Origin of the sequence: Camelimonas abortus (assembly GCF_042432745.1) — a bacterium.
GTDB lineage: Bacteria > Pseudomonadota > Alphaproteobacteria > Rhizobiales > Beijerinckiaceae > Camelimonas > Camelimonas abortus.
Genome location: NZ_JBHLWR010000006.1, coordinates 2395412 through 2451779, shown reverse-complemented (window position 1 = coordinate 2451779; position 56368 = coordinate 2395412). Strand labels below are relative to the sequence as shown.

At 66.7% G+C, this 56368-nt stretch carries 52 protein-coding genes and 1 pseudogene (2 of these 53 cut by a window edge); 25 read left to right on the top strand and 28 right to left on the bottom strand.

The features are described 5' to 3' along the window. Nucleotides 1-374, bottom strand: the start of a protein-coding gene (gene pimC, locus ACFFJB_RS12890) for a pimeloyl-CoA dehydrogenase large subunit (RefSeq protein WP_376831807.1). The gene continues 826 nt to the left of window position 1, outside the view; 374 of the gene's 1200 nt are visible here — the first part of the coding sequence; its start codon is at nt 372-374; its stop codon lies beyond the left edge, outside the window. A 454-nt stretch (nt 375-828) separates the two neighbouring features. On the opposite strand from pimC, the gene ACFFJB_RS12885 reads away from it, so the two are divergent. Further along, entirely contained in the window at nt 829-1518 is a 690-nt protein-coding gene (locus ACFFJB_RS12885) for a GntR family transcriptional regulator (RefSeq protein WP_376831805.1), read from the top strand. A 43-nt stretch (nt 1519-1561) separates the two neighbouring features. On the opposite strand, the gene ACFFJB_RS12880 is transcribed toward ACFFJB_RS12885, so the two are convergent. Both ACFFJB_RS12880 and ACFFJB_RS12875 read right to left on the bottom strand, forming a co-directional pair. Continuing rightward, complete coding sequence (locus tag ACFFJB_RS12880) at nt 1562-2614, bottom strand: cyclase family protein (RefSeq protein ID WP_376831803.1); 1053 nt, start codon at nt 2612-2614, stop codon at nt 1562-1564. Between the two features lie 183 nt (nt 2615-2797). Then, complete coding sequence (locus ACFFJB_RS12875) at nt 2798-3973, bottom strand: ABC transporter substrate-binding protein (protein ID WP_376832699.1); 1176 nt, start codon at nt 3971-3973, stop codon at nt 2798-2800. Nucleotides 3974-4474: 501 nt separating this feature from the next. Between ACFFJB_RS12875 and ACFFJB_RS12870 the strand changes: the two genes are divergently transcribed. From ACFFJB_RS12870 to hslU, 4 genes are all read left to right on the top strand, one after another. Then, a complete protein-coding gene (locus ACFFJB_RS12870) occupies nt 4475-5473 on the top strand; it encodes an NAD(P)H-dependent flavin oxidoreductase (protein ID WP_376831802.1) in 999 nt (332 codons plus the stop codon). Between the two features lie 204 nt (nt 5474-5677). After that, nucleotides 5678-6427 carry an enoyl-CoA hydratase gene (locus ACFFJB_RS12865; RefSeq protein WP_376831800.1) on the top strand — a complete coding sequence of 250 codons (750 nt, stop codon included), beginning with the start codon at nt 5678-5680 and terminating at the stop codon, nt 6425-6427. Nucleotides 6428-6510: 83 nt separating this feature from the next. Continuing rightward, nucleotides 6511-7080, top strand: a complete 570-nt coding sequence (hslV, locus tag ACFFJB_RS12860; protein WP_376831798.1) for an ATP-dependent protease subunit HslV — start codon at nt 6511-6513, stop codon at nt 7078-7080. 33 nt (nt 7081-7113) lie between these two features. Next, nucleotides 7114-8421: an ATP-dependent protease ATPase subunit HslU gene (gene hslU, locus ACFFJB_RS12855; RefSeq protein ID WP_376831796.1), complete on the top strand. Its 1308-nt coding sequence runs from the start codon at nt 7114-7116 to the stop codon at nt 8419-8421. Between the two features lie 66 nt (nt 8422-8487). Here the strand turns inward: hslU and ACFFJB_RS12850 are convergent, their stop codons facing one another. Beyond that, nucleotides 8488-9726 carry an MFS transporter gene (locus ACFFJB_RS12850; protein ID WP_376831794.1) on the bottom strand — a complete coding sequence of 413 codons (1239 nt, stop codon included), beginning with the start codon at nt 9724-9726 and terminating at the stop codon, nt 8488-8490. A gap of 186 nt (nt 9727-9912) precedes the next feature. On the opposite strand from ACFFJB_RS12850, the gene murJ reads away from it, so the two are divergent. After that, nucleotides 9913-11487 carry a murein biosynthesis integral membrane protein MurJ gene (murJ, locus tag ACFFJB_RS12845; protein WP_376831792.1) on the top strand — a complete coding sequence of 525 codons (1575 nt, stop codon included), beginning with the start codon at nt 9913-9915 and terminating at the stop codon, nt 11485-11487. Here the strand turns inward: murJ and ACFFJB_RS12840 are convergent. Both ACFFJB_RS12840 and ACFFJB_RS12835 read right to left on the bottom strand, forming a co-directional pair. Further along, complete coding sequence (locus tag ACFFJB_RS12840) at nt 11460-12035, bottom strand: Smr/MutS family protein (RefSeq protein ID WP_376831790.1); 576 nt, start codon at nt 12033-12035, stop codon at nt 11460-11462. The genes murJ and ACFFJB_RS12840 overlap by 28 nt on opposite strands. A 97-nt stretch (nt 12036-12132) precedes the next feature. Continuing rightward, nucleotides 12133-12864, bottom strand: coding sequence for a Tim44/TimA family putative adaptor protein (locus tag ACFFJB_RS12835; protein WP_376831788.1), 732 nt, complete (start codon nt 12862-12864; stop codon nt 12133-12135). Between the two features lie 465 nt (nt 12865-13329). Between ACFFJB_RS12835 and secB the strand changes: the two genes are divergently transcribed. Next, nucleotides 13330-13818: a protein-export chaperone SecB gene (gene secB, locus ACFFJB_RS12830; protein ID WP_376831786.1), complete on the top strand. Its 489-nt coding sequence runs from the start codon at nt 13330-13332 to the stop codon at nt 13816-13818. A gap of 94 nt (nt 13819-13912) precedes the next feature. Here secB and dnaQ read toward each other — a convergent pair whose 3' ends face one another. From dnaQ to ACFFJB_RS12805, 5 genes are read right to left on the bottom strand one after another with little or no spacing between them, the layout of a single operon-like run. After that, on the bottom strand, nt 13913-14638 hold the full coding sequence (dnaQ, locus tag ACFFJB_RS12825) for a DNA polymerase III subunit epsilon (protein WP_376832698.1): 726 nt from the start codon (nt 14636-14638) through the stop codon (nt 13913-13915). A 37-nt stretch (nt 14639-14675) separates the two neighbouring features. After that, the gene (gene coaE, locus ACFFJB_RS12820) at nt 14676-15308 is read right to left on the bottom strand and encodes a dephospho-CoA kinase (RefSeq protein WP_376831784.1); all 633 of its coding nucleotides are present in this window, start codon (nt 15306-15308) and stop codon (nt 14676-14678) included. Then, complete coding sequence (locus ACFFJB_RS12815; protein ID WP_376831782.1) at nt 15305-16156, bottom strand: shikimate dehydrogenase; 852 nt, start codon at nt 16154-16156, stop codon at nt 15305-15307. The genes coaE and ACFFJB_RS12815 overlap by 4 nt, the downstream gene beginning before the upstream one ends. A gap of 27 nt (nt 16157-16183) precedes the next feature. Then, nucleotides 16184-16804, bottom strand: coding sequence for a Maf family protein (locus ACFFJB_RS12810; RefSeq protein WP_376831780.1), 621 nt, complete (start codon nt 16802-16804; stop codon nt 16184-16186). A gap of 26 nt (nt 16805-16830) precedes the next feature. Beyond that, nucleotides 16831-17676 carry a pyruvate, water dikinase regulatory protein gene (locus ACFFJB_RS12805; RefSeq protein ID WP_376831779.1) on the bottom strand — a complete coding sequence of 282 codons (846 nt, stop codon included), beginning with the start codon at nt 17674-17676 and terminating at the stop codon, nt 16831-16833. Between ACFFJB_RS12805 and ACFFJB_RS12800 the strand changes: the two genes are divergently transcribed. The 9 genes from ACFFJB_RS12800 to ACFFJB_RS12760 all read left to right on the top strand — a co-directional run bounded on the left by ACFFJB_RS12800 (nt 17653) and on the right by ACFFJB_RS12760 (nt 26857). After that, nucleotides 17653-18084: a hypothetical protein gene (locus tag ACFFJB_RS12800; protein ID WP_376831777.1), complete on the top strand. Its 432-nt coding sequence runs from the start codon at nt 17653-17655 to the stop codon at nt 18082-18084. The two genes, ACFFJB_RS12805 and ACFFJB_RS12800, sit on opposite strands and share 24 nt — an antisense overlap. Next, nucleotides 18074-19126 (top strand): uroporphyrinogen decarboxylase, encoded by a 1053-nt coding sequence (hemE, locus tag ACFFJB_RS12795; RefSeq protein WP_376831775.1) that lies wholly within the window; start codon nt 18074-18076, stop codon nt 19124-19126. The genes ACFFJB_RS12800 and hemE overlap by 11 nt, the downstream gene beginning before the upstream one ends. Before the next feature lie 11 nt (nt 19127-19137). Further along, nucleotides 19138-19566: a protoporphyrinogen oxidase HemJ gene (hemJ, locus tag ACFFJB_RS12790; protein ID WP_376831773.1), complete on the top strand. Its 429-nt coding sequence runs from the start codon at nt 19138-19140 to the stop codon at nt 19564-19566. Nucleotides 19567-19795: 229 nt separating this feature from the next. Continuing rightward, nucleotides 19796-21061: a transcription termination factor Rho gene (gene rho / locus ACFFJB_RS12785; RefSeq protein ID WP_376831771.1), complete on the top strand. Its 1266-nt coding sequence runs from the start codon at nt 19796-19798 to the stop codon at nt 21059-21061. 95 nt (nt 21062-21156) lie between these two features. Beyond that, on the top strand, nt 21157-22518 hold the full coding sequence (gene mnmE / locus ACFFJB_RS12780; protein ID WP_376831769.1) for a tRNA uridine-5-carboxymethylaminomethyl(34) synthesis GTPase MnmE: 1362 nt from the start codon (nt 21157-21159) through the stop codon (nt 22516-22518). A gap of 33 nt (nt 22519-22551) precedes the next feature. Beyond that, nucleotides 22552-24420, top strand: coding sequence for a tRNA uridine-5-carboxymethylaminomethyl(34) synthesis enzyme MnmG (mnmG, locus tag ACFFJB_RS12775; protein WP_376831767.1), 1869 nt, complete (start codon nt 22552-22554; stop codon nt 24418-24420). Then, entirely contained in the window at nt 24417-25067 is a 651-nt protein-coding gene (gene rsmG, locus ACFFJB_RS12770; RefSeq protein WP_376831765.1) for a 16S rRNA (guanine(527)-N(7))-methyltransferase RsmG, read from the top strand. The genes mnmG and rsmG overlap by 4 nt, the downstream gene beginning before the upstream one ends. A gap of 31 nt (nt 25068-25098) precedes the next feature. Next, nucleotides 25099-25941 (top strand): ParA family protein, encoded by an 843-nt coding sequence (locus ACFFJB_RS12765; protein WP_376831763.1) that lies wholly within the window; start codon nt 25099-25101, stop codon nt 25939-25941. A gap of 28 nt (nt 25942-25969) precedes the next feature. After that, a complete protein-coding gene (locus ACFFJB_RS12760; protein ID WP_376831760.1) occupies nt 25970-26857 on the top strand; it encodes a ParB/RepB/Spo0J family partition protein in 888 nt (295 codons plus the stop codon). Nucleotides 26858-27030: 173 nt separating this feature from the next. Here ACFFJB_RS12760 and holA read toward each other — a convergent pair whose 3' ends face one another. The 3 genes from holA to leuS all read right to left on the bottom strand — a co-directional run bounded on the left by holA (nt 27031) and on the right by leuS (nt 31412). Next, nucleotides 27031-28062, bottom strand: a complete 1032-nt coding sequence (gene holA / locus ACFFJB_RS12755; protein ID WP_376831758.1) for a DNA polymerase III subunit delta — start codon at nt 28060-28062, stop codon at nt 27031-27033. 175 nt (nt 28063-28237) lie between these two features. After that, nucleotides 28238-28795 (bottom strand): LPS assembly lipoprotein LptE, encoded by a 558-nt coding sequence (lptE, locus tag ACFFJB_RS12750; RefSeq protein WP_376831756.1) that lies wholly within the window; start codon nt 28793-28795, stop codon nt 28238-28240. After that, the gene (leuS, locus tag ACFFJB_RS12745) at nt 28782-31412 is read right to left on the bottom strand and encodes a leucine--tRNA ligase (protein ID WP_376831754.1); all 2631 of its coding nucleotides are present in this window, start codon (nt 31410-31412) and stop codon (nt 28782-28784) included. Before leuS ends, lptE begins: the two co-directional genes overlap by 14 nt. A gap of 252 nt (nt 31413-31664) precedes the next feature. Between leuS and ACFFJB_RS12740 the strand changes: the two genes are divergently transcribed. Further along, complete coding sequence (locus tag ACFFJB_RS12740) at nt 31665-32360, top strand: YggS family pyridoxal phosphate-dependent enzyme (protein WP_376831753.1); 696 nt, start codon at nt 31665-31667, stop codon at nt 32358-32360. A 57-nt stretch (nt 32361-32417) separates the two neighbouring features. Here ACFFJB_RS12740 and ACFFJB_RS12735 read toward each other — a convergent pair whose 3' ends face one another. Then, nucleotides 32418-32987 (bottom strand): L,D-transpeptidase family protein, encoded by a 570-nt coding sequence (locus ACFFJB_RS12735; protein ID WP_376831751.1) that lies wholly within the window; start codon nt 32985-32987, stop codon nt 32418-32420. Nucleotides 32988-33096: 109 nt separating this feature from the next. Between ACFFJB_RS12735 and ACFFJB_RS12730 the strand changes: the two genes are divergently transcribed. Then, nucleotides 33097-33783, top strand: a complete 687-nt coding sequence (locus tag ACFFJB_RS12730) for a response regulator transcription factor (RefSeq protein WP_376831749.1) — start codon at nt 33097-33099, stop codon at nt 33781-33783. A gap of 62 nt (nt 33784-33845) precedes the next feature. Then, on the top strand, nt 33846-34313 hold the full coding sequence (locus ACFFJB_RS12725; protein WP_376831747.1) for a Crp/Fnr family transcriptional regulator: 468 nt from the start codon (nt 33846-33848) through the stop codon (nt 34311-34313). A gap of 13 nt (nt 34314-34326) precedes the next feature. Here the strand turns inward: ACFFJB_RS12725 and xth are convergent, their stop codons facing one another. The 6 genes from xth to tesB form a co-directional block, all read right to left on the bottom strand. Continuing rightward, nucleotides 34327-35133, bottom strand: coding sequence for an exodeoxyribonuclease III (gene xth, locus ACFFJB_RS12720; RefSeq protein WP_376831745.1), 807 nt, complete (start codon nt 35131-35133; stop codon nt 34327-34329). Between the two features lie 155 nt (nt 35134-35288). Then, the gene (locus tag ACFFJB_RS12715) at nt 35289-35939 is read right to left on the bottom strand and encodes an outer membrane lipoprotein carrier protein LolA (RefSeq protein WP_376831743.1); all 651 of its coding nucleotides are present in this window, start codon (nt 35937-35939) and stop codon (nt 35289-35291) included. A 404-nt stretch (nt 35940-36343) separates the two neighbouring features. Continuing rightward, a complete protein-coding gene (locus ACFFJB_RS12710; RefSeq protein ID WP_376831741.1) occupies nt 36344-39694 on the bottom strand; it encodes a DNA translocase FtsK in 3351 nt (1116 codons plus the stop codon). Between the two features lie 168 nt (nt 39695-39862). Then, a complete protein-coding gene (locus tag ACFFJB_RS12705) occupies nt 39863-41356 on the bottom strand; it encodes an ammonium transporter (protein ID WP_376831739.1) in 1494 nt (497 codons plus the stop codon). 35 nt (nt 41357-41391) lie between these two features. After that, entirely contained in the window at nt 41392-41730 is a 339-nt protein-coding gene (locus tag ACFFJB_RS12700) for a P-II family nitrogen regulator (RefSeq protein WP_376831737.1), read from the bottom strand. Nucleotides 41731-42101: 371 nt separating this feature from the next. After that, nucleotides 42102-42986, bottom strand: coding sequence for an acyl-CoA thioesterase II (tesB, locus tag ACFFJB_RS12695; protein WP_376831735.1), 885 nt, complete (start codon nt 42984-42986; stop codon nt 42102-42104). A 188-nt stretch (nt 42987-43174) separates the two neighbouring features. Between tesB and ACFFJB_RS12690 the strand changes: the two genes are divergently transcribed. Further along, a complete protein-coding gene (locus tag ACFFJB_RS12690; protein ID WP_376831733.1) occupies nt 43175-44401 on the top strand; it encodes an FAD-dependent monooxygenase in 1227 nt (408 codons plus the stop codon). A gap of 195 nt (nt 44402-44596) precedes the next feature. Next, nucleotides 44597-45589: a GDP-L-fucose synthase family protein gene (locus ACFFJB_RS12685; protein WP_376832696.1), complete on the top strand. Its 993-nt coding sequence runs from the start codon at nt 44597-44599 to the stop codon at nt 45587-45589. 21 nt (nt 45590-45610) lie between these two features. Here ACFFJB_RS12685 and rfbD read toward each other — a convergent pair whose 3' ends face one another. From rfbD to ccmA, 5 genes are all read right to left on the bottom strand, one after another. After that, nucleotides 45611-46507, bottom strand: a complete 897-nt coding sequence (rfbD, locus tag ACFFJB_RS12680; protein ID WP_376831731.1) for a dTDP-4-dehydrorhamnose reductase — start codon at nt 46505-46507, stop codon at nt 45611-45613. A gap of 10 nt (nt 46508-46517) precedes the next feature. Then, nucleotides 46518-47075, bottom strand: a complete 558-nt coding sequence (rfbC, locus tag ACFFJB_RS12675; protein WP_376831729.1) for a dTDP-4-dehydrorhamnose 3,5-epimerase — start codon at nt 47073-47075, stop codon at nt 46518-46520. A 39-nt stretch (nt 47076-47114) separates the two neighbouring features. Beyond that, nucleotides 47115-48176, bottom strand: coding sequence for a dTDP-glucose 4,6-dehydratase (gene rfbB, locus ACFFJB_RS12670; protein ID WP_376831727.1), 1062 nt, complete (start codon nt 48174-48176; stop codon nt 47115-47117). Between the two features lie 94 nt (nt 48177-48270). After that, nucleotides 48271-48939, bottom strand: coding sequence for a heme exporter protein CcmB (gene ccmB, locus ACFFJB_RS12665; RefSeq protein ID WP_376831726.1), 669 nt, complete (start codon nt 48937-48939; stop codon nt 48271-48273). Then, nucleotides 48936-49628: a heme ABC exporter ATP-binding protein CcmA gene (gene ccmA, locus ACFFJB_RS12660; RefSeq protein WP_376831724.1), complete on the bottom strand. Its 693-nt coding sequence runs from the start codon at nt 49626-49628 to the stop codon at nt 48936-48938. Before ccmA ends, ccmB begins: the two co-directional genes overlap by 4 nt. Before the next feature lie 319 nt (nt 49629-49947). On the opposite strand from ccmA, the gene acnA reads away from it, so the two are divergent. Then, nucleotides 49948-52632: an aconitate hydratase AcnA gene (gene acnA / locus ACFFJB_RS12655; protein WP_376831722.1), complete on the top strand. Its 2685-nt coding sequence runs from the start codon at nt 49948-49950 to the stop codon at nt 52630-52632. An 83-nt stretch (nt 52633-52715) separates the two neighbouring features. Here acnA and ACFFJB_RS12650 read toward each other — a convergent pair. Continuing rightward, a pseudogene (locus ACFFJB_RS12650) lies at nt 52716-53426 on the bottom strand (ABC transporter ATP-binding protein); the annotation flags it as partial. A 159-nt stretch (nt 53427-53585) separates the two neighbouring features. Beyond that, entirely contained in the window at nt 53586-54395 is an 810-nt protein-coding gene (locus ACFFJB_RS12645) for an ABC transporter permease (protein WP_376831718.1), read from the bottom strand. Between the two features lie 377 nt (nt 54396-54772). Between ACFFJB_RS12645 and ACFFJB_RS12640 the strand changes: the two genes are divergently transcribed. The 3 genes from ACFFJB_RS12640 to ACFFJB_RS12630 all read left to right on the top strand — a co-directional run. Next, a complete protein-coding gene (locus ACFFJB_RS12640; RefSeq protein WP_376831716.1) occupies nt 54773-55054 on the top strand; it encodes an acyl carrier protein in 282 nt (93 codons plus the stop codon). A 73-nt stretch (nt 55055-55127) separates the two neighbouring features. Further along, on the top strand, nt 55128-55592 hold the full coding sequence (locus tag ACFFJB_RS12635; RefSeq protein WP_376831714.1) for a 3-hydroxyacyl-ACP dehydratase FabZ family protein: 465 nt from the start codon (nt 55128-55130) through the stop codon (nt 55590-55592). Continuing rightward, nucleotides 55589-56368, top strand: the 5' portion of a protein-coding gene (locus tag ACFFJB_RS12630) for a beta-ketoacyl-ACP synthase (protein ID WP_376831712.1). The gene runs 375 nt beyond the window's last position; the window shows 780 of its 1155 coding nt (coding positions 1-780); its start codon is at nt 55589-55591; its stop codon lies off the right edge, out of view. The genes ACFFJB_RS12635 and ACFFJB_RS12630 overlap by 4 nt, the downstream gene beginning before the upstream one ends.

Genomic DNA, 56368 nt, shown 5'->3' with positions numbered 1-56368 from the left:
CACCACCAGTCGTCGAGGTTGGCCATGCGCGGCAGGAAGCGCTTTTTCTGCTCCTCCGAGCCGAAGTGAATGATGACCGGACCGCACATGGCGGCGTTGAACGCCAGCGGCTCGGGCGCCGGGGCGGCCATCAGTTCTTCGCGGAAAATATACTGGCGCACCGGATCCCAGCCGGTGCCGCCCCACTCCACCGGCCAGTGCGGAACAGCCCAGCCCTTCCTGTTCAGGATGCGCTGCCACTCGACCTGCTCTTCCTTGGTGATGTGATGGCCGGCGCGCAGCTTTTCGCGAATCCGCTCAGGCAGGGCGGTGCGAAAGAACTCGCGCACCTCCTCCCGGAACGCCTGCTCTTCAGGTGTAAAGCTCAGATCCATCCTGTTTCCTTCCGTGTGCCATCTCGCCGCATGCGCCGCCCGGCGCGGGCCGCCGGGTCGTCCTCCGGCGCGCCTGACAGAACGCTGGCCGGACGCGCGGACTGGATCATGGACGCCGCGCAGTCAGAAACCGCCGCCGGAGCGACGATCGGCCGCGCGCTGCCGGCGCCGTCGTCGCAAGTGTTAAGCGGCGACCGTAATGATGCCAAGTAGCAATCAGGCCTGGGCGCAGACCATTGCGCCGCGGCCCGTAATCCGTACAGACGGCGCCTGATGTCCGGGCGGATGCCGCGAGCGCAGGCCCGCCTGCCCGTGGCCGGGGCATGTCCGCCATTGTACAACGCGGGACGGGGGTTGTGCTCCGACCGTCTCCGGTGCATGTAGCACCCGCGCCTGCTTCGCATTCCATATATGAAATCACATCCTGCCGCAGAGGCGGGAGAAACGTGTCGTGATGTCCGCAATCCAAAAGCAGTCTGATGCGCCTCTTTCCCGGGAAAGCCTGAGCAATCAGGCCTATTTCCGTCTGAGACGCGACATTATGAGCGGCAGGTTCCTGCCCGGGGAAAAGCTGAAGCTGCGCGACATGGCGGCGGAGCTGGGCGTGAGCCCCACGCCGGTGCGTGAGGCGCTGGCGCGCCTCGTCGCGGACATGGCGGTGGCCCAGCTGGATCACCGCTCCGTGCGTATTCCGCATATCGACCCGGAGCGTTTCTCCGAAATCTGCGTGCTGCGCATTGACGTGGAAGGACGGGCGGCGGCGCGGGCGGCGGAGATCGCCACTGATGAGCAGATCGCTGAGCTTGAAGCCATCCACGAGCGCATGATCGCGCTGAAGAAGGCGAAAGAACTCAAGGAATCGTTCGCCGAGAACCAGCGTTTCCACGCGGCGTTCTGCGCCATCGCCGACATGCCGCTGCACTACCGGATCGCCGAGACCCTGTGGCTGCAGATCGGCCCGCTGATGAACGCCCTGCTGACGCACCGGCCGACCATCCTGCCCCAGCGCCACCCCCACCGCACCCTGCTGGAGGGGCTGCGCCGGCGCGACCCCGCGCTGGCGCGCGAGGGCGCCGAAACCGACATCCGCATCAACGCCGAGCCGATGCTCGCCTATCTGCGCAGTCTCGACGCCTCGGCCTGAAATCGCGTCGCGATCCGCCGTCATCATCCGGACCCGCCGGGCCTCAGACCGTGCCGACCGGCGTCGCAGGCGAACCGACCGCCCCGGTCAGCCGCAGCGGCGGCGCCGTGAGGAAAAAGCGGTAGCGGCCGTTGGCGCGCAGCCAGTTGGCCAGCGGCGTGAGGTGCCACAATTCTCCCAGCGGCACGCCCAGACGGAACAGGCAGTGCTGGTGCAGCGGCAGCTGGGCGCAGCAGTCGCCGCCTGCAGGCCGGGCCGGATAGGCCTCCACGGAGTAATTGTCGGCGATCAGCGCCGCCATGCCGCTGTCGGTGATCCACTGCAGCAGGCGCTCGTCGCGACCGTCCAGCACGGCGCAGGCGTTCTCGACGGCGAAATGGGTGGGCTTCCCCCCCAGCTCAAGCAGGAACTCGCCGAAACCGGTGTGCAGGCAAACCATGTCGCCGGTTTCGATCTCCACGCCGTCCTTCTCCATGATCCGCATCAGCTGGTCATAGCCGACGATCTCCCGGGCCCGGCCGACATGGGCGTGAAGATCGATCATCACGGCGCGGCCCTGCATGCCCTTGACGGCGAAATTCTCGATGCCGAGCCGGCGCGCGCCGGACGTGCTGGGACCATGGCCCTCCGGCGCGCCGCAATCCTCGACGCGCTCGGGGCCGACCACGTCCTCGCCGGCGCGAAAACCATTGTAGTAGAGCGGCTCGGGCACGCCGTCGCCGTCGGCGTCGAACATGGAGCCGACGTGGGCGAAGCTGTCCCACTGGGTCGAATACTGCAGGTGGAGCAGCGCCAGATCGTCGCTGAGCACGTCGGTCGCGCCGGCATGGTCACGCCCCAGCTGGTAGTTCATGTTGACGGCGTCGCCGCGGCGGGTCGGCCGCAGCACCGGCGGCAGGCGACGGGGATTGAGGACGGCGCCGCCCGGATATTCCAGCGGAAGGCTGAGGCAGAAGGTCAGCCCTTCCCGGATCTCCGCCGCCCCCTGGCGAACCTTCTCGGGCGTGATGAGATTGAGACGGCCCAGCTGGTCGTCAGGACCGAAATCACCCCAGGTCGAACCCTCGGGGCGCCGTTTCCAGCGTGCGTTCTGCATTCCTGGCGTTTCCTGTCGTGTTTCACGAGAAACATTCCGGACCCGCGCGGGCCCGGTCGCTCGCCCTTGCAGGGATCCTGCGGCACGATTCCGCGACGTGACAATGCCCCCGGCGCAGCGCTGCCCGCGGCTGCATGCATGGCGACGCCGCCCGTTCGCGGGCGCCGTCGCGCGCGGGCGCGCTCAGCTTTTCTGCTTCACCAGCGGACAGCGCGACTCGGACAGGGGCTGGAACGCTTCATCAGCGGGAATGGTCTGCAGTATCCGGTAGTAGTCCCACGGCCCCTTGCTCTCCGACGGCGATTTCACCTCGGCCAGATACATGTCGTGGACCATGCGGCCGTCCTCGCGGATGCGGCCGTTGCGGGCGAAAAAGTCGTTCACCGGCGTCTCCCGCATCTTCTTCATCACCGTGTCCGTGTCGTCCGTGCCGGTGGCCTCGATGGCTTTCAGGTAATGCATCGTCGCGGAGTAGGCGCCGGCCTGTGACATGCTGGGCATGCGGCCCGTGCGCTCAAAAAACCGCTTCGCCCATTTGCGGGATTCCTCGTCGCGGTCCCAGTAGAACGCCGTGGTGAGCACCAGGCCGTGCGCCTTGTCGAGGCCGAGGCTGTGAATGTCCGAGAGGAAGATCAGCATGCCCGCCAGTTTCTGGCCGCCCTGGACAATGCCGAACTCCTGCGCCTGCTTGATGGAGTTGACGGTGTCGTTGCCGGCGTTGGCGAGGCCGATGATTTTGGCCTTGGACGCCTGGGCCTGCAGCAGGAAGGACGAGAAATCGAGGGTATTGAGCGGCGCCCGCACCGAGCCCAGAACCTTGCCGCCGCCTTCCTGCACCACCTTCGTGACGTCGCGCTCCAGGTCTGTGCCGAAGGTGTAATCCGCTGTCACGAAAAACCAGGTGTCATACCCCTGTCTGACCGCGGCCCGGCCGGTGCCATGGGCCAGGGCGTAGGTGTCGTAAGTCCAGTGCACCGAGACCGGGCTGCACGCCTCATTGGTCAGACGCGCGGAGGCCGGACTGGTGAACGCCACGATTTTGTTGCGCGCCCTGGCGATCTCGAGGGCGGCCAGGGAAGGAGCCGTAGCGGCGACGTCCATCAGTGCGTCGACATTCTGGGCGTCGAACCACTCGCGCGCCCTGGCGGCGGTGATGTCCGGCTTGTTGAGCGTATCGGCGTAAACCAGCTCAATGTTCTTGCCGAGCACCTTTCCGCCAAAGTCCTCAATGGCCATCTGGGTGGCCACGACCGTGTTCCGCCCGGTGATGTCGGCGTAAGGGCCGGACATGTCGAGCAGCAGGCCGATCCTGACCACGTCGTCAGAAATGGCCGGCGTTTTGTCGCTGGCCGCCGCCATCTGGCCAGACGACAGCACGACGCCGCCGAGCGCCGCCACCGATGCGCCAAACGCAAGAATCCTCTTGCCCACGCGGCGAAGTCTGCGCCTCAACTGGAGCGGAAAGTCCGCCATCATGTCTCCTCCCGTATTTTCTTGTGATTCGAAATGAAGCAGATAAAAACACAGCGCTGTACTGATATATTATTCAACATTGGTTCAACGCAGCGCGTCTGGCAGTCGCCCAGGCGGCTCATGTCGCCGTCTCCGGGTGGCGCGACGTGGCGCAAAATCACAAGTTGATGGCGCAATTCCGCCTTGCCGGCGCGGCTGCGACGCGGCCTTCTTCCGACACAAGGAAAAACCGGCCTGCGATTGACGCATTCGCCCGTTGCAACGGGAAGGCTTGATCCGGAGCCGGCTTCTCCTCTGGGATTGACAGCCATCACATGCGCCGCCGTCCGGCCACGCCAGCGACGCGGTCAGCCGCGCCGGTCACGGAGCGCGCCGAGGAGGAAATTCATGAGCCTGCCCAAGATCCTGTCAGAACGCCTCAGTCTCCCCGCCATCGCCTCGCCGCTGTTCATCATCTCCGGACCGGAGCTGGTGATCGCCCAGTGCAAGGCCGGCATCATCGGCAGTTTTCCGGCGCTCAACGCGCGGCCCAAGGAGTTGCTGGACGAATGGCTGCACCAGATCCGCGAAGAGCTCGCCGCCCACGACCGCGACCATCCTGACCAGCCGTCCGCCCCCTTCGCCGTCAACCAGATCGTGCACCGCTCCAACAACCGTCTGGAGCATGACCTCGAACTGTGCGTGAAGCACAAGGTGCCGGTGATCATCACCTCGCTCGGCGCCCGCGAGGACGTGAACAGGGCGATCCACAGCTATGGCGGCGTGGTGCTGCACGACGTGATCAACAACAGCTTCGCCCGCAAGGCGGTCGAGAAGGGCGCCGACGGACTGATCGCCGTTGCGGCCGGCGCCGGCGGCCATGCCGGCACGCTGTCGCCGATGGCGCTGCTGCAGGACATTCGCGAATGGTTTGACGGGCCGCTCGCCCTCTCCGGCGCCATCGCCACCGGCCGGTCAATCCTCGCCGCCCAGGCGATGGGCGCGGACCTCGCCTATATTGGCTCCGCCTTCATCGCCACGAAGGAGGCCAACGCCAACGACGACTACAAGCGCGCCATCGTCGAAGGCGATTCATCGGAGATCGTGTACAGCAACCTGTTCACCGGCGTGCACGGCAACTACCTGCGCTCGTCCATCATCCGCGCCGGTCTTGATCCGGACAATCTGCCGACCTCCGATCCTTCCAAGATGAATTTCAGCGACGACGGCAAGCAGATCAAGCCGTGGCGCGACATCTGGGGCTCCGGCCAGGGCATCGGCCCGGTGAAGGAGGTGATTCCGGCCGGAGAAATGATCGCCCGCTTCCGGCGGGAGTACGCCGAGGCGCTGGCCGACCTCAACGCCCGCGCCGCGCGCTTCTGCCAGCTGCCGCTGGCGGCGGAATAAGATCTTCGCCGCAGGGGGGCGGCCCGGAGGCCGCCTCCATGGCGGGCGGAAAACGTCCCGGCGCCGGGTCTGCCTGAAGGCAGACGCCGGCGGCGCATGTTTCTCCGTCCGCGCCAGATCGCCCGGGCCCGCGCCCGGACGCCGCAGGGACCGCCGGCCCTGATAACGGCGGCCTGAATACGGAAACGCAAAGGGAGAAACGCCATGACGGACCAGATCGTCACCAGCGTGGATGACGGCGTGCTGACCATCCGGATGAACCGTCCGGAGAAGAAAAACGCCCTCAACCGCGCGATGTATCTGACCATGACCGAGGCGCTGCAGGAGGCGGACCGCAACCCTGACGTCCGGGTCGCCATCATCACCGGCGTGGCGGACAGCTTCACCGCCGGCAACGACCTGAATGACTTCCTCGCGGCCAAACCCGGCGAGGAAAGCGGCGGCAGCATCTTCATCCGGGCGCTGCCGCAGTTCAGCAAGCCGCTCATCGCCGCCGTAAACGGCCTTGCTGTGGGCATCGGCGTCACCATGCTGCTGCATTGCGACCTCGTCTATGCGTCGACGCAAGCGCGTCTGCAGACCCCGTTCGTGTCCCTGGGCGTGGTGCCAGAGGCGGCCTCCAGCCTGCTGCTGCCGCGCCTCGTCGGCCACCAGCGCGCCAGCGAGCTGCTGCTGTTCGGAGATTTCTTCTCCGCCGGGCGGGCGGAGCAGCTCGGCATCGTCAATGAAGTCGTGGAGCCGGAGAAACTGGAGGAAAGGGCGCGTGAGGCGGCCCGGCGCATCTGCGCCCAGCCGGCGGCGGCGGTGATCGCCACCAAGGCGCTGCTGCGCAGCCGCAGGACGCTGACGCCCTTGGAGCGGTTCAGGGAGGAAGGCGAAGCCTTTGAGGCCTGTCTCCATTCGCCCGAATCACGGGCGGCCATGCAGGCGCGTCTCAACAGGAAGAGCGCCTGAAGCGCGGTCACGGGCGCTGGATTGACGGGCCGTCAACGCCTACATGCAGGAGCGACAGCTCCTGCACCCGTAGGGATAGACGCATGCACACCGACGGCCCTCCCGTGTTTCACGCCACCACAATCCTCATGGTCCGCAAGGGCGGCAAGGTCGTCATGGGGGGCGACGGCCAGGTGAGCCTTGGCCAGACCGTGGTCAAGGGCAACGCCCGCAAGGTGCGCCGTCTCGCCGGCGGCTCGGTGATCGGCGGTTTCGCCGGCGCCACCGCGGACGCCTTCACCCTGTTCGAACGGCTTGAGGCGAAGCTCGAACAGTATCCGGCCCAGCTGACCCGCGCCTGCGTGGAGCTGGCCAAGGACTGGCGCACCGACCGTTACCTGCGCCGCCTTGAGGCGATGATGCTGGTGGCGGATCGCAACGTAAGCCTGCTGCTCTCCGGCACGGGCGACGTGCTTGAGCCGGAGGCCCATCCAGAAGGATGGGTGATGGCCATTGGCTCCGGCGGCAATTTTGCGCTCGCTGCGGCGCTCGCCCTGCTCGACACCGACCGGGACGCCGAAACCATCGTGCGCAAGGCCATGACCATCGCGGCCGACATCTGCGTCTACACCAACCGCAACCTGGTCATCGAAAGTCTCGACGACGCCTCCTGACCAGCCAGCCTCGCACCTCAACCGGGAACGGTCATGACCACTTTCTCCCCCCGTGAAATCGTCTCCGAGCTCGACCGGCATATCGTCGGCCAGAAGGATGCCAAGCGCGCCGTCGCCATCGCCCTGCGCAACCGCTGGCGCCGGCAGCAGCTCGACCCTGCCCTTCGCGACGAGGTCACGCCCAAGAACATCCTGATGATCGGCCCCACGGGCTGCGGCAAGACCGAGATCGCGCGGCGCCTCGCGCGTCTCGCCGGCGCGCCGTTCATCAAGGTGGAGGCGACGAAGTTCACGGAGGTCGGTTATGTAGGCCGCGACGTGGAGCAGATCATCCGCGATCTGGTCGAGATCGCCATCGGCCTCGTCAGGACCAACCGGCGCAAGGACGTGATGGCCCGCGCCCAGCTCGCCGCCGAGGAGCGCGTGCTCGACGCGCTGGTGGGCAAGACCGCCGGCGCCGCAACCCGCGAGTCATTTCGCCGCAAGCTGCGCGACGGCCTTCTCGACGACAGGGAGATCGAAATCGAGCTGCAGGCGCCGGCCATGGGCATGCCGATGTTCGAAGTTCCCGGCGTGCCCGGCGCGTCCATGGGGGCGATCAATCTGGGCGACATTTTCGGAAAGGCGCTGGGCGGACGGATGAAGAGCCGGCGCACCACCGTGCGCGACGCCTATGAACCGCTGGTGACCGAAGAATGCGACCGGCTGCTCGACCAGGACCAGATCGTCCAGGAGGCGATCCGCCAAGTGGAGAATCACGGCATCGTCTTCATCGACGAGATCGACAAGATCTGCGTGCGCGAGCAGCGGGTGGGCGGCGATGTTTCACGTGAAGGCGTGCAGCGCGACCTGCTGCCGCTGATCGAGGGCACCACCGTCTCCACCAAATACGGGCCGGTGAAGACCGACCACGTCCTGTTCATCGCTTCCGGCGCCTTCCATGTGGCCAAGCCGTCCGACCTGCTGCCGGAGCTTCAGGGGCGCCTGCCCATCCGCGTCGAGCTTTCGCCGCTGAATGAAAGCGACTTCCGCCGCATTCTCACCGAAACGGAAGCCAACCTGATCCGGCAGTCGGTGGCGATGATGGCGACGGAAGGCGTGGAGCTTGAGTTCACGAGCGACGCCATCGACGCCATCGCCCGAACGGCGGTGGAGGTGAACGCCTCTGTCGAGAACATCGGCGCCCGCCGCCTGCAGACCGTCATGGAACGCGTGCTGGAGGACATCTCGTTCACCGCCACCGACCGCAGCGGCGAGAAGATCGTCATCGACGCGGCCTATGTGGAGTCCCGCCTCGGCGACCTCGCCCGCAACGCGGACCTCAGCCGCTTCATCCTCTGACGGCGCCAGCCTCCCTGCCCGCTCCCCACGGGGCGACCGGGCGGGGACGGGCGCCTTCACGCGGGTTCAGGCGCGCCGGCGGCGCTGGCGCGCCACGAACCAGAGCGTCAGCAGCGGCGTCAGCGCCGCCGCGACGACAAGACCCGGCTGGCCGCCCCAGCGGTCGAAGGCAGGACCGACGATCGCCACGCCCACCGTCTGGCCGATGAACAGCGATGAGGCGAACAGCGATACGGCGGCGCCGCGCGCTTCCGGCGCCATCTGGGTGGCGTTGGTCTGCAGAGTGTTGTGCAGCATGTAGAACGAGAAGCCGCACAACACCGAGGCGATGACGGCGCCCGCAAGCGCCGGCGTGAACGCCACCGCCAGAAAGGCGAGCGCCAGGCCCGCGCCGCCGCCCAGCACAAGGCCGCGTTCGCCAAACCGCTTCACCAGCCGCCCGGCGTTCATGGCGTAGGCCAGACCGCCAAAACCGAACACGCCGAGCACGCCGCCGGCGACCGCAGCCCCTACCCCGAACCGCCGCTGCAGCTCCGCGCCGACATAGGCCCATGAGCCGAAAACGATGGCGCCTTCCAGAAACACCATCACCACCACCGTGCGCGGCCACCACCGCCCCAGCAGCGACAGCATGGCGCCGACGCCTTTCAGCACGCTGGCTCCAGGGGCGCGCTGTCCGGCCGGATGATCCTTGCGCAGCAGGTCGGAGACCAGACCGGCAGCGGCCAGCAGGTAAAGCCCGCCAAGGGTGAAAAACACCTCGCGCCAGCTCATGAACTCGCTCAGCGCCCCGCCGGCGGCCTGGCCGAACACCAGACCAAGGATCTGGCCGGTCATGAACCTGGCGAGGACGGACTGGCGCTGGTCGTAAGGCACGACGTCGCCGATCCAGGCCATGGACAGGGGTATGATCGCCGCCGCCGTGGCCCCTGACAGAAACCGCGCCGCCGCAAGCGACGTCAGGGATCCGGCAAGAGCGCTGGCCGCCACCCCGAATGACGACAGGAACGTCGCCACGGCCACCATGCGGTACTTGCCAAAAATGTCGCCGACCGGGCCATAAATCGCCTGAAGCAGTCCGTAGGATACGGAGAATGCGGCCACCACGAGACCAGCATCTCCAGGCGAGACGCCGAAATCCCTGCCGATGTCGGGCAACAGCGGATCGGCGACGCGGGCGGTGGCGGCGCTGACGAAGGAGGCGAGCGCGAGGAAGAAAATGGGCCGGCCAACCCGCGTCGCGGCGGGGGCTTCGGACGCCGCCGCGTCAGACGCGTCGGGACCGGACGATGCAGGGACGGTCATGGCTTCCTTCTGGGGCCAGGGGACGGACGGCGGTCGCCATCCGGGGTGGTGACAGTTGCGCGGACGTGCAGCATAGGAAAGCGTCTGCGCCAATGCACGTCCCTGCCATGACGCGCTTGCGCACGTACGACAGGATGCGCCCATGAAAATTCCGTTACGGCGCCGCGCCGGCAGGCAGCGTCCCTCATGAGCCTGGCGCGTCCGGCCCTGGCGGTCGGCCTCGCCGGGGCCGTCTCCCGCATTCTCGGTTACGTACGCGACGTGCTGCTGGCGGCGACCTTCGGCGCCGGCCCGGCCGTCGAAGCCTTTCTGGCCGCCCTGCGCCTGCCGGACGCGCTGCGCCGCATTCTCAGCGACGGCGGCCTCAACGGCGTGCTGACGCCTCTCTATTTGCAGCTGAAGCTGCGTGACGGCGACGAGGCGGCGGCTGGCTTCGCCCGTGACTGCATCGCCGGCGGCGCGATTGTGCTCGCGCTTGTGGCCGGCGTCATGGCGCTGTGCGCCGGCGCCCTGGTCGCGCTTGCGGCGCCGGGTCTCGGCGCCGCGCCGGAGATCGCCGCTACCGCCAGCCGCTGGTTCGCGGTCATGACGCCGTTCATGGCGTTCACGACGCTTGCCAGCCTGGCGGGAGCCTTTCTCAACGCCGAGCGCCGTTTTCTCATTCCCGCGCTGGCGCCGGCGGTGATGAACGCGGTTCTGGTCGTCGCCTGGCTGCTGGTTCCGGCGATCACGACGACGCCGGAGCGGATGGGCGCCATCATGGCCGCCGCGCTCAGCGCCGCCGGCGCCGTGCAGCTGGCGCTGGCCCTGGGCCAGACCGGCCGGATCACCGCCCACGCCCGGTTATGGCTGGCGGCGCGCTCGCGCGAGGTCATTGGACGGGCGCTGCGGGTGATGGCGCCGGCCATGGTGGCCTCCGCCGGCATTCCCCTGGTCGGCGTCGCCGGCGCTGCGGTCGCCTCCCGTGAACAAGGGGCGCTGGTATGGTTCTATTACGCCGAGCGGCTGTTCGGGCTGCCGCTGTCGCTTGGCAGCGTGGTCATCGGCTCCGTGGTGCTGACCCGGCTCAGCGAAGGGCGCGCCATGGCGGAGACGACCGGCGCGCCGCCGCGCGACGGCGCGCTGGACGTTCACCTGTCGCTGGCGCTGGCCTGGGGTTTTCCCGCCGCAACTGGCCTTGCGCTGGTGGCGGCGCCTGCGGTCGACGTCCTGTTCCGGCGCGGCGCGTTCGAGACGGCGGACGTCGCCGCAACGGCGGCGATCCTGGCTTGGCTGGCGCCAGGCCTGCCGGCCGCCCTGGCGGCGCGGGTGTTCCAGCAACAGTTGCTGGCGCGCGGCGACGTATGGATAGCCGCCCTGTCCGGCGCCGCCGGAATCGTCGCCACCGCCGCGGCCGCCGCCGCCGCCCAGGCGCGCTGGGGCGCGCCGGGCCTTGGTTGCGGCGTCTCGGTGGGCATGGCGGTCCTGTGTCTGGGCAATTGCGTGGCGACGGCGGCGCGGTGCGGCTGGCGTCCCGGATGGCGACTGGGCCGACAGCTGGCGCTGCAGGCCGGCGCCGCGACCGTGATGGGCTGTGTCCTTGCGCTGGCGCTCTCCTGGATCGCCAGCCGCATGCAGCATGCTGGCGACGCCGGACGCATGCTGTCCGTTCTGGCGCTATGCGCCGGCGGCGCGGCGACATACGGCCTGCTGGCATGGGCGACGGGCGCCCTGCCGAAACCGGGAGACGACGGTCAGCTCCGCCGTCGCAAACGCACGTAGAGCGCCCCTTCCCCGCCGTGTCTCTGGTCCGCCGGTTCGAAGCCGAGCACGATGTGCCGCAGTTCGGGCGATTCGAGAATGAGCGGCGTCAGGCGGCGCAACACGCCCCGCTCATGCCACCATACTCCCCGCTCCTCCTCATGAAGGCGCGTCGATCCTTTCCCGGTCACCACGAGCACCGTACGGCGGCCGGCCATATAGGACCGGTGCAGGAACTCGCGCAGCGCCCGGATCGCTTCCGCCTGGCGCATGCCATGCAGATCAAGCCTGGCTTCGATGGTGACTGATCCGCGCACGATGGCGCGCCTCTCACGGCGCGCCATCTGCATAACGGGCGGAACGACAGGCGCGACGGCCCGCGCCGCGGCGACGGGAACGGCGTCCCGTACAGGCGCGGCGGACGCGGGCGACGGCGTGTCCGGCCCGGACGTCTGCGCCTTTTCCTCCAGCCGCCGCGCGCGGCCGGGAAGCGGCGCGACGCTGCGGGTGATGATCTCCCAGATGCGACGCTCGTCGGGACGAAGCTCACGCCTTCGCCTGCCGGCCATGGGTGCTCCATCAGGATGCGGGGTGGACGGACCTTTCCGCTGGCTGCGTCCGCCGCAGGATCCGGAGAGCCGGCCCGGCTGAGTGGCGGTTTCCGGGTCAGGCGGACGCCGGCCCCCCTGTCGCCACAAGGCGCCAGTTCGGATCGCGACTGCCAGGCGCACGGGAGAAGGTCCAGAGATCGATGACCTCTACTACAGCCTCTGAATCGCCGTCGACAACTTCGCCGGCGGCGTCGCGCACGACCGACACCAGCGACGAGGTGAAACGAAGCGTCACCTCGGCGGTCCCGTTTTTCACCTCAACGTCGGTAATCTCGGGCTGGGCGATCGACACGAACGTGGTTTCCGCCCGTTCGCCATTTTTCTCGCGCGCGGCGATCACCCGGTCAAACCCATCGAAAACCTCCTTCGACAGCAGCGACCGCAGCGTCGCCCTGTCCCCCTGCGAGAAGGCCACGACAATCGCTTCATATGCGGCGCGCGCGCCCTCCAGAAACCGCTTCACGTCGAAGTCCGGCTCCGCCGCGGAGATCTGGTCGAGACCAGCGGCCACCGCGGACCCCTCCTTCGCCACACCTTCCCAGCGGAAGGCCTGAACGGATTGCGGCCGCTCGCGGGCGTCTGCGGGCTGGGGCATGGGAATGACCTTCGCGCCGGGCTCGGCGTCGGCCGGCGCTTTGTCCGGCTTCGGCGGAACTTTCCGTGCGAACGGATCATAGGGCGGCCGCTCGTTGCCGGTGCGTTGCCCGAGAACGGATCGCAGCTTCCACAAAATGAACGCCGCCAGAGCCAGGAATACCAGGGTGAGCGGATCAAACGAGTCCTGCATGGAGTCCGGAAACCTTTTGTCCGGCGAAGGCGGCCGGATACGCGCGCGGAAGCCCGGCGCTGGCGCGTGACGGCCCGCAGTCCGTGACGACCGCGATACGGGCCCGACCCTCTCCAGCGCAGGGACGATTAACAGATAATATGATCCCGGTCCGTTTTATATCCACCCCCCGGGGCCGGAATGGCGTTGTCGCGCGGCGCCCGGTCCCGGCCGCGGACAGGTCCGGAGCGGTTTGGGCCGGCCTGTCATCGCCACTTGATGACGCGCGGCGCTCCCGGCATTGTCGGGAAACGTCCGGTCCACGTCAGCCTTCTGGCGCTTGTATGGAGACGGCTTCCATGTTAGCGCGCCGCAACCTGAGCGGTTGGGCCAACCAGACCTCACGTTGACACCGAATCATTCCTCACGCTGGCAGGCCACCAGCGTCGCTGAAACAGAGCGTAGTATCCTGGAAAGGATTCCTTCATGTCCGAAAGCCCCGCAAACGGCGGCCCGCAGCCGCAGGACGGCGCCCCTCTGCTCAATGGCCTCGCGCAATACACCCGCGACCTCTCGTTTGAGAATCCGAACGCGCCGCGCTCCCTGACGCCGCAGGACAAGCCGCCGCAGATCTCCATTCAGGTGAACGTCGGCGCCCAGCAGCTTTCGGAAACTGACTTTGAGGTCGAGCTCAAGCTCGAGGGCAGCGCCAAGGTCGAGAACGAGACCCTGTTCGCCTTTGACCTGACCTATTGCGGCATCTTCCGCGCGCAGAACATTCCGCCGGAAGACCTGCATCCGGTCATCATGATCGAATGCCCGCGCCTGCTGTTCCCCTTCGCGCGCCAGATCGTGGCTGACGCCGTGCGCTCCGGCGGCTTCCCGCCCCTCTACGTCGATCCCATCGACTTCGCCGCGCTCTATCGCGAGCGCGCCCAGCAGTTCGCCGCCGCCCAGGGCCAGCAGGCCCAGTAAGCGCGACGCCGGAAAGCGAGCCGGAAAAAGGGCGGCGGCCGTTGGCCCCGCCCTTTTTGCATGTCCGTATGCGGGTCCGCCCTGGCTGGTCGGGTCAGGCGTCGCCGTCCGCCTGCGGCTGCATGTACTGCAGCCACAGCGCTTTCTCCCCAAGCGTGGCCACGAAGGCCCGGTGACGCCCGACATCTTCGTCGGTCAACAGTTGCGGCCGCGGAACCCGCCGCTCCAGGGGGCCGTCGTCCTTCGCGCGTTTCTCCAGCAGCGGCGCCGCGCGATCAGGAACGGCGACCGTAAGGTCAAGGCCGGTCTGCCGGCCGCCCATCAGCTCCAGATAGACTTCCGCGAGAATCTCGGCGTCGAGCAGCGCCCCGTGCCTGGAGCGCCGCGAATTGTCGACGCCAAAGCGTGAGCACAGACCATCAAGCGTGTTGTTGGCGCCGGGGAATTTGCGGCGGGCGATGACCAGGGTGTCGACGACACGTTCCGGCGCGATGGGCGGCAGGCCGAGCCGGGCGAATTCGGCGTTAAGGAAGTTGACGTCGAACTGGGCGTTATGGGCGACCAGCGGCGCGTCGCCAATAAAGGCCAGAAAATCGGCGGCGATATCGGCGAACACCGGCTTGTCCGCCAGGAACTGGGAGCTGAGGCCGTGCACGGCGAAGGCCTCGGCCGGCATGTCCCGTTCCGGATTGATGTAGCAGTGGAAGGTGGCGCCGGTCGGAAGGCGGTCAACGATTTCGACGCAGCCGATCTCAACCACGCGATCGCCCTTGAGCGGCTCCACGCCGGTTGTTTCGGTATCGAAGACAATTTCACGCAACGTCACGTCCGGCTCTCCCTGGCGTGTGGCGGAATGATCAGGCGTCCCCGGCCTCTGCGAGCAGGCGGCGTGCCGCTTCGCCCGTGCGGCCGGACAGGGCGCGCACGATGTCCGCCACCTGCCGGCGGGCATGGTCGAACCCGTGACCTGTGTCGATGATGAAATGCGCCCTGCGCCGTTTCTCGGCGTCCGGCATCTGTTTCACGTGAATCATCTCGAATTTCTCCGGCGTCATGCCGGGACGCGCGAGAACGCGCTGGCGCTGGGTCTCAGCGTCGGTGGAAACCACCGCCACGGCGTCGCAGCGCCTGTCGCCGCCGGTTTCAAACAGCAGCGGCACGTCCATGACCAGCAAGGGCACGTTTTGCGCCACCGCACGGCGCACCAGATCCAGCTGATGGTCGCGCAGCAGGGGATGAACAATGCTCTCGAGCCTGCGCAGCGCCTCCGGCTTGCCGAACACCGCCGCGCCCAGCTTCTCGCGGTTCACAACCCCATTCTCGGATACGCCCGGAAACGCGGCCTCCACCAGCGGCGTCGCCGGTCCCGCGTAAATTTCGTGAACGGCGGCGTCGGCGTCATAGACCCATGCGCCCAACTCCCGGAACATCGCCGACGTGGCGGATTTTCCCATGCCGATCGATCCGGTGAGGCCTAGAATAAAGGTCATGCGCTTCCCCCATTCATGTCATTGATGACCAGCTGGCGCAGCTGCGGCGTGACCTGCGGCGTGACGCCAAACCAGCGCCGGAAGCCCGGAACAGCCTGGTGCAGCAACATGCCAAGCCCGTCGACCGTAGCGAGGCCGCGCGCCTTCGCCAGCTTCAGCAGGTCCGTTTCCAGCGGCGAATAGACGATATCGGTGACAAGCGCGTCCGGCGGCAGAAGCGAGAGGTCGATGGTGAGCGCGGGCTGACCGCTCATGCCCAATGACGTGGTGTTCACCAGCAGCCTTGCGCCTTCAAGACGCGCCGAGCGCTCCTCCCAGGGAACGGCGCTGACGATGGCGTCCGAACCGCCCGCACATGCTTGCGCAAGACGCTCCGCGCGGTCGAACGACCGGTTGGCGACCAGAACCCTCGTGAACCCGCGCTCAAGAAGACCGGACACGATGGCGCGCGCGGCGCCGCCCGCGCCCAAAACCACCGCCTTGCCGCCAGCCTTGTCCCATCCCGGGCCAAGCTCGTCGAGATTGCCGAGGAAACCGGCGACGTCGGTGTTGTCGCCCCACAGCTCCCCCTGCTCCAGCCAGACGGTGTTGACGGCGCCGAGGCGCTCGGCCGTCGGGGTGCGGCGGTCGACCAGAGACGCCGCCGCCTCCTTGTGCGGCACGGTCACGTTGCAGCCGGCGTATTCGCCGGCGCGAATACGGCCGAGGAAATCCGCCAGTTCCCCGGCCGTGACCCGCTGGCGCTCATAGACGCCCGCGATGCCCGCCTCACGGAGCCAGTAATTGTGAATGATCGGCGAACGCGAGTGCGCGACGGGATCGCCGATCACGCAAGCTTTGGTCGGCAACGGCTGACTCCTTTCTCCGGCAGGCGTTCATCCAAGAAGATGTCCCAGTCGCCGCAACTCGGCCAGCAGCGGCAACAATGGCAGTCCCAGGATGGTGAAGTGGTCGCCGTGCACCGACTCGAACAGCTGCGATCCGGCGCCTTCGAGCTGGTATCCGCCGACGCTGGTCAGCAGCGCCGGCCCCGCAACGGCGATATAGGCTTCGATAAACGCATCTCCGAGCGGCCGCATGCGAAGCGTCGCATCAGACCGGAGCGTGGCGACGATCTCGCCGTCAACCGCCAGCGCTGCGGCGGAGTGGAGCTGGTGCGTGCGCCCGGAAAGCTGGCGCAGACGGGAGCGCAGCTCCTCCATGTCGCTCGCCTTGTCGAACTGCTCGCCCTCGCAGGACAGCGTCTGGTCGGCGCCCAGGACAAGGCGGCCGGGTCTCCTCGCCGAGACGTCGAGCGCCTTGGCGCGCGCCAGCATTGCGGCCACCTCCCCCGCCGGAACGCGATTGCGCCGCGCCCCGGCGTCAACGGCCCGCTCGTCAATGGCGGCCGGAAGGACCTCAACCGGAATGCCCGCCGCCTCCAGCATCTGCCGTCGCGTGGCGCTGCCGGAAGCCAGCAGCAGCGGCGAAGAAAGAAGCCACAATCCGGTCGTCATGCGCGGCGCTCCCTGAGGGGTGGAGATCACTGGTTGTCCCATGCCTGGGTTTGGCGCTGTTTGTGCTCCCGGTAAAGGTCCAGGATTGCGGCGGCGGTTTCCTCGATGGAGCGGCGGGTGACGTCGATCACCGGCCAGCGGTTGCGCGCGCATATGCGGCGGGTGTCCGTGATCTCCGCCGCGACGGCGGCCTCATCGACATAGGAGGAGGCGTCAGCGGCGTTGAGGCTGAGCAGACGGTTCTGCCGGATCTGCACGATGCGTTCGGCGCTGGCGACGAGGCCGACCACCAGGGGCCCTTTTACATTGAGGAAGGCTTCCGGCAGCGGCGCGCCGGCCACATAGGGGATGTTGGCGGTCTTGATGCCCCGGTTCGCCAGGTAGATGCTGGTGGGCGTCTTGGACGTGCGGCTGACGCCGAACAGGATGACGTCCGCGTCAGAGAGCCCGCTCACGCACTGCCCGTCGTCATGCATGAGCGTGTAGTTCATGGCGTCAATGCGACGGAAATAGTCGGCGTCGAGCGTGTGCTGCGCGCCCGGCCTGCCGCGGGATGAGGTCCCGAGATAGGCGTCGAACATCTGCATGACCGGCGACAGCACCGAGAGACACGGAGATCCGGTCTCCAGCGCCGCCCGCTCAACCTCGCCGGCGAGCTCGCTGTCGACCAGCGTGTACAGAACCATTCCCGGCGCCGCCTGAATGCCGGCGATCACCCTCTCCAGCTGGCCGCGTGAACGCACCAGCGGATAGACGTGCTCGATGGCCGAGATGCCCTCGTACTGGGCGGCGGCCGCGCGCGCCACGGCGATCAGGGTCTCGCCGGTCGAATCCGAAATGAGGTGGAGATGAAAGAAGCTGCGATTGACCACCAGTTTCTCCGCCTGACGCAGGGCGCGGCCCGGTCCGCAGGGAGCGGTCCGCTGTCTCTGGATTGTTGTGGAGGAATGTGGGCGAAGGTCAATCTCCGCCCCTGCCCGGACCGTGCCCCGCCATCTCCCCACATTGCGTTCAACATGAGTCAGCCTGTGGGCGTTTTTGCGCCATCATCCGCAGCGGTGAATAACCGCCGCCGCAGTCCCGCCCAAATCGTTAACGAACCGTTAATTATCAGGCGTTCAGGAATCGTTAACCATGATGGCGTCACGTCGCGCTTGGGCGCCGGGGTTGGGGATGATATGTGGACGCCGTTGGATGTCGGCCTTTCCACGTCCAAACAGGAAAATCAGATTCAAGATTCAGAATTCTCTTTGTTTTTAAGGATTGGCTGTGCGCACTGACCCGGACCCTTCGCTCTTCATCCAGGCTCTTCGTGGCGAACGTACGGAACGCACGCCGCTCTGGATGATGCGGCAGGCAGGCAGGTATCTGCCCGAGTACCGTGACGTGCGCGCCCGCGCCGGCAGCTTTCTGGACCTGTGCTACACGCCGGAGCTGGCGACCGAGGTGACGCTGCAGCCGATCCGCCGCTTTGGCTTCGACGCCGCCATCCTGTTCAGCGACATTCTCGTCGTCCCGCACGCGCTTGGCCAGAACGTCTGGTTCGCGGAGGGGGAAGGCCCGCGGCTTGACCCTGTGACCGACGCGGAAGGGCTGGCGCGGCTCGGCGATCCCACGGATCTCCGGCGGCTGGATCCGGTTATCGAAACCGTGTCGCGCGTCCGTGCGGACCTGCGCACGCTGAACGGCGGCGCGACGGCGCTCATCGGTTTCTGCGGCGCCCCCTGGACAGTGGCGAGCTACATGATCGCGGGCAAGGGCACGCCCGATCAGGCGCCGGTCCGGCTCAAGGCCTACCAGGATCCGCAGTTTCTGCAGGCGCTGGTCGATCTGCTGGTGGAGGCTTCGGCCAGCTATCTGGTCCGCCAGATCGACGCGGGCGCCCAGGCGGTGCAGATTTTTGAAAGTTTCGGCTCCGCGCTGCCGCCGGCGCTGTTTGACCGCTGGTGCCTCGAGCCGGTGACGAAACTGGTCCGCAAGGTCAAGGGCGCCCGCCCGGAAGCGCATGTCATCGTGTTCGCGCGCGGCGTCGCCGGGCGGCTGACCCGCTTCACGGACGTTCCGGAAATCAGCGCGCTTGGTCTGGACTGGAGCATCGACGTGAACTGGGCGGCGCAGGCGCTGCAGCCCAGGGTGACGGTGCAGGGCAATCTTGATCCGCTTGCGCTTATGGCCGGCGGCGACGCCCTTGCCCGCGGCGTGCGGGACATCCTCGACGCGCTGTCGGGCGGGCCGCACATTTTCAATCTCGGACATGGCATCCAGCCGCCTACGCCAGTCGCCCATGTCGAGGAGCTGGTGCGGCTTGTCAGGGCCGGATAGGAGGAGAACGCATGGCGTATCTCTGGATCAAGGTCCTGCACATCGTCGCGGTGATTTCCTGGATGGCGGGCATGCTGTATCTGCCGCGGCTGTTCGTGTATCACTGCGACGCCGTGAAGGGCGGCGAGGCGGCGGACAAGTTTTGCGTCATGGAGCGGCGACTGCTGCGCGGCATCATGACCCCTGCGGCGGTGGTTTCCGTGCTCGCGGGTCTCTGGCTGGCGTGGGTGGGGGATCTGTGGGCTGATCCGTGGTTTCACGCAAAGATGCTGCTGGTCGCGATCCTGATCGGCATTCATGTTTTTCTGTGGCGTCAGGTCAGGGCCTTCGCCGTCGGCCAGAATCGGTTTTCAGATAAATTTTATAGGGTTATCAACGAGATACCAGCGCTCCTCATGGTCGGGATCGTCGCGCTGGTCGTGATCCGTCCGTGGGGATGAGGACTGAACTTGCGTGATCCGGAAGCTTGCGGTATTGGTAAGGTCCTTCCAATGCCGCAGCCCCAGCGTAACCTCCCATGTTACGGACCGGAGCCGGCGCGCACGGGCCACCGGAGCTGTCTGCAGAACGGCAGCGTTCTCGCGCTCTGACGTATCCAGCTCCACGTCACCGGCCATATTCCCACGCCAAGCCGCTCCCCATGGGAGTCTGAATTGCGAGAGTTTCCCCATGCGGGAGATCAAACTTCAGGACATCAAATCCAAAACGCCGACCGAACTGCTTGCCCTTGCTGAAGAATTGCAGGTGGAGAACGCCTCCATCATGCGCAAGCAGGAGCTGATGTTCGCAATTCTGAAGCAGCTTGCTGCGGAAGAAACCGATATTATCGGCGAAGGCGTGGTTGAGCTGCTGCAGGATGGCTTCGGCTTCCTGCGCTCGCCGGACTCGAACTACCTCCCGGGTCCCGATGACATCTACATTTCGCCGTCACAGATCCGACGTTTCGGCCTGCGTACGGGCGACACCGTTGAGGGGCCGATCCGCAGCCCGAAGGAGGGCGAGCGCTATTTCGCCCTGCTGAAGGTTAACAGCATCAATTTTGAGGATCCGGAAAAGATCCGGCACAAGGTTCATTTCGACAACCTGACGCCGCTCTATCCGTGCGAACGCCTCAGGCTTGAGAGCAGCGACCCGACCCGAAAGGACTTTTCGGCCCGCGTCATCGATATTGTCGCGCCCATCGGCAAGGGCCAGCGCGCCCTGATCGTGGCGCCGCCGCGCACCGGCAAGACGGTGCTGCTGCAAAACATCGCGCAGGCTATCACCACCAACCATCCAGAGTGCTACCTGATCGTCCTCCTCATCGACGAGCGGCCTGAAGAGGTCACGGACATGCAGCGCTCGGTGAAGGGGGAGGTGATTTCGTCCACCTTCGATGAGCCGGCCGCCCGCCACGTCCAGGTGGCCGAAATGGTCATTGAGAAGGCCAAGCGGCTCGTCGAGCATGGCCGTGACGTGGTCATCCTGCTCGACTCGATCACCCGGCTCGGGCGGGCCTACAACACTGTCGTGCCCTCGTCGGGCAAGGTGCTCACTGGCGGTGTTGACGCCAACGCGCTGCAGCGCCCGAAACGTTTCTTCGGCGCCGCGCGTAACATCGAGGAAGGCGGTTCGCTGACCATCATCGCTACGGCGCTGATTGACACTGGCAGCCGTATGGATGAGGTGATCTTCGAGGAGTTCAAGGGCACGGGTAACTGCGAAATCATTCTGGACCGCAAGGTTTCTGACAAACGCGTCTTCCCGGCCATCGACATCACCCGCTCGGGCACGCGCAAGGAGGAGCTGCTTGTCCCGACGGATGTGCTCAAGAAAATGTACGTGCTGCGGCGCATCCTCAATCCGATGGGAACGGTCGATGCGATCGAGTTCCTCCTTGACAAACTCCGTCAGACGAAGACCAACCAGGAGTTCTTTGACTCGATGAACACCTGAGCCATGGCGTGATTCACGTGAAACAGCGCCAGGCTCCGGCCTGGCGTTTTTTTTGATCCGGAAGTGATTCACGTGAAACACCGGATAGGACGGCGATGAAGCAGACACTGTTTGCGACCGGTGACACGATCTTCGCCCCGGCTACGGCGCCGGGAAAAAGCGCCCTGGCGATCATCCGCATGTCAGGGCCGCTGGTCTGCGAAGCGCTCGTCCGCCTTTGCGGTTTTCTCCCTGAGCCCGGGAAACTGACTCTTGCGCGGGTACGCGATCACGCCGGCGATCCGCTCGACCAGGCGATGGCGGTCTACCTCCCCGGACCACGGACCGCTACGGGCGAAGACGTGGGAGAGTTTCATCTTCACGGTTCTCCCGCAATCATCGCCGCGGTGTCCGATGAGCTGAGGCGCGGCGGTTTACGGCTCGCCCAGCCAGGAGAGTTTACCCGACGCGCTGTCCTGAGCGGCAAAATGGACCTTACCCAGGCGGAGGCGCTGGCCGACCTTGTGGACGCCGAGACGGACGAGCAACGCAAACAGGCGATGTTCCAGCTGTATGGCTCGGTGTCCGGCCCTGTTACGCAGTGGCGTGACCGGCTTGCCGATGCGCTTGCGCTGTTTGAAGCCGCGCTCGACTTTTCCGACGAGGGGGACGTCGATGAGAGCGCTCTTTGCGGGCTGGCGGCCGGCCACGTTGTCGATGTCCTGGATGAGATGCGACGCGCCTTGACCGCCGCCAGTTTTGGCGAGCGGGTTCGCGACGGATTCTCGGTGGTTATCGCCGGGCCGGTCAACGCCGGCAAATCCACGTTGCTGAACAGGCTCGCCTGCAGGGAGGCCGCGCTTGTCACGGCTGTTCCGGGAACGACCCGCGATCTGGTTGAAGTTCGGCTTGATATTTGCGGCTACGCCGTCCGTCTGGTTGACACTGCCGGGCTGCGGGAAACGACGGACTATGTGGAATCACTTGGCATTCAGCGCGGCGCGGAGGAGGCGAGGCACGCCGACTGCCTGGTCTGGCTTGTGCCCGCCCGGACCGTGTCCACTGAATCCGTCGCCGACGCACGGAGGAAAAATCCGAATACGATCGTCGTTGGAAGCCAGCTGGATCTGGGTGGAGCCCCCGCAAACATGTCCACGCTTCTGGATGTGTGTATCTCCGCCCGGACTGGAACCGGTCTGGACGAGCTGGTAGAGGTGATTGCGACGCGGCTTGCGCTGCGGCGGAAGCCCGAAGGCTTAATTCTAACGCGGGCCCGACACAGCCAGGCCATCGGCGAAGCGGTCACAGCGCTGACGCCCGTAGCGGACCGGGTAGCTCGCGGTATTGACCCGGTTGAGATTGCGCTGTGCGCGGAAGACGTTCGGTTGGCCCTACATCATCTCGGGGAGATCACCGGGCATGTCGGCGCTGAGCAAATTCTGGATCGGATATTTGGCGCATTTTGCATCGGCAAGTGATATCCGCAGGTTTCACGTGAAACAGGTGAGGCCATGACAGGTTTTGACGTCATCGTAATTGGCGGAGGGCACGCTGGCGTTGAGGCCGCCGCCGCCGCGGCGCGTATGGGCTGCAAAACGGCCTTGCTGACGCTTGCCCACGCCAATCTGGGCGTCATGTCGTGTAATCCTGCTATCGGCGGGCTTGGCAAGGGCCACCTGGTGAAAGAAATCGACGCTCTGGACGGCGTCATGCCCGTCGCTGCGGATCGTGCCGGAATTCAGTTTCGTGTTCTCAACCGGCGTAAAGGGCCGGCCGTACGCGGCCCGCGCGCCCAGATCGATCGTAAATTGTACCGCGTTGCGATATGTCGGATTCTTTCCGACTACGAGCGGAGGGGGAATTTTACGGTCATTGAGGGAGAGGCCGCCGGGATCCGGATTGTAGGTAATCGTGTGACCGCGGTGAGGACGGCTGATGGCGAGGATCTTGGCTGTTCGGCATGCGTCATCACCACAGGAACATTTCTCAACGGACTGATTCATATCGGACCGGTGAAGAAGCGCGCCGGACGAATCGGTGAGCGCCCGGCGATCGCGATGGCGGAATCCATTCGCAGCCTTGGCTTGCCCATGGGGCGTCTCAAGACCGGCACGCCCGCCCGGCTTGCTTCGGACACGATAAACTGGTCGATCCTCGAACTTCAGCCAGGCGATGACGATCCGGAGTTTTTCTGCGAGTTCACAACCGGCGTGTACGTTCCGCAGGTACAGTGCGGCGTCACCCGCACTACTGCGGCCACCCATGACATTATCCGCGGCGCCCTTCATCTCGCGCCCATGTATTCGGGCGAAATCACCGGCAGGGGGCCGCGCTACTGTCCGTCCATCGAGGACAAGGTGGTGCGGTTCGCCGATCGCGACAGCCACCAGATTTTTCTTGAACCGGAGGGTCTGGACAGTCCGCTGGTCTATCCAAATGGCATCTCTACCTCACTGCCAGCCGAGGTTCAGGAGGCGTTTATCCGCACCATTCCGGGTCTGGAAGACGTGCGCATTGTCCAGCCGGGCTACGCGGTCGAGTACGACTATGTCGATCCGCGCTGTCTCGACGCCAGCCTGATGGTTAAAGGCGTCGACGGCCTGTTCCTTGCAGGCCAGATTAACGGCACCACCGGATATGAGGAGGCGGGCGCCCAGGGGATCGTCGCCGGGATCAACGCGGCGCGGTGCCATCAGCACCGGGAGCCCGTTCTTTTTGATCGCAGCGGGTCGTATATCGGTGTGATGATCGACGATCTCATCACCAATGGGGTCAGCGAGCCGTACCGCATGTTCACGTCGCGCGCCGAGTTCCGGCTCTCGCTGCGTACGGACAACGCCGACATGCGGCTGACGCCGCTCGGAATTGAGACTGGCTGCGTGGGGCCAGACCGTGCTGCGCGGTTCAGGGAAAAGGAGAAAACCCTGAACGCGGCCCGTGATGCGCTTCGCCGTCTTTCGCTTACGCCGAATGAGGCGGCGGCTCTGGGTGTGAAAGTCAACATGGATGGCGTGCGTCGCACCGGCTTCGAGCTGCTGGCGCGTCCAGACTGCAATTTCGAGACCCTTGCCGTCGCCGCGCCGGATCTTGCGACGCTTCCGTCCCGGCTCCGCGAGATTCTCAAGGTGGACGCCGCCTATTCCGTTTATGCGGAGCGGCAGCAGGCCGAGATCCAGCAGTTTCGGCGGGCGGAGAGCCTAGCCATACCGCGGGACATGGATTATCGGCTTCCGGGTCTTTCCGCAGAGTTGCGGTCGAAGCTGGAGCAGGTTCGACCCGCGACAATCGGACAGGCAAGCCGAATTGAAGGAATGACGCCGGCGGCGCTCACGGTTCTTGTCGCGGCGATCAGGCAACGGACGCAGGTAGCGGCGGAATGACGACGGCGTTGGGTCCATCCAGTCAGGATCTGAACGAACTCCATGATCTTGGTCTTGTTTCACGTGAAACGATCGACCGGCTGCGCGTCTACGTGCAGGAGCTGGAGCGGTGGCAGCGCGCGAAGAATCTTGTCAGCGCCGGCACGCTGACGGACGTCTGGAAGCGTCACATCATCGATTCCGCGCAACTCTGGTCGCTCGGCGGGGGAGGAAACCGCTGGCTGGACCTGGGTTCCGGCGGGGGATTGCCGGGCATTGTGCTTGGCGTGAAGCTGGCTGAGACAGGCGGCGAGATTACACTCGTGGAGGCAAATGCGCGCAAATGCGCGTTCCTCAGGCACGTCATCCGTTGCACCGATATCCCGGCCCGGGTCGTCCACGCCCGTATCGAGTCCTGCATTGATTCATTCGCCGGGCGAATCGACGTGGTGACCGCGCGCGCCCTCGCGCCGCTCGCAAAACTCCTGGAATGGAACCATGACCTGTTGAGGAACGGCGCTATAGCCTTGTTTCCCAAGGGACAAGATGTAGCGTCCGAATTGACCGAGGCATCAAGATCCTGGAGTATGGATGTGGACCTGATCCCGAGTCGGACCAACCCGTCCGCACGGATTGTGAGGATCAGGTCCGTCAGGGAAGCAGGGTGAAGAGATGGCGGCGGCTCACAATTCTGCGGCTATGACGCACGACGCTTCTTCGGACAGCGCGGCGCCTCTCCGGCGCGAGGCGCCGCGGGTTCTCGCTCTCGCCAACCAGAAAGGCGGCGTGGGCAAGACGACGACCGCGATCAATCTTGGCACCGCGCTTGCTGCGATCGGCGAACGGGTGCTGATCGTCGATCTCGATCCCCAGGGAAACGCGTCGACGGGACTCGGCATCGAAGTGCCGGCGCGGACGCGGTCAACCTATGATGTGATGATGGACGGCCTGCCGCTGGCCGCCTGCTCGCAGGAGACGGCGGTGCCGGGACTGTGGGTGGCTCCATCAACGCTTGATCTTCTTGGCGTCGAGCTCGGCATCGCCGGAGAGAAGGATCGCGCCTACCGTCTCCGCAACGCCATCCGCGCGTTGCCGGGCGATCCGCAGGCGGAAGACTTCACCTACGTGCTCGTCGACTGTCCGCCATCTTTCAATCTTCTGACAATCAACGCCCTTGCGGCGGCGGATTCAGTGGTGGTGCCGCTCCAGTGCGAATTTTTCGCCCTCGAGGGACTGAGTCAGCTGCTGAAGACGGTGGAGCAGGTGAAGGCGGCGCTCAATCCGCGTCTCACCATTCATGGCGTGGTGCTGACCATGTTCGACCCGCGCAACAACCTGTCGAACCAGGTTGTTGATGACGTGCGCCGGTATATGGGCCAGAAAGTCTACGACACCGTCATTCCGCGGAACGTGCGCGTTTCCGAAGCGCCGTCACACGGCAAGCCGGCGTTGCTGTATGATTTCAAATGCGCCGGTTCGCAGGCCTATCTGAAACTGGCGTCAGAGGTCATCGCCCGCGAACGCATGTTGCGCGCCGCGTGAACCGGCGCGCGGAAACAGGAATTTGTTCATGGTCGACGAACCCCGTCCCAGGCTTGGTCGCGGACTCGCCGCACTCATCGGCGAGGTGAATCATGACGCCGGCGCAAGTGACATTCAGGGTTTTCGCGGGCAGAAAAAGGTCGCGATCGAGTTTGTCCGGCCAAATCCCCGTAACCCGCGACGCAACTTCGCCGAAACCGACCTGGAGGAGCTTGCCGCTTCGATCGCCGAGCGCGGCATCATTCAGCCGGTCGTTGTCCGGCAGGCGCCCAATCTGCCGGACGTCTACGAGATCGTCGCCGGCGAACGCCGCTGGCGCGCGGCGCAGCGCGCCGGGCTGGCGGAAATTCCCGTTGTCGTTGTCGAAGCGGACGACCGGCTGTCGCTGGAGCTGGCGATTGTTGAAAACGTCCAGCGCTCTGATCTCAACCCCATGGAAGAGGCCAGGGGGTATGAGCAGCTGATGGCCGAGTTTAACTACACCCAGAACGACCTGGCCAGGATCATCGGCAAAAGCCGCAGCCATGTGGCCAACACCCTGCGCCTGCTGAAGCTGCCGGAGTCCATCCAGAAGCTTGTCCATAACGGCGATCTCACCGCCGGCCATGCCCGCGCCCTGCTGGCCGTGGACGATCCGGAAGCGGTTGCGGAGCAGATTATCGCGAAGGGTCTGAATGTCCGGGAGGTGGAGCGCATCGCCCAGGAGCAGGCCGAACGCGCCGCCAGCGAAAAAGACGAATCCCGTAACCGGACGCGTACGCCGAAAGACGCCGATACCGTGGCTCTGGAGAAGGCGCTGGCGGATGTGCTGGGCGCGAAGGTGCGCATCACCCACAAGGGCGACAGCGGCGTCCTGAAGGTGGCTTATAATTCGCTCGAACAGCTGGAGATGATCTGCCAGCGCCTGCGGGGATAACCGGCGTCGCGTCCCATGAGTCGACGCGGGTCATGCCGCACGTGCGGGCGTTCCAGTCGGCGATGCCCGCGGCCTGCAGACGGGATCCGCGCCTTGTGCGCGGCTTTCCGTCCGAAGCGGATGGCGTTCCGTAGCCTGCGTCCTGGCGCGCAGCTCTCCGCAAGGTCGGGAAACTACCCCTGGCGGGCGCGGCGGGCGGCGCGCATGGCGATGGCCCACATCGCCGTGCGGGCGATTCCGGCGGAGAGAGACGCATTCTTGCGGCAGTTTCCAACCGCCGCCGCGGTATCCCGCAACACCTGCTGGAGCTCGCCGGCGCGCCATAGCCGTAGCTGCAACTGCACCGCGTCCCTGCGTTTGAAGTGCACCCGCATGCGCTCGAGCGCGGCGCCTGCCGGCGCCCCGGATTCAATCTGAATCCGGGCGGAAAGCAGGGCCAGGCCGTGCCGCACGACCATGTTGAGCAGCACGCCAGGATCTGCGCCGTCAGCGACCAGTCGCTGCGACTGGGTATCCACGTCGGACAACGCGCCGGTGAACACGGCGTCCGTAAGGGCGTCATAGGCGAGGGCGGCGGCGTCGCCACAAACGGCGTCGACCGCCGCCATGTCAATCGCGCCGCAACCGTGCGCATAAAGCGCAAGTTTCTCCAGTTCGTTGCGGGAGGTTTGCCGGTCCGCGCCAAGCAGACCCAGAAGGTGCGCCCGGGCGTCGGCGTCGATCTGTAGCCCGTGCGCGCCCAGAACTTCGTCCACGAGCGCCGCGATCTCCCGGGGGCCGTCCGCATAGCACGGGATGGCGAGCGCCGTTGCGGAGCGCTCGCAAAGCGTTCTGAGAGGGGCGTTGCGGGCCAGGTCGCCCGCCTGGATGATAACCACCGCGTCTTTCGGCGGCGCGTCCAGAAGCGGCTTCACCGCTGGCGCAATGTTTCTCGAGCCTGCGCGAACCTGGATCACCCTTTTGCCGCCAAACAGGCTGATGGTGTTGGCCTCGTCAACCAGCCGCGCCGGATCCTGTGCGAGGGCGTCGCCGTCGATCCGCAACATCCGGAAAGGATCATCTCCTCCGTCGCCGGCGACAAGCGAAGCCAGCTTGCCGGCGCGCTCGGCGACGAGCCCCTGGTCTGGCCCAAACACCAGAACGACCGGCTCCCTGGGTTCCCGGGAGAGCACGGAGCGGATGTCAGCAGGTTTGACAGCGACCATTGCAAACCTTTTGCCGGCGGGCTGACGCCGTCTTCCGGCCAACCGCCGGCATCCCCGGGGACATATGTGGACCAGCCGCCTCGCTCCCGTGTCCGGCGCAAAACGGCTGGCGCGCGACCGGCGGCGTCAGTCCCGGCAGACCGGCCCCGGCCGCGCAAGCCGGGGCCGCCCCTGTCTAGCGTTGCGACGCGAACCAGCTCGCAAGGCGGGTCTGGATCTGCTCCGCCACGGTTTTCACCGCCCGCTGTTCGGCGTCGCGCTCGGCCCGCAGGTTGGCGAAACGTTGCGGCCAGCGGTCGTAGCCGGCGGACGCAGTGGCGACGCCGCTGGTCAGCGTCTTTGAACCATCGCTGGTGACGAGGCGATAGTTCGCCGTCAGCCGCACGATAGCCGCCACAGCCTGACCGGTGGTCTGGTTGATGGACGAGGTGACGATGCTGATCTGCGGCGTCACCTCAAGCCGGTAAGCGCTGGCCGGCGGCCTGTCGCCGCCGGTCAGCGCAAAGCGCAGCTCCTGTTCAAGGTAGTGGGCGAGACGCTCGCGCGACACCTGCTGGGTAACCGCAACCTCGACCGCAGCAAGCTGCCCGGCGACGTTCTGGCCGTTTACGGAAGGGCCGTAGAGCGGCCGGAAACAGCCAGCCAGCGCCAGCGAGGCGCCCAGCGCCAGCGGCGTGAGCAGCCGCATGAGGCGTCGCCGGTGAAACGGACGGTCGGCGTCAGACAACGACATTCACGATCCTCTGCGGCACGATGATGATTTTCCTGACCGGAGCGTCGCCAATGGCGCGGCGTACGCTGTCCTGCGCCAGGGCGGCCTGTTCAATGGTAGCGCGATCAGCATCGCGGGCAACGGTGATGTCGGCGCGCCGCTTGCCGTTCACCTGCACCGGCAGGACAATTTCGTCCTCCACCAGCAGGGCGGGGTCATACCCGGGCCAGGGCGTGCTGGCGACCAGTCCTTCGTTGCCGAGCGCCTCCCAGCAGCTTTCGGCGAGGTGAGGCGTCATCGGCGCAATCAGCTGCACCATGATCGACATGGCCTCGCGCAGGGCGGAGACGGTCTCGGCCGAGGCGTCGCCGGCTTCGGCCGCCGCGTTCATGGCGCCCTGGATGGCGTTGGAGAGCTCGTAAAGCTGCGCCACGCAGCGGTTGAAGCGCAGGCGCTCGATATCCTCCGTCACCGCCGCGACGGCCTTGTGCGCGGCCTTGCGGACGGCTTTCGCGGCGCCCTTCGACGGCGTGTCGTCGCCGGGCGGCAGCGAAGCGACTTCATTGGTCAGGCGCCAGACCTTCTGGATAAAGCGCCACGCGCCCTGCACGCCCTCGTCGGTCCACACCACGTCGCGCTCCGGCGGCGAGTCCGACAGCACGAACCAGCGCGCGGTGTCAGCGCCGTAAGCGGCGATGATCTCGTCCGGGTCGACCGTGTTCTTCTTCGACTTGGACATCTTTTCGATGGGGCCGATGACGATGGCCTCACCGGTCCTGACGTGCACCGCCCGGCGGTCGGCGCCGGAGCCCTCGATACGGACGTCGCGCGGCTCCACCCACACGCCGGACGTGGTCTTGTAGGTCTCGTGAACGACCATGCCCTGGGTGAAAAGGCCGGCGAACGGCTCATCCAGCGACACGTGGCCGGTGGCCTTCATCGCCCGGGTGAAGAAGCGCGCATACAGCAGATGCAGGATCGCGTGCTCAATGCCGCCGATATACTGGTCCACCGGCATGAAGCGGGCCACGGCGGAGGCGGTGGTCGGCGCCTCGCGGTTCCAGGGATCAGTGAAGCGCGCGAAGTACCACGAGGAGTCGACGAACGTGTCCATCGTGTCGGTTTCGCGCCGGGCAGGGGCGCCGCAGCGCGGGCAGTCCACCTTGCTCCACGTGGGGTGGCGCTCAAGCGGATTTCCGGGCTTGTCGAAGGTGACGTCGTCCGGCAGCAGCACCGGCAGCTGCTCCACCGGCACGGGCACCACGCCGCAGGCCTCGCAATGGATCATCGGAATGGGGCAGCCCCAGTACCGCTGGCGGGAAATGCCCCAGTCGCGCAGGCGGTAATTGACCTTGCGCGTTCCAACCGGAGCGCCCGCGAGCCGGGCGTTCTCCAGCCGGCGGGCCACTTCCTCGCGGGCTTCCGCCGAGGTCATGCCGTCAAGGAAGCGGGAGTTGATCAGCCGGCCGTCGCCGGCATAGGCCTCGTCGCCGACGGTGAAAGAGGCCGGATCGGCGTCCGGAGGGCACACAACCGGCGTGACCGGCAGGCCATAGGCGCGGGCGAAATCAAGGTCGCGCTGGTCGTGCGCCGGGCAGGCGAAAATGGCGCCCGTGCCGTAGTCCATGAGCACGAAATTGGCGACGTACACCGGCAGCAGCCAGTCAGGATCGAACGGATGCGCCACGCGCAGGCCCGTGTCGAAACCGCGCTTCTCCGCCTTGTCGATCAGCTCCTGGGCGGTGCCGGTCTTGCGGATGTCGGCGATGAAGGCGGCCAGCTCCGGGTTGCCGGCGGCCAGGTCCCGGGCCAGCGGGTGGTCGGCGGCGACGCCGATGAACGAGGCGCCGAACAGCGTGTCCGGCCGCGTGGTGTAGACGGTGATCTCCGAATGCGCGCCGGCGTTGGCCACTGCGCCGGCGTTGGCGATCGCAAAGCGCACCATCAGGCCTTCCGAGCGGCCGATCCAGTTGCGCTGCATGGTGCGCACCTTCTCCGGCCAGCGCTCGAGGCTGTCGAGGGCGCTGTCCAGCTCTCCGGCGAACTGGGTGATGCGGAAGAACCACTGGGTCAGCTCGCGCTGCTCGACAATGGCGCCGGAGCGCCAGCCGCGGCCGTCGATCACCTGTTCGTTGGCGAGCACGGTCTGGTCGACCGGATCCCAGTTGACCTTGGCGGTCTTGCGATAGACGAGTCCGGCGTTATAGAAGTCGATGAACAGCCGCTGCTGGTGCCGGTAATATTCCGGATCGCAGGTGGCGAATTCGCGCTCCCAGTCGAGCGACAGGCCCATTGGCTTCAGCTGGTTGCGCATGCTGGCGATGTTGGCCCAGGTCCACTCGCGCGGATGCACGCCGTTCTGCATGGCCGCGTTTTCCGCCGGCATGCCGAACGCGTCCCAGCCCATGGGATGCAGCACGGAGAACCCGCGCGCCCGCTTGTAACGCGCCAGCACGTCGCCCAGCGTGTAGTTCCGGACGTGACCCATATGGATGCGCCCGGACGGATAGGGGAACATCTCCAGGACGTAATAGGCCGGCCGCGGGTCGTCGTTGGCGGTCGAGAAAAGCTTCTTCTCTTCCCAGACAGCCTGCCACCTTGGTTCGGATTCCTTCGGGTTATAGCGCTCGCGCGTCATCTTCCAGCCTGGCCCAGTTGATCGTTCATCCGCATGACAAGGCGATCCGCCGCTCTCTCGGGGCAGTCGGGCGCCTGCCGGTCCGCCTCGTCGGGTCGCCGGGACTAGGACACGATTGCGCGCAGGGGTCAATGCGCCCGCGCGCCTCCCGGGCCGCAAAGATATGTCTGGCCCGGACAAAAGGCTGCCCGCAGTTTTCGGTGCGACGGTTCTGGGCTATCAGCAGGGCGCGTCACGAAGGGAGAAGCATCCATGCATGCGGGGGAACCAGGGCCTCACGGCGGTGATCAGATTGTGGCCCGTCTGGACGGGGTGCGGCGCGCCATCGCCCGCGCTGCGGAGGAAAGCGGCCGTCCGGCGTCGGCCGTCACCCTGGTCTGTGTCTCAAAAACCTTTGGCGCGGAGGAGATCCGCCCCGTGCTGGCGGCCGGCCAGCGCGTGTTCGGCGAAAACCGCGTTCAGGAGGCCTGCGCCAAATGGCCGGAGCTGAGGCGCGACTATCCCGGCGTGGAGCTCCATCTGATAGGTCCGCTGCAAAGCAACAAGGCGCGGGAGGCGGTGGCGCTGTTCGACGTCATCCAGACGCTTGACCGCCCGTCTCTGGCGGCGGCCCTGGCGCGTGAGATCGCGAGGTCGGGGCGCCGGCCGCGGCTGTTCGTCCAGGTCAACACCGGGGAGGAGCCGCAGAAGGCCGGCGTGAGCCCCGCCGGCGCCGATGCGTTCATCGCCGCCTGCCGCGACGAATTTGGTCTCCAGATCGAGGGGCTGACGTGCATTCCGCCGGTGGCCGATCCGCCGAGCCCTCATTTCGCCCTGCTGCGCAAGATTGCGGAGCGCAACGGCCTCAGCCAGCTGTCCATGGGCATGAGCGGCGACTTCGAGCAGGCGATCATGCTTGGCGCGACTCACGTGCGCGTCGGCAGCGCCATTTTCGGGGCGCGAGCGTGACTGCGCGCCGCCGGAATTGCGTCCTCACATAAACGTGAAACGCTGCTGATTCGTCCTTCATGTCCGGCGCCTTGGCCTGCGCGGCGCCGAGGCGTCGCCAATGGCGATGACCGCATTTGGGGACAGCAGCCGGAGCAGCTTCAGCATATCGCCTTTACGCAACGCGACGCAGCCTGCTGTCGGGGAGCCGTCGGGACTGGCGACATGGATGAACACCGCGCTGCCCCGGCCCTGCACCCGCGGGCGGCGGTTGTGATCGATTTCTATAACAAAATCATAGAGGTTGTCGCTCCGCCACATGTTCTCCGCCCGGAAGGGGCAGGGCAGTCTGACGGGCCTGTTGTAGACCGGCGCGCCGGGCTGGTCGCACCACCCGTCCGACGGTCTGACCGGACGTACGGGAAGGCGGGTAACGGGTCTTTTGTTGCGGTCGCTCCGGTAGTAAACCCGTACGGGACGGTACCTGCCGGTGGGCGTGGCGCCGTCCCCTTCAAGCTTGAGCAATTGCGGCCGCATCAGACTCCGCCCAATGTGGCATTGTATCCGGAGCGCTCCTGCGGTCAGTGTGGCTGTGCGCCGGTGTCCGGGATCCTGACGGATGGCGATGATTGATGTTGTTCGTGTCATTCGCGGCGCCTCGGGGTCAACGGCGGATGGACTGCAGGTCAGCGAGGCGCGTTGCCTGATGCTCCGCAGTTGGTTTACCTGATTGCTGGCCCATCGGGGAGAGAATCTCTTGAGTCATCGTAGCCACATTCTCATCGTCGATGACGAGAAGGAATTGCGGGACACCCTCTCTGAGCAGCTGCTGCTCAACGATGAGTTTTCGGTTGAGTGCGCCGAAACTGCCGGAGCCGCAATCAAGCTGGTCGCTGACCGTCGCGTCGACCTGGTGGTCATGGATCTGGGCCTGCCGGACATGGACGGTCGCGACGCTGTCCGACAAATGCGCCAGAACGGCTTCAAGAGCCCGATCATCGTCCTGACAGGTTACGATACCGACACCGACACCATTCTCAGTCTCGACGCAGGGGCGAATGACTTCGTCGTGAAGCCGTTCCGCTTCGCCGTCCTTCTCGCCCGCATTCGCGCCCAGTTGCGCCAGCACGAGGCGAGCGAGGACGCGGTGTTCACCATCGGGCCCTACACCTTCCGCCCCAGCGCCAAGCTGCTGATCAACGGCCGCGGATCGAAGCTCAAGCTCACCGAGAAGGAAACCGCCATCCTCCGCTTCCTTTACCGCGCCGACCGCAAGGTGGTGACGCGTGAAACGCTGTTGCAGGAAGTGTGGGGCTATAACGCCACCGTGACGACCCACACGCTGGAGACCCATATTTACAGGCTGCGCCAGAAGATCGAGGAAGACCCCTCGCGCGCCCGCATCCTGCTTACGGAAGCCGGCGGCTACCGGCTGGCTCCCTGAAACCGTGTTTCCGAGGTCTGCGCCGACGCGGCGCTCATTCGCAATGAGGGCGTTGACCGCCGATGTCGCTTGACCATGATGCGGAAACCATCGCCCGCGCGCCGGAGCTGGCGGGTTTCGAGGCCGACGCGCTCCGCCTGATCGCTTTCGCCGCCCCGCGGCGAACCTTTCCTGCAGGCGCGCGCATCTTCAGTTTCGGCGAACCGGCCCAGGGCGCGCTGCTGGTCGCCCGGGGGCGGATCATGCTGACGCAACCGGGGGAGAGCGGGCCGGACCTCGCCGTGTCCGCCGGCGCCGTGATCGACGACATGGCGATGTTTGTCGGGACAGTCCGCGCTGCTGACGCGACGGCCGTGGAAGACACGGACGTGATCATCCTGGACCGCGCCATCATTCGCCGCGTTCTGACCGAATTTCCCCGGTCAGCGGCGGCCGTGCGCGACGCGGTGTCAGCCCGTCTCAACCGGATGTCCGCGGAGCTGGCCGGGGTCGGGAGGAAGCTGGCGGCGCTGGACCAGCCGCCAGAATGACGGCCCGTCGCCGTCACATGTCGAGCGTCACCGTCACCGGAACGTGGTCGGACGGCCGCTCCCAGCCGCGCGCCTGGGCTGAAACCAGATATCCCTGCAGCGCCGGCATGACGGAAGGCGACAGCCAGATGTGATCGAGCCGCCGGCCGCGGTTGCTGGCGAGATAGTCTTTCGCCCGATAGCTCCACCACGTGAAAATGGGTTCAGGCTCCGGCGCCAGCGCGCGCACCGCGTCGACGAAGCCGCCGCTGGAGCGGATGGTCTCTAGCATGTCCGTCTCCACCGGCGTGTGGCTGACCACATTGAGCAGGGCCTTGTGGTTCCACACGTCTGACCTGAGCGGCGCGATGTTCAGGTCGCCCAGCAGCACGGCGTTGCGGTCCGCAGGTCGCTCCGCGGTGATCCAGTCCTGCATTTCCGCCAGAAAGTCGAGCTTGTGACGGAACTTGGGGTTGAGCTCGGGATCCGGAATGTCGCCGCCCGCTGGCACGTAGAAATTATGGATCTCGAGGCTGGAGTAACGCGGCGGCAGGCGCACCGAAATGTGGCGGCAGTCGTTTTGCCCGCAGAAGGCCATCATGCCGGTCTGGCTGAAGGGGATGCGGGAGAGGATGGCGACGCCGTGGTAGCCCTTCTGGCCGTTGGTGGCGATGTGAACATAGCCGCGGCTGCGGAAGGCGGCTGACGGAAACTGGCTGTCCGGACACTTTGTTTCCTGCAGGCAGACGATGTCCGGCCCCACCTCGTCGATGTGCCGCAGCACCTGGTCCGCGCGCAGGCGGACGGAATTGATGTTCCAGCTGGTAACCTTGAGCGCCACTGTCTGTCCGGGGTTGGGCGTCCGCGCCTGGGCGGCCTGCGGCGCCGGTTCGCTACTCCGGCGGATGTACCAATCCGGCGGCGGAACGTCGAGGCGCCGGCCGCTCCTGGCCAGCCGCCCGCCGGCGGCCCCGCCCGGGCGGAATTTCGGCCGGTTCAGCGCATGGTCGCCCGCAGGTCGTGGAGCGCGACCGAGGTCTGGAACCCCTGTGGGTCAATGATGTTCCACTGCCTGAGCTCGTCCTTGCGGGAGTCGAAGATCAGGGTGATTTTCGAGGTTCCGCCAAGGGTGGAGGAGTCCGACAGCGCCACCCGGACGATGCCGTCCGCGTCCGTGGAGACGTTAAGTACGTTGGTGTCCCTGGCCAGATCGACGTGATCCTTGACAAGGAATTTCAGCGGCGTCTGGCCGATGGAGTATACGTCATTGGTGCGCAGTTTGCTGTCGCGCACCGCCACGGACTTGCCGTCGGCGACGATCTCCAGCGTGCTCGGCGGATCATATTTGAAGACAAGCTGGCCCGGGCGGCGGACGTAGAGCGAACCTTCCGCCTTCTGGCCGCGCGCGTCGTGCTGCACGAAGCGCGCCTGGATGGCCTCAAAGGCGTTCAGCCAGTTATTGACCCGCGCAAGCGCCTCCGCCGGCGTTTTCGGCGCCGGGTAGCCGCCGCCGCGCGCCGCCGCCTTTGCCGCCTCCACGGCCCTGGCGACGGTCGCGCCCTGTCCGGGCGTCCTGGCTGGCGTCGCCGCGGCGGTTGCGCCGCCAAGGTCTTGCGGCCGTCGCGGCGGCAGGGGCGCCACGGCCATGGGCCTGGGCGCGCCGCTCGCCGCCGGCGGCCTCGGGGCGGCTGGCTGCGGGGGCGGCGCGGGCTGGCGCACCGCAGCAGGAGGCGGTGGCGGCGGCGCTTCTGGCGCCGGCGCCGGCTCGGGCTGGACGGGTTTGCCGAAGCCCGGCTTGAACGGATTCCACTGGATCTGGGCGGACGCCGGAACCGGGAGCACGCCGGCCGCGAGCATAACCATGACAGCGCACAGGCCGGCGCGCCGGCGGTTTGCGCGCGCTCGCGCGGCGGGGGGAGGAGTCGGCCTGGTTATGGCGGCGTCCGTTTTTCTCATCCAGCAGTCACTCCGGCCATCCGGCGTCGGCCCGGCGGGCGCGGGCCGTCGCCAGACAGATATGGGGGCAGGAAGGCGACATTGCGAACGCCGCCTCACTCCTCGTCCTGACGCGGAGCCTGCACCAGGATCTCGCGCTTGCCGGCGTGATTGGCCGGACCGACGATGCCCTCCAGCTCCATGCGTTCCATCAGCGAAGCGGCGCGGTTGTAGCCAATCTGCAGCCGGCGCTGGATGTATGAGGTGGACGCCTTCTGGTCGCGCAGCACGATGGCGACGGCCTGCTCAAACAGGTCGCCAGCGCCTGAAGCTCCCATTCCCGTCTGGTCGAACACCGAGCCGCCGTCGTCCGCCTCGCTCTCGTCCATGGCCGTGACGGCGTCCAGATATTGCGGCCGGCCCTGGGACTTGAGGTGAGCGACGACCTTCTCGACCTCGTTGTCCGAGACGAACGGCCCGTGCACGCGGGTGATGCGGCCGCCGCCGGCCATGTAGAGCATGTCGCCCTGGCCGAGCAGCTGCTCGGCGCCCTGCTCGCCCAGAATGGTGCGGCTGTCGATCTTCGACGTGACCTGGAAGGAGATGCGCGTCGGGAAGTTGGCCTTGATGGTGCCGGTGATCACGTCCACGGACGGGCGCTGCGTCGCCAGGATCACATGGATGCCGGCGGCGCGGGCCATCTGGGCGAGACGCTGGATGGTCCCTTCGATCTCCTTGCCGGCCACCATCATCAGGTCGGCCATCTCGTCGACGATGACGACGATGTAGGGCAGCGGATCGAGATCTATCACCTCTTCTTCAAAGATCGGCTCGCCCGTCTCCTTGTCAAAGCCGGTCTGGATGGTGCGGGTGATCACCTCGCCCTTGCGCTTCGCCTCGGCCACGCGCGCGTTGAAGCCGTCGATGTTGCGCACGCCCATCTTCGACATCTTCTTGTAGCGGTCCTCCATCTCGCGGACCGCCCACTTCAGGGCGACGACGGCCTTCTTCGGATCGGTGACCACCGGCGTCAGCAGGTGCGGGATGCCGTCGTAGATCGACAGCTCCAGCATCTTGGGATCCACCATGATCAGGCGGCACTCGTCCGGCCGCAGCCGGTAGAGCAGCGACAGGATCATGGTGTTGATCGCCACCGACTTGCCCGAGCCGGTGGTGCCGGCCACCAGCAGGTGGGGCATGCGGGCGAGGTCGGCGATCACCGGTTCGCCGCCAATGGTCTTGCCAAGGCAAAGGCCAAGGCGGGACTTGGAGTTGATGAACTCGTCGCTGGCCAGCAGCTCCCGCAGGAACACCGTCTCCCGGTGGGCGTTGGGCAGCTCGATGCCGATGGCGTTGCGTCCTGGCACCACCGCGACGCGGGCGGAAATGGCGCTCATGGAGCGGGCGATGTCATCCGCCAGCGAGATGATCTTCGACGACTTGGTGCCGGGCGCCGGCTCCAGCTCGTAAAGCGTCACCACCGGTCCAGGACGGACGTTGATGATCTCGCCGCGGACGCCGAAGTCCTCCAGCACGCCCTCAAGCAAGGTGGCGTTCTGCTCCAGCGCGTCGACCGAAAGGCGGGCGCTGGCGCTGGGCTGGCGGGGCTCGGACAGCAGGGCGAGGTCCGGCAGCTGGTAGGAGTCCGCCGTCGCCGCGCCGGCCGTGCGCGCGGGCGCAGGGGCGACCCTCGCCGGCGCCGTCGCGGCGGCCGGGCGTTCGTGACGCCAGTCGTTCGCCGGCACGGCGTTCTTCAGCTCTGTCGGCGGAGACACCGGCAGCGGCGCGGGGCGGAAGCTTGGCGCGGAGGCAGTCACCCGCACGCCCGCCTCCGGCGGCAGGTCATCATCATCCGTCGCGGCCTGCGCGGCGTCGTCCTGATCGTTGTCGTCAGCATCGTCCGGCGCGCCGTCGCCGGCCTGCGCGGCTCCGGCTTCCTCCACCTGCTGGCGCCGCCTGCGGTGGAGGACAAACGTCTGCGGCGCGGCTTCCGGCTGGCCGCGTTCCGCCGTCACGTCCGCATCTGTCTGCTCCTGTTGCTCCTCCGCATCCGCCAGCGCGGCCTGCCCGGCGTCCGCGGCGGGGCCGGACGCAGCCTCTGCGGCGGCGCGGCGCTTGCGAACCAGCGCGGCGAAGCGCGAGGACAGTTCGGCGGCGGCGGCGATGGCCGCCGCCGGCGGCTCGGCCCTGGCCGCAGTCGCAGTCGTGGCGACGGCCGGGGCCGCAGCCGTTCCCGCTGTTGCGGCGACATTGACGCGCGGCGCGGCTGCAACAAGAGGCTCCTGCGGCGCAACTTCCTGGCGCAGGCGCTGTTGCGGAGCGACCGCCGGCTGCGGCGCGCAGACCGGCTGGGCCGCAGGCGCGGCCACCGGGTGGCCTGCGACAGCCGGGGCTGCTGCGGGAGCGACCGCGTGAACCGCAGCCTCCGTGCGGTGACGCGCCGGCGCGAACGCCTCATGCACCGGCGACGGCGCCTCCTCCCGCCGCCACGGCGGCTCGATCGGGCCAAGCCGCGTCTGGGCGGGAGCTTCCGGCCTGTCCCAGGACGGCGGCATGCGGACCCGCGAAGGCTGGGCCGCGTCCTGTGCAGCCGGCGCTGCTGGCGTGGCGAATGACGGCTCTGGAGTTGCGAAAGGCGCGGCAGGTTCCGGAAACACCGCCGGCTCAACACGACGGGACGGACCCTGAGGCGCCTGACGCGCCGGCGCGAGGCTGGCGGCCGCGTGCTGGCGGCGCATGCGGCGACGGGCGATCGCCGCCTTGAACATCATGAAACCGTGGACGATCGCGCCCAGCGACACAATGCCGAGACCGGGCTCGTCATCAGTTTCCCTGGCGGAGCGGATCCGCGGCCCGTCCTCTTCGGTCTCTCCGGGGTCACCGGCCGCCGGCGCTTCGTCAAAACCGTAGCCACAGGCGGCGCTGAGGGCGAGGATGGCGCAGGCCGCGAGCGCCAGCGCCCCCAGCACCGGCGCGACGCCGCCCAGAAAACCGAACACGGCGCCGGCGGCGGAGCGCATGGCGTCGCCAATCACGCCGCCGAGGCCCGTCGGCAGCGGCCAGCCGCCAGGCGCAGGCAGGGAGCTGGCGACGCCGGCGGCGGCGAACGCGCCGAGCAGCCACAGCGGAATCCGCCACTTCATGCCGTGCAGCGGACGACGCGACACCAGCGCCACGCCCCATACCGCGACCGGCAGCAGCCACGCCACCGAGCCCAGCCCCAGCAGCTGCATCGCCATGTCCGAGAAAATGGCGCCGGGCACGCCCAGCCAGTTGGCCACGCGACCATCGGTGGCGTGCGTGAGGCTTGGATCGGTGACGGACCAGGTGACGAGGGCGATCGCCGTTATGATGGAGAACACGATGAGGGCGACGCCTGCGAGATCGCAGGCCCTGCGCCGGAGAAAATGGCGGAAGGCCAGCAGGAGATCCTGGGCGGGAGAGGAAGGACGTCTGACGATGCGCATGCCGACCTGGCGACTCCTTGATACCGGGCATGCAGGCTAGCCAGATCGGGTTAAGGGGCGCTTAACCCTTCCTTTTCAGTCGGTTATGCAAATGCGAAAGGCCCCGTGCGGGGCCTTTCGCCGTCGTGCCGGATGATGGCCGGATGTTGCGTCCGGCCATCCGCCGGATCAGTAGTTGTAGGCGCGCTCGCCGTGATCGGTGATGTCCAGACCCTCGCGCTCTTCCTCCACCGAGACGCGCAGGCCGATGATCAGGTCGACGATCTTGAAGAGGATGGCCGAGCCGATGCCCGAGAACAGGAGGGTGAACACTACGCCCTTGATCTGCGCCCAGACCTGGGCGCCCATGGCGTACGGGGCCGGCGAAGCAGTGCCCGGGTTTGTGGCGTAGTCCACCAGGCCGACGCCGCCCAGCTCCGGCGCCACCAGGATGCCGGTGGCGATGGCGCCGACGATGCCGCCGATGCAGTGCACGCCGAACACGTCCGCCGTGTCGTCGTAGCCGAAGGCGTTCTTCACGGTGGTGCAGAAGAAGAAGCAGATCGGACCGGCGAGCAGGCCAAGCACGATGGAGCCCATCGGACCGGCGAAGCCGGCGGCCGGAGTGACGGCCACCAGACCGGCGACGACGCCGGAAGCCAGGCCCAGCAGCGAGGCCTTGCCCTTCACCGCCCACTCGGCGACCAGCCAGCCCAGACCGGCGGCGGCGGTGGCCACGAAGGTGTTCAGGAAGGCGAGGGCGGCGCCGCTGTTGGCCTCCAGGTTGGAGCCGGCGTTGAAGCCGAACCAGCCGAGCCACAGCAGCGAGGCGCCGATCATGGTCATGGTCAGCGAGTGCGGAGCCATCAGCTCACGGCCGTAGCCGATGCGCTTGCCGACGAGGATGCAGCCCACCAGACCGGCGATGCCCGCGTTGATGTGCACCACGGTGCCGCCAGCGAAGTCCAGCGCGCCCCACTTGAACAGCATGCCGGCGTCAGCGTTCACCGCGTCAAGCTTGGCCTGGGCGGCCGCCTTGGCCTCCTCGGTGGTGGCGACGGCCAGTTCGCGGGCGGCGTCGGCGATCGCGTCCGGACCGGCCCAGTACCAGACCATGTGGGCCATCGGGAAGTAGATGAAAGTCAGCCACAGGGCGGTGAACAGCAGCACGGCCGGGAAGCGGGTGCGCTCGGCGAAGGCGCCGACGATCAGCGCCGGGGTGATGCAGGCGAAAGTCATCTGGAACGCCAGATAGACGTATTCCGGAATGACCACTCCGTTCGAGAAGGTGCCGACGGTGCTGCTGGCGTCGACGCCCGAAAGGAACGCCTTCGAGAAGCCGCCGACAAAGTCATTCATCGCGCCGCCATCGGTGAAGGCCAGCGAGTAGCCGTAGCAGACCCAGATCAGCGACGCGAGGCAGACGATGGACAGGACCTGGGTGAGAACCGAGAGCATGTTCTTGGTGCGGATGAGACCGCCGTAGAACAGCGCAAGGCCCGGAATGGACATCGCAAGAACGAGGATGGTCGATACGGCCATCCATGCGACGTCGCCCTTGGCGGGCTCGGGAGCCGCCGCGAGGGCCGGGGTGGCCAGGGACGCAAGTCCGGCGCCGGCGATTGCGATTGATGCGATCTGCGAAGCGCGCCTCGCGCTTCCCCAATTGGGCGTGACCGTCATGTGTAGATCTCCAGAACAGGATCGCCGCCAAGGCGTCACAGGGCGTCTTCGTCAGTTTCTCCGGTGCGGATCCGGAGCGCCTTGCTGATCGGCGTCACAAAAATCTTGCCGTCGCCGATCTGCCCGGTGCGGGCGGCCTCGGCGATGGCGGAAACCGTGGCGTCGACCAGCGACGACGGGACGGCGACCTCAATTTTCACCTTGGGAAGGAAGCTCACCGCATATTCCGCCCCACGGTAGATTTCCGTATGGCCGCGCTGCCTGCCGTACCCCTTCACCTCGGTAACGGTCAGGCCATGGATGCCCATGGACGTGAGCGCGTCTCGCACCTCGTCAAGCTTAAAGGGCTTGATGATCGCCGTTACGATCTTCATCGCTTTCCCCCTTTCTGCGGATCGCTGGCGGGCGCGACTCGCCCTGACCGGCAATCGGGTTGCTCCACGCCACGGCCGGCATGCGGCCATCTGCGGGTTTGCTCCGGGGTTAGAGCAATAACGGCGCCAACAGGCGCCGGAACGCCGCGCGAACTGACGAGATTTTTTGAAATTCAATAAAATTCAAAGTGTTGCGCGCCAGCCGGCGTTCCTGCCCCGGCGGGAGATCATCGCCGCGCTTCGGCGCGCCTCTCCGGCGTCCGGGGACGGCGCGAAAAAGAAAGAGGGCGCCGCAGTCGCCGGCGCCCAAAAAGTCATCAGCGGCGCCGGCGCCTGCATTTCATACGCGCAGCGTCCAGCATTGCGGCAGGTCAGCCGTCTGCGAGGTCAGGACGCAAACGGATGAGGCCTTCCTGCGCCACAGAAGCGATCAGGCGGCCGTCGCGCGTGTAAATGTTGCCGCGGGAAAGACCACGGGCGCCGCCCGCCACCGGCGAGTCCTGCACATACAATAACCACTCATCCGCCCGGAACGGTCCGTAAAACCAGATGGCATGGTCCAGGCTGGCGCTCTGGATGGCGGGCTCGATGACGCTGCGCCCGTGCGGGAACAGGCAGACGTCGAGCAGCGTCATGTCCGATGCATAGGCGAGCACGCACCGGTGGATCGCGAGGTCATCCGGCAGGCGGTCGGTGGCCCTGATCCAGACGCAGAATGGCAGCGTCGTCGGTTCGCGCGCAAAATAGCGTGAGAAGTAGTGCTGGTAATCAACCGCCCGGATTTCGATGGGCTGGGCCGAGGCGTAATAGCGGCGCTGGCTCTCCGGCATGCGCGCCAGCAGCGCCGGATCGATGTCGGACTGGCCGGGCAGATCCTCGGGCGGGGGAACTTCCGGCGGCGGCTCCATATGCTCCAGCCCGGTCTCCTCCACATGGAACGAGGCGGTCAGCGAGAAAATCGGCCGGCCGTGCTGGATGGCGCTCACGCCGCGGGTGGTGAAGCTGCGCCCGTCGCGGATCCGGTCCACCTCATATACGATGGGCGCGCGCGGATCGCCGCCCAGCAGAAAGTAACAGTGCATGGAATGCAGCGTGCGCTGTTCGACCGTGCGGCAGGCTGCGACAAGCGCCTGGCCAATCACCTGGCCGCCGAACACCCGCTGCCACCTGTCCTGGGGGCTGCGGCCACGGAACAGGTTAACTTCTATGGGCTCGAGGTCCAGGATCGACAGCAGGTTGTCTATGGCTTTGCTCATGGTCGCCCCCGTTCCCTTGCATGCGGAGCCGGCGTCCCGGTCGTGACGGGAGCAGGCGCCCGAGGTGGCTGGACATGAGTGTGCCTGTCGGGCGGCGAACTGTCATTCCCGCCCGCCGCAACCCGGCCGTGTTTCTCCGGGCGCCCTCCGGGGCGGTCGCCGGCAGGGCGGGCCAGCAGGAGAGCGAAATGGCTTTTTCAGCGCAGACCATCCTCATCGCCGGCGGCGGTATTGTCGGTCTGACCCTGGCCGTCGCGCTGAAGCGGGAGCTTGGCGCGGCGGCGGACGTCGTGGTCGCCGATCCCGCCCTGTTCGCGACGCGCCCGGAGAGTCTCCGGGGCCTGCGGGTTTCGGCGCTTGCTCCCGACTGTCGCCGGCTGCTCGAGCGGACCGGCGCCTGGACGAGGGTGGCGCCGGAAGCGCAGCCGGTCACGGCGATGCGGCTGACGGACAGCGCGCTTGAGGATCCTGTCCGGTCGGCGCTGTTTGGTTTTGACGCCGATCCGGCGGAAGGCGAACCCCTGGCGCATATGGTCGCCAATGACGATGTGGCCGACGCATTGCTGGAGCAGGCCCGGCTGGCGGGCGTCATCCTGCTGGCGCGGCGGGTCGTGCGCTGGAACGCGGATGTCATGGCCAGCGGCGGCGCGGGCGTCGCCCGGCTCGATGGCGGCGAGACCATGACCGCGCATCTGCTTGTCGCCGCGGACGGCGCGCGCTCCAGCCTGCGCGCCGAGGCCGGAATCGAATGGTACGGCTGGAGCTATGGCCAGTCCGGCGTCGTCGCCACCATCAGCCATTCGCGCCCCCATCACGGCGTGGCGACCCAGCATTTCCTGCCGTCTGGCGCCTTCGCCATCCTGCCGCTGACCGGAAACCGGTCGTCGATCGTCTGGAGCGAGCGGGACGAAAACATTCCGGCCATCCGGGCCCTCGACCGGGAGGATCTGCTTGCGGAGATCCGTCGCCGCTTCGGTCTCGAGCGGGGCTCGCTGCATCTGGACCATTATCCGGTGGGCGTGTTTCCCCTGTCCCTGGGCGTGGCGCGCCGGTTCCATGCGCCGGGCATGGTTCTGGCGGGCGACGCCGCCCATCAGGTGCATCCGATCGCCGGCCAGGGGCTGAATCTCGGGCTGCGCGACGTGATGGCCCTTGAGGAGCTGGTGGTCCGCGCCATACGGCTGGGATTGCCGGCGGCGGACGGCGAAACGGCGCGTGAATATGACCGGCGCCGGCGTGCGGACGTGATGGCGATGGCCCTCACCACCGACGCGATCAACCGCCTGTTTTCCAACGACGTCGCTCCCCTGCGGCTGTTGCGGGGCGTGGGCGCCCGGCTGGTTGGTCGCGCGCCCGGAATTCGCCGCTTCATGGCGCGCCGCGCCGCCGGTCTCGCCAGCATCGCCCGGGGCTGATCCGGACCATCCCCGCGACCTGTTCGTCGCAGGCGGCGCGTTCCGCCGTCAGCCGTGGTTTTCGTGTCCGCCATGACGAGCGGCGCGTCGTCATGGATTGTTTATTTGGAGTTACATTTATATTATAAGTAAATTGAAATAGTTCATGGTGCGGGGGCAATCGTGGACGATTGTGATTTTCGGCGCGCCGACAATATTTCTGCTCCGGGTATTCTGGACGGATTCAGCGCCGCGTGGGCGGGCGCGACAATTTACGTCGCCGGGCATCGCGGCCTGGTGGGCAGCGCCCTGTGCCGGCGGCTCGCCGCGCTGGGATGTCGTGTCGTCACGGCGGAGCGGGCCGTCCTCGACCTGCGGCGTCAGGCGGACGTGCATGAATGGATGAGCGCCTGCCGGCCGGACGCGGTCATCGTCGCCGCCGCCACTGTCGGCGGCATCGCCGATAACGTGCGCCGGCCGGCGGATTATCTCGCCGACAACCTTTCCATATCCCTGAACCTGCTGGAAGCGGCGCGCGTCGCCGGCGTGCGTAAACTGGCGTTCCTTGGCTCCAGCTGCATCTATCCCCGCGCGGCCATGTGCCCGGTCAGGGAGGACCCGCTGCTGTCCGGGCCTCTGGAGCCGACCAACGAGGCCTATGCAGTCGCCAAGATCGCCGGTCTCAAGCTGGCGCAGGCGATGCGCCGCCAGCACGGCTGTGACTTCATCAGCCTGATGCCGACCAATCTCTATGGTCCCTGCGACCGGTTCGACGGGGAGCGCGGTCACGTCATTCCCGCGCTCATCAGCCGGTTCGAGGCGGCGCGCGCCTCCGGAGCGGCGCAGTGCGTGGCGTGGGGCAGCGGCGCCGCCATCCGGGAGTTTCTCCATGTCGACGACTGCGCGGACGCCATTTTGCTGGCCCTGTGGCGTTACTCCGCCGACGCGCCCCTCAACATTGGTTCGGGTGAAGAAATTTCCATCGCCAGCCTGGCGCATGTGGTCGCGGACGCCGTGGGTTACCGCGGGCGCATCGTGTTCGACCGGACGCGGCCCGACGGCGCGCCGCGCAAGACGCTGGACAGCACGCGCATCAGGGCCTTGGGCTGGCGCCCGCGCATTCCCCTGCGCGAGGGTGTCAGGTCCGTGGCCGCCTGGCGACGCGCCGTCTCAGGGCCTGACGTCGCGGCCTTCGCTGGCGGCGCCTGAACCTCCGCCGGCAGGGCGCGCTTACCCCTGCAGGATGCGCCGGACCGTTTCGGGAACTGAAGCTTTCCATTCCGGCGGAACGACGCCGTGAACGCGCGCCAGGCGGCTGCAGTCCAGCAGCGAATTGGCCGGGCGTGCGGCCGGCGTCGGATATTCCGCGGTGGTGATGCGGCGCACCTGCGCGCATGGGCCGCCGAAGCGCCGGGAGGCGGCGAATACTTCTTCGGCGAAATCAGCCCACGTGGGAGGGACGTCGCCGGGACGCGCCGACAGGTGAAACACCCCGTACAGCTCCCGCCGTTGCGGCTCCCGCAGCAGGTTGCGGGCCACGGCGATGACGCCGTCGGCGATGTCGAGCGCGTTGGTCGGCGTTCCGGTCTGGTCGCTGACGACGGACACCGCATCGCGGGTTTGCGCGAGGCGAAGCATGGTCCTGGCGAAGTTCGCGCCAAACGGGCTGTAAACCCACGCCGTTCTCAGAATCACCGCGTTCGGGTTGCCGGCGAGAACCGCCTGTTCGCCGGCCAGTTTTGAACGGCCATAGGCGGAGAGGGGATCCGCTGGATCATCTTCCGTCCACGCGCCGTTCTTTCGTCCATTAAACACATAGTCCGTGGACAGCTGAATGATCGGGGTGCCGCGCGAAGCGGCGGCGCGCGCCGCCGCGGCCGCGCCGTCACAGTTGATCCGGTGCGCCAGCTTCGGCTCCGATTCCGCGCGGTCCACCGCCGTATGGGCGGCGGCGTTCACCAGCACGTCGAAATCCTGCGCGGCGATCGCGCGCGCCGCCTGCTCCGGCTCGGCCAGATCGAGTTCCGGCCGGCCAAGCGCGATGACGTCGACGTCGCCGGCGGCGGCCGCGCGCTCAAGGAGCGCCGTCACCACCTGGCCGCGGGTTCCGGTTACGAGCAGCCGCATGGGCGCCTCCTCACCCGAACCAGGGTTGCAGGTCGCGGAAGCGCGGCTGGTTGCGGTCCTTGGCCGACAGCACCGCGTTCTCCGGCGCGACCGGCCAGTCGATGGCGAGATCCGGATCGTTCCAGAGCACGCCATGGTCATGGGCCGCCGAATAGGGAGCGGTTACCTTGTAGATGACCTCCGTATCCGGCTCCAGGGTGCAGAAGCCATGGGCGAAGCCGACCGGAATCCAGAGCTGGCGCCAGTTCCCGGCGGACAGCTCCACCGCGACGTGGCGGCCATAGGTGGGCGAGGAACGCCGCAGGTCCACCGCCACGTCAAGGATCCGGCCGCGGGGCACGCGCACCAGCTTGCCCTGGGCGAAGGGCGCGCTCTGGAAATGCAGGCCGCGCACCGTGCCCGCCGGACGCGACAGGGAGTGGTTGTCCTGAACGAAGGTCAGATCAAGGCCGGCCTCCTTCAGCGCGGCGCTGTTCCACGTTTCGCTGAAGAAGCCGCGTTCGTCGGCGAAACGTCTGGGCGTGATGATCTTGACGTCCGGAATCTCGGTGGGAACGACGGAAACCATGAGACAGCTCTTGCTGGAGAAATCTGTGCGGATGGGGGATCAGACAGCCAGGCCCAGCCGCTCGCCGCGATAGACGCCGGAGCGCACCCGCTCCCACCATTCGCGGTTCGCGAGATACCACTCGACAGTGCGCCGCAGACCGCTTTCGAACGTCTCCTTCGGTTTCCAGCCGAGCTCGCGTTCAATCTTGCTGGCGTCGATGGCGTAACGGTGGTCATGGCCCGGCCGGTCAGCCACCCAGGTGATCAGCCGCTCATGGCCGCCATGCGCGGTTTCCGGCGACAGCTCGTCCAGCAGCGCGCAGATGGCGCGCACCACGTCGATGTTCCTGCGCTCGTTCCAGCCGCCGATGTTGTAGCTTTCGCCATTGCGGCCCCGGGTCGCCACCTGAACCAGCGCGTCGGCGTGATCATCCACGTACAGCCAGTCGCGCACGTTCTCGCCCTTGCCGTAAACCGGCAGCGGCTTTCCTTCGAGCGCGTTGATGATCATCAGCGGGATCAGCTTCTCCGGGAAATGATAGGGGCCGTAGTTGTTCGAGCAGTTGGTGATCACCACCGGCAGGCCATAGGTGTGGTGCCAGGCGCGCACGAAGTGGTCCGAAGCTGCCTTCGACGCCGAATAGGGCGAGTTGGGCTGATAGGGCGAATCTTCCCGGAAGTAGCCCTCGTCGCCGAGCGAGCCGAACACCTCGTCCGTCGAGATGTGATGGAAGCGGAACGTCGCCCTGCCCGCGCCGTCCAGGCTGCGCCAGTAGTCCAGCGCCGCCTGCAGCAGCGTGAACGTGCCGGTCACATTGGTGGAGAGGAACTCCGCCGGCCCATCGATGGAGCGGTCGACGTGGCTTTCCGCCGCGAGATGCATGATGACGTCAGGCCGGAACTCCCGGATCGCCGCCTGCATGGCCGCCTGTTCGCGGATGTCGGCGTGCAGGAAACGGTAGCGGGGACTGTCCGCAACCGGCCGGAGCGAATCGAGGTTCCCGGCATAGGTGAGCGCGTCGACGACGAGCACGTGGTGCGGGGTTTCGCGGATCAGCTTGCGGACCACCGCGGAGCCGATAAAGCCTGCGCCGCCCGTGACCAAAAAGCGCCTGGACATGAAATTTCCTGTTGCTGTCGTGAGCTGCTCCGGCTGGGCCGCAAGCAGGCGTTGTCCGTTTCATCTGACAGGTGGCGCAAGCCGCCGCGCCAGGTCAACCTCCCGAGCGCAGCGCCGCCGCCGCGGCGACGCATCCTGTCACGCCCGAGAACAGCACGAGCGCGGACAGGAACAGCACTGGTTGCAAAAAGGGCGACGTCACGTCCGTCGCCGCCTGCGTCGCGGAAACGCCGAAAATCAGCACGGGCGCCATTAATGGCAACGAAATAATGGCCAGAAGCAGGCCGCCGCGACGCATGCCGGCGGTGAGCGCCGCGCCTGCGGCGCCAATGAACACCAGCGCCGGCGTGCCGACCAGCAAGGTCACGGAAACGGCCAGCATTTCCGCCGGGGTCAGCGCCAGCAGCAGGCCGTAGAGCGGCGCCGCGATCGCCAGCGGCAAACCGGTGACGACCCAGTGCGCCGCCGCCTTGGCCAGCACGACCAGCTCCAGCGGCGTGGCGGCGAGCCGCAGGAGATCGAGCGAACCATCCTCGACGTCCTGCTGGAACAGCCGGTCCAGGCCGAGCAGCGTGGAGAGCACCGCCGCGAGCCAGAGCATGGCGGGGCCGATGCGCGCAAGCAGCCGGGGATCCGGACCGATCGCCAGCGGCGTCATGGCGACGATCAGCAGAAAGAACACCAGTCCCAGCGCGGCGCCGCCGCCATGACGCAAGGCCAGCCGCAGGTCGCGGGTGAATATGGCGCCCAGCGCCGCCGTCATCGTCCTGTTCCCGCAGGTGACAGCCCCATGAGGCGCTCATCGTCGGCGTCGTCATCCTCCCAGAACGCTTCAGGCGCGTCCGGGTCGGAGGCTGGCTCGAGACGGAGCGTGAGAGCGTCCTTGAGACCGAGATCCTGATGGGTGGCGGCGATGATCATGCCGCCGGCGTTGAGATGGTCCTGCATCAGGCGGGTCAGCGCCTGCAGCGACCGGAAATCGAGCGCGCCCGCAGGTTCGTCCATCAGCCACAGCGGACGGTCGCAACATAACAGCCGGGCGAGGGACACGCGCCGTCTCTGCCCGGCGGACAGGTGCTCCACGGGCATGTCCAGGGCGTGGACGAGGCCGACGCGCTCCAGCGCTTCCGGCGCGCCAATGGCCGAGTCGCCCAGCAGCCTGCGCGCGTAGTCCAGGTTTTCCCGCACGCTCAGCGAAGGCTTCAGGCCATCGCGGTGGCCCATCAGGCCGATCATTTCCCGCAGCTCCCGGCCGCCGGGAGCGCCGACCAGCCGGATGGCTCCCGACGCCGGCGTCAGCAGGCCGGCGATCAGGGCGATCAGGGTTGATTTTCCGGCGCCGTTGTCGCCGGTCACGACCAGCGCCTCGCCGGCGCTGACGCGAAATGAAACGTCGCGAAAAATGAGGCGACCGCCGCGGCGGCACGAAAGGTTGTCAGCCGTAAGGATCATGCGTGGCTGTGTGCCACGGAGCAGGCCTGCCCGCAATTGCGGGCGTTTTGCTGCATGCGCGCCTGACGGCCGCGCAGATTGGAATGACTCCCGCCTATGGCGAAAGACATCGAAAGGCACTATAGACAGACCCGGCTGCGCCGCGCGCGTGACGCGCGGGCCCGGGCACTCCCGGAGCGGCGCGCACCGGGTCCGGCGACCGGGGCTCTTCCGGTCGCCAGAGACCTGCTGATTTCCGGAAGGTGGCTGGTCATACGCCTTCGCCATCGCACGCAGGCGTACGGTCTGGCCGGCCCCGCAGTCACGCTCAGGATGCGTCATGACCTCACTGGACAGTTTCAAAAGCCGCAAGCAGCTCACGGTCGGCGGCAAGACCTATGCCTACTACTCGCTTCCCGAGGCGGAGAAGAACGGTCTGCCGGACGTGTCGCGTCTGCCCTTCTCGCTGAAGGTGCTCCTCGAGAACCTGCTGCGGTTTGAGGATGACCGCTCCGTCACCAGGGATGACATTCTGGCGGTGGCGGCCTTTGTCAATAACCGTGGTTCGGAAGAGCGCGAGATCGCCTTCCGTCCCGCGCGCGTGCTGATGCAGGACTTCACCGGCGTTCCGGCGGTGGTGGACCTCGCCGCCATGCGCGACGCCATGAACGCGCTTGGCGCCGATCCGGTGAAGATCAACCCGCTGGTTCCGGTGGATCTGGTCATCGACCACTCCGTGATCGTCGACGAGTTCGGCACGCCGAAAGCGTTCGCCGACAACGTGCGGCTTGAGTACCAGCGCAATGAAGAGCGTTACCGTTTCCTGCGCTGGGGCTCCGAGGCGTTCAACAATTTCCGCGTCGTGCCCCCCGGCACGGGCATCTGCCATCAGGTGAACCTCGAGTACCTGTCGCAGACGGTCTGGACCCGGAATGACGACGGGGTCGAAGTCGCCTACCCGGACACGCTGGTGGGCACCGACTCGCACACCACCATGGTGAACGGCGTGGCGGTTCTGGGCTGGGGCGTCGGCGGCATCGAGGCCGAGGCGGCCATGCTTGGCCAGCCGCTGTCCATGCTGATCCCTGAGGTCATCGGCTTCCGCCTCACCGGCAAGCTGCGTGAGGGCGTCACCGCCACCGACCTCGTGCTCACCGTCACGCAGATGCTGCGCAAGCGCGGCGTGGTGGGCAAGTTCGTGGAGTTCTACGGTCCCGGCCTCGACGCCATGACCGTTGAGGACCGCGCCACCATCAGCAACATGGCGCCGGAATATGGCGCGACCTGCGGCTTCTTCCCGATCGACCAGGCCACCGTCGACTGGCTGGCCAAGACCGGTCGCGCGCCTGAGCGCGTTGCGCTCGTCGCCGAATACGCCAAGGCCCAGGGTCTGTTCCGTACCGCTGACACGCCGGATCCGGTGTTTACGGACACGCTCCACCTCGACCTCGGCGACGTGCAGCCCTCGCTGGCCGGTCCGAAGCGTCCGCAGGATCGCGTCCTCCTGAGCGAGGCCCGTCAGGGCTTCATCGCCTCCATGGAGACCGAGTTCAACAAGGCCGGCGAGCTGGCGAAGCGCTTCAAGGTCGAGGGTGAGAACTTTGACCTCGGTCATGGCGACGTGGTCATCGCCGCCATCACGTCGTGCACCAACACCTCGAACCCGAGCGTGATGATCGGCGCCGGCCTGCTGGCCCGCAACGCCGCGGCCAGGGGACTGCGCTCCAGGCCGTGGGTCAAGACCTCGCTGGCGCCCGGTTCGCAGGTTGTGGCCGAGTATCTCGCCCGTTCTGGCCTGCAGGCCGAGCTCGACAAGCTGGGCTTCAACCTCGTCGGCTTCGGCTGCACCACCTGCATCGGCAACTCCGGCCCGCTGCCGGCGGCGATCTCCAGGACGATCAACGACAACGACATCGTCGCGGCCGCCGTTCTGTCCGGCAACCGCAACTTCGAGGGCCGCGTCAATCCTGACGTTCGCGCCAACTACCTCGCGTCGCCGCCGCTCGTCGTCGCTTACGCGCTGGCCGGATCGCTGCAGGTTGACCTGACGAAGGATCCGCTCGGCGTCGGTTCCGACGGCCAGCCGGTCTATCTGCGCGACATCTGGCCGACCACGGCGGAGGTGCAGAAGTTCATCGACGAGAACATCACCCAGGAGCTGTTCCGGCAGCGCTATGCGGACGTGTTCGCCGGCGACGAGAACTGGCGCAAGATCCAGGTCTCCGGCGGCGAGACCTATGCGTGGGACGACAAGTCCACCTATGTGCGCAACCCGCCCTACTTCGCCGGCATCACCCGCACGCCCAGGCCGGTGGAGGACATCGTCGGCGCCCGCATTCTCGGCCTGTTCCTCGATTCGATCACCACAGACCACATTTCGCCCGCGGGTTCGATCAAGGCGGCCAGCCCGGCCGGCAAGTACCTGCTCGATCACGGCGTCGCCGTGGCGGACTTCAACCAGTACGGCACGCGCCGCGGCAACCATGAAGTGATGATGCGCGGCACCTTCGCCAACATCCGCATCAAGAACCAGATGGTTCCGGGCGTGGAAGGCGGCGTCACCGTCCATTATCCGGATGGCGAGCAGATGCCGATCTACGACGCCGCCATGAAGTACAAGGCTGAGGGCGTGCCGCTGGTGGTGTTCGCCGGTAAGGAGTACGGCACCGGCTCGTCGCGCGACTGGGCGGCCAAGGGCACCAACCTGCTCGGCGTGCGCGCCGTGATCGCCGAGAGCTTCGAGCGCATTCACCGCTCCAACCTCGTCGGCATGGGCGTTCTGCCGCTGGTGTTCACCGAGGGCGTCACCTGGCGTTCGCTCGGCCTGAAGGGCGACGAGACGGTCAGCATCCGCGGTCTGGGCGAGTCGCTGCGGCCGCGTCAGACGCTGGTTGCGGAGATCACCCGCGCCAGTGGCGAGAAGCTGGAGACGCCGCTCATCTGCCGTATCGATACGCTGGACGAGCTGGAGTACTTCCGCAACGGCGGCATTCTGCACTACGTGCTGCGCCAGCTCGCAGCCTGATCAGGTCGGGCCCGCCGCACGAACGCGGCGGGCCCGCAGGGCTGCGGCAGAATCAGAAACGGCCGGGAAAAACCCGGCCGTTTTCATTTTGATTTCCCGGCGACGGCGATGTCGGGCGACGGCCCGGCGCACGACGCGGCGGAGGCGGCGGGGCTGGCCTCCGTCTCTGGCGACGCGCCCCCTGCGGGGGCCGCCGCATCGTCGGGCAGCTTGCCATGATGGAAAATGACCGCCTCTTCGATCGCGCCATCGAACACGACTGAACCGTGGCGCATGACGATGCCGCGGTTGCAGTATTCAAGCAGGGTCTTTGGATCGTGCGAGGCCAGCACCAGGATGCCGGCGTTCTCGATCAGCTCGCGGATCCGCTGCCTGGCCTTCTTCGCAAAGGCGGAGTCGCCGACGCTGACCAGTTCGTCCATCAGCAGGATGTCGGGACGGATGGCTGTCGAAATGGCGAAGGCGAGGCGCAGGTTCATGCCCGACGAGTAGGTGCGCATCGGCAAGTCGAGAAAGTCGCCAATTTCGGCGAACTCGCCGATGTCGGCGATGCTTTCTTTCGCCTCCCGGATCGACATGCCGATCAGCGCACCGCGCAGGATGATGTTTTCGGCGCCGCTCATCTCCGGGTCCATGCCCATGGTGATGTCGAGCAGCGACGAAACGGCGCCCTCGATCCTGGCCTCGCCGGAGCTGGGTTCATAGGCGCCGGAAAGCACGCGCAGCAGCGTCGATTTGCCCGCGCCGTTGTGGCCAAGCACGCCGAGCCGGTCGCCTTCCCGCAGCGACAGGTTGACGTCCTTGAGGGCGCGCACGGAGACGACGTCGCCGTCCGCGGCCACGGTGCCGCCGACGCGTGCGAGAATGTTGCGGCGGATGGACCGTCCCCGGGCGTTGTAGATCGGAAATTCGACCGAGGCGTTGATCAGGTCAATTGATGCCATCGACGGTCCTCACAGCCAGTAAACGATGCGGGCGCGCAGACGGGCGAACAGCGGCGCCGTGATGGCGTACAGGATGATGATCATCAGCACGGCGACGCCCCACGTCCACAGGCTGGGTATGCGGCCCTGCAGCGGCTCGCTCACCACCCGCAGGAAGATGGCGAAGGGGTTGAAGCCGACGACAAACGGCGCCGCCGCGCCAAGCTGGTCCACCCGCCACATCACGGGCGTCAGGAAGAAGGCGATCTGCAATATATTCTGGATGATGACCGGCATGTCGCGAAAGCGTGTCGAAACCATGCCGATCAGCATGACCACCGGATAGGCGGCCAGCAGCACCAGGATCAGTCCGGGAATCGCCAGCAGCGTCGCCCAGCCTGGCGTGAAGCCCATGAGAATATAGACGACCGGTATAATAATGATATTATGCGCGAGCATGATCATGTTTCGCGCAATAAGCCGCATGGCGAAAAGTGTCTTTGACATCGCCTCCTGGCGCAGATAGACGCCCGAGTTAATGAATACGGTCGTTGCGTCAGTAACGATGCCCTGGAGCAGGGTCCAGATCACATAGTTTGTGGCAAGATATGGAAGATATGTCCCGATTTCTTGCTTGAACAGCGTTGAATACACCACGCCGATGCCGCCGACGAACGCCGCCATGCTCAGCGTGATCCAGAAAGGGCCTACGCGCGACCGCTTGTAGCGTTGCCGGATGTCGGTGATGGCCAGAAGGCTCCAGACATGCCAGGCCGCAAGGCCTTGCCGCGCATCGAGCAGGGCCCGACGCCAGTCTCTGGGGGTGGGCTTGAGGGACATGATGCTCCTGATGCTCGCCGCGCCCCCACCGGGCCGGGGCCCGGACGGATGGGACTGCGAGTCACGCGGGTTACTCCGTTCCGCGTCCAAGACGGGTTGATCGTGGACGCTATATACCATCGTCGCGCCAGACGATATGCCCGTTCGGGGACGCACGCGACCCGTCCGGACATGCCGGTGAGGCGGGGCCCGCCCGGCCGCTGAAGGCTGGCGGCGCCGGGCGCGCCGCGCGCGCGGCGCCGCCACGGGGCATTGGACAAGAACCCGTTGGGCGTTATAGGTACGCCCAAACTGGCCACAGGAGTCTGGCTGGAACGGTCCCGGCAGGTCATGGCTGTCTGCGCCGTCAGGCCTGTGCCGTAAATCAGGAGTGCCTCATGTCGTCCACGTTCGAGACGGTTGCAGATATCATCGCCGACACCTGTGACATCCCGCGGGATCAGATCACGCCGGAATCGCACGCCATCGACGATCTCGGCGTCGATTCCCTCGCTTTTCTCGATATTGCGTTCGCGATCGACAAGGCCTTCGGCATCAAGCTGCCGCTCGAGCAGTGGACGCAGGAAGTCAACGAAGGAAAAGTGCCCGCCGAGGAGTATTTTGTCCTGAAGAACCTGTGTGACCGGATCGACCAGCTTGTTGCGGCGAAGCAGGGCTGACCACCGGAACTGTCAACGGCGCGAGAGCGGGTCATGTCGGTGATCCGCTCGCCAGTCTGCTGAAGGCGCTTCAATGCAACTCGAATATTTCAGGATGGTCGACCGCGTGCTGGAGCTCGACAGGCGGGACAAGCGCCTTGTCGCGACGGCCACGGTTCCGGGGGAGAGCCCGGTATTTGAGGGGCATTTCCCTGGCTATCCGCTGATGCCCGGCGTTCTGCTGACGGAGACCATGGCGCAGGTGTCCGGTTATCTCCTGCTGGCGCTTGGCGATTATGACCGCATGCCCTTCCTGGCTGGCGTCGAAAAAGCGAAATTCCGGTCGTTCGTGGGCCCGGGTGCCAGGCTTGAAATCGAGGCGCAACTGGAGCATCCCGGCTCGGGCTACGCCGTTACGCGGGCGCGCATTCGCAGTGAAGGCAGGACCATCTGCGACGCGGAGCTGATGTTCCGCCTGCTGCCGTTCCCGGACGGCATGGACGCCCTGATGCGCGAGCGCGCGAACGACATCGGTCTGGATCTTTCGGAGGCAAAATGACGGAGCGGGAGATCTGGATTACCGGCGTCGGCATTGTCTCGTCCGCTGGCGAGGGAGTCGACGCCCATATCGAGGCGCTGACCGCCGGCGCCGCGCCTCCGGTGGATGACGTCACTTTCGCCCCCTACAGCGTCCATCCCGTCGTTGAGGTGGCCTTCGAACGGCAGATTCCGAAAAAGGCCGACCAGCGCCAGATGGAGGCGTGGCAAAAGCTCGGCGTTTACGCCGCCGGCCTCGCGCTTGACGCCGCGGGGCTGAAGGGCGCCGCCGGGCGTCTTGGGCGCCTTGAGATGATCGTGGCGGCGGGCGGCGGCGAGCGCGATTACGCGGTGGACGGCCAGATCCTCACCGAAATGCCGTCCCACCCCAATCCCGGGGTGATGCTGAACGAACGTCTGATGAGCGATATCCGCCCGACGATGTTCCTGGCGCAGCTGTCGAACCTGCTTGCCGGCAACATCTCGATCGTTCACGGCGTCACTGGCGGTTCGCGCACCTTTATGGGCGAGGAGCAGGCGGGCGTGGACGCGCTGCGCATCGCCGAGGCGCGCATCCGCGCCGGACAGGCGGATTCCTTCCTGGTCGGCGGCTCTTACAATGCGGAGCGGCCGGACGTGCTGCTGATCTACGCCATGGCCGACCGGCTCTGGAAGGAGGGCGGCTTCCGCCCCGTGGCGCAGCGCGAACAGGCGGGCGGGGGCTTCATCCTCGGATCGGGCGCGGCCTTCATCGTCGTCGAGGCCGCTGACGTCGCCGCGGCCCGCGGCGCGACGCCG

Coding starts and splice junctions, on each gene's coding strand:
- ACFFJB_RS12705 (WP_376831739.1), bottom strand. CDS start 41,356: ATGACGGTCACGCCCAATTGGGGAAGCGCGAGGCGCGCTTCGCAGATC.
- rfbC (WP_376831729.1), bottom strand. CDS start 47,075: ATGGTTTCCGTCGTTCCCACCGAGATTCCGGACGTCAAGATCATCACG.
- ACFFJB_RS12810 (WP_376831780.1), bottom strand. CDS start 16,804: ATGACGACCGGATTGTGGCTTCTTTCTTCGCCGCTGCTGCTGGCTTCC.
- ACFFJB_RS12840 (WP_376831790.1), bottom strand. CDS start 12,035: ATGGCCGGCAGGCGAAGGCGTGAGCTTCGTCCCGACGAGCGTCGCATC.
- mnmE (WP_376831769.1), top strand. CDS start 21,157: ATGAAGCAGACACTGTTTGCGACCGGTGACACGATCTTCGCCCCGGCT.
- coaE (WP_376831784.1), bottom strand. CDS start 15,308: ATGACCTTTATTCTAGGCCTCACCGGATCGATCGGCATGGGAAAATCC.
- leuS (WP_376831754.1), bottom strand. CDS start 31,412: ATGACGCGCGAGCGCTATAACCCGAAGGAATCCGAACCAAGGTGGCAG.
- rfbD (WP_376831731.1), bottom strand. CDS start 46,507: ATGCGGCTGCTCGTAACCGGAACCCGCGGCCAGGTGGTGACGGCGCTC.
- ACFFJB_RS12865 (WP_376831800.1), top strand. CDS start 5,678: ATGACGGACCAGATCGTCACCAGCGTGGATGACGGCGTGCTGACCATC.
- ACFFJB_RS12800 (WP_376831777.1), top strand. CDS start 17,653: ATGAAAGAAGCTGCGATTGACCACCAGTTTCTCCGCCTGACGCAGGGC.
- rho (WP_376831771.1), top strand. CDS start 19,796: ATGCGGGAGATCAAACTTCAGGACATCAAATCCAAAACGCCGACCGAA.
- ACFFJB_RS12765 (WP_376831763.1), top strand. CDS start 25,099: ATGACGCACGACGCTTCTTCGGACAGCGCGGCGCCTCTCCGGCGCGAG.
- hslU (WP_376831796.1), top strand. CDS start 7,114: ATGACCACTTTCTCCCCCCGTGAAATCGTCTCCGAGCTCGACCGGCAT.
- ACFFJB_RS12640 (WP_376831716.1), top strand. CDS start 54,773: ATGTCGTCCACGTTCGAGACGGTTGCAGATATCATCGCCGACACCTGT.
- ACFFJB_RS12850 (WP_376831794.1), bottom strand. CDS start 9,726: ATGACCGTCCCTGCATCGTCCGGTCCCGACGCGTCTGACGCGGCGGCG.
- holA (WP_376831758.1), bottom strand. CDS start 28,062: ATGGTCGCTGTCAAACCTGCTGACATCCGCTCCGTGCTCTCCCGGGAA.
- lptE (WP_376831756.1), bottom strand. CDS start 28,795: ATGTCGTTGTCTGACGCCGACCGTCCGTTTCACCGGCGACGCCTCATG.
- ACFFJB_RS12880 (WP_376831803.1), bottom strand. CDS start 2,614: ATGCAGAACGCACGCTGGAAACGGCGCCCCGAGGGTTCGACCTGGGGT.
- secB (WP_376831786.1), top strand. CDS start 13,330: ATGTCCGAAAGCCCCGCAAACGGCGGCCCGCAGCCGCAGGACGGCGCC.
- ACFFJB_RS12875 (WP_376832699.1), bottom strand. CDS start 3,973: ATGGCGGCGGCCAGCGACAAAACGCCGGCCATTTCTGACGACGTGGTC.
- murJ (WP_376831792.1), top strand. CDS start 9,913: ATGAGCCTGGCGCGTCCGGCCCTGGCGGTCGGCCTCGCCGGGGCCGTC.
- ccmA (WP_376831724.1), bottom strand. CDS start 49,628: ATGATCCTTACGGCTGACAACCTTTCGTGCCGCCGCGGCGGTCGCCTC.
- rsmG (WP_376831765.1), top strand. CDS start 24,417: ATGACGACGGCGTTGGGTCCATCCAGTCAGGATCTGAACGAACTCCAT.
- ACFFJB_RS12735 (WP_376831751.1), bottom strand. CDS start 32,987: ATGACACGAACAACATCAATCATCGCCATCCGTCAGGATCCCGGACAC.
- ACFFJB_RS12645 (WP_376831718.1), bottom strand. CDS start 54,395: ATGTCCCTCAAGCCCACCCCCAGAGACTGGCGTCGGGCCCTGCTCGAT.
- ACFFJB_RS12635 (WP_376831714.1), top strand. CDS start 55,128: ATGCAACTCGAATATTTCAGGATGGTCGACCGCGTGCTGGAGCTCGAC.
- rfbB (WP_376831727.1), bottom strand. CDS start 48,176: ATGTCCAGGCGCTTTTTGGTCACGGGCGGCGCAGGCTTTATCGGCTCC.
- ccmB (WP_376831726.1), bottom strand. CDS start 48,939: ATGACGGCGGCGCTGGGCGCCATATTCACCCGCGACCTGCGGCTGGCC.
- ACFFJB_RS12760 (WP_376831760.1), top strand. CDS start 25,970: ATGGTCGACGAACCCCGTCCCAGGCTTGGTCGCGGACTCGCCGCACTC.
- ACFFJB_RS12700 (WP_376831737.1), bottom strand. CDS start 41,730: ATGAAGATCGTAACGGCGATCATCAAGCCCTTTAAGCTTGACGAGGTG.
- ACFFJB_RS12715 (WP_376831743.1), bottom strand. CDS start 35,939: ATGGCCGTGGCGCCCCTGCCGCCGCGACGGCCGCAAGACCTTGGCGGC.
- mnmG (WP_376831767.1), top strand. CDS start 22,552: ATGACAGGTTTTGACGTCATCGTAATTGGCGGAGGGCACGCTGGCGTT.
- acnA (WP_376831722.1), top strand. CDS start 49,948: ATGACCTCACTGGACAGTTTCAAAAGCCGCAAGCAGCTCACGGTCGGC.
- ACFFJB_RS12885 (WP_376831805.1), top strand. CDS start 829: ATGTCCGCAATCCAAAAGCAGTCTGATGCGCCTCTTTCCCGGGAAAGC.
- ACFFJB_RS12835 (WP_376831788.1), bottom strand. CDS start 12,864: ATGCAGGACTCGTTTGATCCGCTCACCCTGGTATTCCTGGCTCTGGCG.
- tesB (WP_376831735.1), bottom strand. CDS start 42,986: ATGAGCAAAGCCATAGACAACCTGCTGTCGATCCTGGACCTCGAGCCC.
- hemJ (WP_376831773.1), top strand. CDS start 19,138: ATGGCGTATCTCTGGATCAAGGTCCTGCACATCGTCGCGGTGATTTCC.
- ACFFJB_RS12870 (WP_376831802.1), top strand. CDS start 4,475: ATGAGCCTGCCCAAGATCCTGTCAGAACGCCTCAGTCTCCCCGCCATC.
- ACFFJB_RS12740 (WP_376831753.1), top strand. CDS start 31,665: ATGCATGCGGGGGAACCAGGGCCTCACGGCGGTGATCAGATTGTGGCC.
- ACFFJB_RS12690 (WP_376831733.1), top strand. CDS start 43,175: ATGGCTTTTTCAGCGCAGACCATCCTCATCGCCGGCGGCGGTATTGTC.
- ACFFJB_RS12725 (WP_376831747.1), top strand. CDS start 33,846: ATGTCGCTTGACCATGATGCGGAAACCATCGCCCGCGCGCCGGAGCTG.
- hslV (WP_376831798.1), top strand. CDS start 6,511: ATGCACACCGACGGCCCTCCCGTGTTTCACGCCACCACAATCCTCATG.
- ACFFJB_RS12710 (WP_376831741.1), bottom strand. CDS start 39,694: ATGCGCATCGTCAGACGTCCTTCCTCTCCCGCCCAGGATCTCCTGCTG.